The organism is Actinacidiphila acidipaludis (assembly GCF_019890725.1).
Classification (GTDB): domain Bacteria; phylum Actinomycetota; class Actinomycetes; order Streptomycetales; family Streptomycetaceae; genus Actinacidiphila; species Actinacidiphila acidipaludis.
The window spans coordinates 56,639-114,108 of the sequence record NZ_JAINZZ010000011.1; the positions used below are offsets into that span (position 1 = coordinate 56,639).

Sequence of the window (57,470 nt, forward strand, 5' to 3'; positions counted from 1 at the left end):
CCCCACCGCCGCAGGTTGTCCCGTAACAGTCTTCGCGTCTCGGCCACGGCGGGAAGGTCGGCCTTCCCCACCGAATGTCGCAGCCGGTGCCCCGTGATGTTCGTCGGACTCCCCCGTTCTGTCCGTGCTTCCTTCACTGGACTAGGCATGCCCACCTCGGGTGCGTCCACTCCCCGGCCCGGCCACTGCCTGCCGCGCCCCGGCGCACACGCGGCCGCCTCCTGCCACACGTCGGACGAATGTCCCGTCGGAGGTACCGAGTTGGGGCTCAGGCGTCCCAGACGGTCACCGCCGTACGGTCGTCGGCGTATCCCTTCACGCGGGTCTGGACGTCCGAGAGGTAGGCCGCCAGGCCGGGGACCGCTGCGCCACCCCAGCGCGCCGCCAGGTGCGTCGACAACTGCGGCTCGCCTCTGAGGGGTTCGGCCAGGCCGTCGCTGCACATCAGCAGAGCGTCGCCCGGCTGGGCCACGGTCGCCCGGAACCGGAAGGGCGCCGAGGCCTCGTCGGGCGCCAGGTCGAGGTCCTGCCAGGTCCCGCCGCGGATGCGGAACAGCCCGCCCTCCCCGACGCCGAAGAAGAGCCGGATCCGGCACTCGGGATCGGCGGGCAGCAGGAGGCAGCGCAGGGACGCGGTGTAGGCGCCCTCCTCCAGGCCCAGATCCTCACCCCGGGCGCGCAACCGGCCGTAGCAGCGGTCGGTCAGCCGGTGCAGCCCGGACTTCAGCGAGCCACGGCGGGCCGCCCGCAGATCCTCCGCCAGCCGGGCCCTGCTGCGTCCCACTGCTCCGGCCATCCAGCGCACGGTGTCCTGCGCCGCGCGGTGCGCCTCGTCCGACCCCCGCGCGCCGCTCGCCATGGCGACGAGCAGCAACGCGTCCTCGCCGCCGCCGAAGCGCGCGGTGAGCAGGGCGTCCCTGCGGGGCTGACCGCGGTACCGGGCTGAGTCGCCGCGCAGCGAGACGGTGCGCAGGGTGAGCCGGCCGTACCGGGCGCCGTCGAGCACGGTGTCGGGGACGAGGCCGTCCAGCCCGTCCGGGTCCGCCTCGGGCCAGGCCGTCGGCTCGGCCCCGTACGTCGGCGGGCGGCCGCCCACCACCTCGGGGTCGCCCACCTCCGGCCCGGCGATTCCGGCCCGCACGGCCTCGTCCGCCGCCACCCACCCCGGCGGCAGCTCCGGGGCCCAGCGCACTGGCCCCTCCACGAAGCGCGTGGGCCGCCCCTGAGTCGGCGCTTCCGTCGTGCTCTCGTCGGCGGCAGGCGGGGACGCGGCCGCAGCCTCCCGCTGTGACGCGGACGTCCCGTCTCCGTCCCGGGGTTCGGGAACGCATCCCGCGCCGCGCGCAACCTCGGTCTCGGGCCCGGACTCGGGCTGTACGTCCTCGCTCGCGGAGCTGGTCCCGTGCGTTGCCTCCGGCCCCGGATCGGCTGGATCGGCCCCGGAACCGGAACCAGGCGCAGGCTGGGGCTCGGGGCCGGCGCCCGAGGCGAACGGCGCTTCCGGCTGCGGCTCCTCGGCCTGGCGGTCAGCGTCCGCAGCCGGTTCGGGCGGAGCTTCGTGCCCACGATCCGCCCTCCATGTCTCCGGCTCGACCGACGCCGGGTGCTCGGGCTCAACTCCCGCCTCCGAGGGCGGTTCCGGGTCGGCTTCCTGCTCACCGCTCGCCAAGTCGGCTTCGATGGGGTGAGCCTCGGGAGAGGACCCGTGCGGTGCGTCGGCCTCTGCGGGCGAATTCTCCTGGGCGGCCGCCACCGGCTCGGCCTCGTCGTCGAGTTGCGCTCCTGACGGTCTGTCACCGATCTCGACCTCAGCCTCACCCCGGTTCTCCGCCACGGCTTCGGGCTCGGCCCAGGTCCCGGGAGCCGACTCGGGCGAACCATCGTCCCGACGCCCCGCCCACCACGCCTCGGACCCGGCATCCGGCCCGGACGACACACCCCGGCCGGACTCCGCCTCCGCACCGAACACGGCGGAAGGCTCGGAGACGGCCTCCCGCCCGGCCTCCGTCCCGTGCCCGGAAGCCGACTCGGGCGGAGCCTCCGTCCCGCGTCCCACCCACCAAACGTCGGACCCATCCGCCGACGTCGATTTTGCGCCTTCCCGGGCTTCGGCCTCGGGCGCGGGGCCGAATTCGCCAGCCGGCTGGCCCTCGTTCTCCCGTTCGGGCTTGCGCCGGCCCCCAGGAAGGGGCTCGGCCGACGTGTCCTGCCTGCCCTCCGACCACCAGAAGTCGGACCCAGCGGCGTCCGGCGCCGCCGACGTCTCCCGCCCCGCGTCGCGCGGCTCGTCCCGGTACTCGACGGGTGGCTCGTCCGCTTCCTCGGACTCGGGAACGGGCGGCTGCGCGCCCCGGTCCGTCCATGCCGGCTCTTGCGGCGCCCTTTCCGCCGCGTCCGGTGCGGGTTCGGCCGCAGACGGGGCGCTGTGGCCGGGCACCTGCGGTGTGCCCCAACTCTCCGCGGCCGAAGGGGCCGTCGGCTCGGTCGGGGGCGGCAGTGTCGTACGGGGGCGGGGAGTGACCCAGGCGGCCCAGGGCTGGGCGGGGGGCGGTTCGTGAGCGGCCGGCGGGGCGGCGGGCGCGTTCTCCTGTTCGGCAGCCCGCGTCGGTTCGGGGAAGGTCGGCGGTGCCGACCAGACGTCCCAGGGCCGCGACTCGGGCTCCTCGACGGGCGGCGCGGGCTCCGGCGGCGGGCCGAAGGTGGGCGGCGCGGCCCACGGGTCCCAGGTCCCCACCCCACCGGCCTGCTCGTCCTCGAACTCGGCCGGCTCGGGCCCGACATCGTCCGCAGCCGGTTCGGGCCCGTCCTCGCCCCAAGTCCCGCCCGAATCAGCGTCCTTCAGCGGCGCCCGGGTGTCATCCGCCGCTCGGCGCGCATACGGCACGTCCTCGCCCTGCGACGGCTGCGGCACCTCCCCGTACCACGCCTGAACCGGCACGTCGCCGCTGCCCTCGTCCGACAACCGGCGTGGCCGCTCGGCTCCTTGGCCCCGCACATCCGGAGCGGCATCAGCCTGCCGCCGGTCGGCGCCGTCGTCCGTCGAGGATTCCGGAGCGCTGTCCGCCCGCCACCGCTCGTCCCGTCGGGCATCCGCCTCCGCGGTCCGCCCCTGCGGGATATCGGGGCGATCCTGTCTCCACCCCGGCGGCTCGTCCCGGACGCCCGGGGAGTCCCAGGCCCCCGGCCACTCCTCCGACGTGCCCCGGGCCGCCTCCTCGACCTCGCCGCCGGGCGACCCTTCGGCGCCCCGCTCGCCCGCCTGCGCGGGCACCCCGCCACCGGGCGCCGGCTCGGGGTCGCGCGGCGCGGGTGGCACGTTGCGGGTCGGGCGGGGCCAGGAGGGAGGCGGCGGCGGCGCGGTCGGACGGCGCAGCCGCATCGTCTCGCTGCGCGGTGGGGGCGGCGGTGACATCGCGTCCACCGCCGAGTCGAAGTGCTCGTCGACGGAGGGGCCGTTCCCGCCGCGGGCAGCGCCCGGCGCACCGGAGGCGGCGTCCTCGCCGTACAACTGCCGCCACCAGTCTTCCTCTTGACCGCTGTGCGCGTCGCCCTGCTGGCTCATGCCCTTATTGTCCACCGCGGGGCCCGGGAGGAAACGCGAAACGCCGGGGCCGGCCCCGCCCCCACAGCCAGGGCCGCCCCGGTGCCCGTCTCTCGCCCCGTTGGCACGTGCAGGCCGTGCCGATACGCGGAGACGGTGACGATCACACTGGCATGCCGCACCGCGGAGAGGAGAAGATGACCGCGGCGGAAAGCCGCCGTGGCTCATTTCCGCCATCCGGTGGACGCATGATCGCGGCACCACCAGTGAACACGCAGGCGAAGCCGAGCGAGGGGGGAACGTCGTTGCTCAGTGCCATAGGTCTCGACGACGCACAGGAAGTGGCGTACCGCGCACTGGTCAGTCTGGGCGCGGCGGACGTCGGCGACCTGTCGCACCGGCTCGGCCTGGCCGAGGACGACACGGCGCGGCTGCTGCGGCGGCTGGAGGTGCACGGGCTGGTCGCGCAGTCGTCCGCCCGGCCGGGGCGCTGGGTCGCGGCGCCGCCCGCCGTCGCGCTCTCCGCGCTGCTGACCCGCCAGCGCCACGAGCTGGAGCAGGCGGAGCTGGCGGCGGCGCTGCTGGCGGAGGAGTTCCGGGCCGAGGCGACCGAGCCGGCAGTACACGACCTGCTGGAGGTGGTGACCGGGGCGAACGCCGTCGCGCAGCGCTTCCTGCAGCTTCAGTTCGGCGCCGAGACCGAGGTGTGCGCGCTGGTCACGGACAAGCCGATGGCCGTCAGCGGGCTGGAGAACGAGGCGGAGGAGGACGCCGCCCGGCGGGGCGTCGCGTACCGGGTGGTCGTCGAGCGCGACGTCGTGACCGGCCCGAACAGTGTCACCGAGCTCTCCGCGGCGCTGGGCCGGGACGAGCAGGTACGGGTGGTGGACCGGGTGCCGACCAAGCTCGTGGTGGCGGACCGGTCCGTGGCGATGGTCCCGCTGACCCGCCGCAGCGCGCAGCCCGCCGCGCTGGTGGTGCACGCCAGCGGCCTGCTGGAGTCGCTGATGGGCCTGTTCGAAGGGGTGTGGCGGCAGGCCATGCCGCTGCGGCTGGGCGCGCCGGGCATCGTCGCCGAGGATCCGGCCGAGGCGCCGGACGGCACGGATCTGCAGATCCTCTCCCTGCTGCTGGCCGGCCTCACCGACGCGTCCGCGGCCAAGCAGCTCGATCTGGGCCTGCGGACCGTGCAGCGCCGGGTGAAGCGGCTGATGGAGATCGCCGACGTGACGACCCGGCTGCAGCTCGGCTGGCAGGCGTACGAACGGGGCTGGGTCGCGCGCGAGCCGTCGTGAGGGGACGGGCGGGGAGCGGCGGCGCCCGGGGGTGACGGGCGCTCGGCCACGAGGGTGCCGGCCCCGAGGGCGCGAAGGCACCCCGGAGAGCTGTCGCGGAGGTGGCCTACGCGCGGCCGGAGGGTGACGCCCGCCGTGCACGGCCCGCCGCCGCGGTGCGGCCGTATAACGCCCAGGTCGCGATGACCTCCGCCGGGCGGCGGACGGCAGGTGATTCGGGCAGGGTGGCCTTCATGGGGACCGGACAGGAGGTGCTGATCGGCGCGGTGATGCTGCTCGGCCTCGTGGGCGTGTCGGCCCCCGGCGTGCCCGGCACGCTGTTGTGCTGGGCGGCCCTGCTGTGGTGGGCGACGCTACGGCACACGGGGCTGAACTGGGCCGTGCTGGCGGTGGCGACGGGTGTGCTGGCGCTGGGCCAGGTCGTGGTGTGGCTGATGCCGTCCCGCCGCATCCGCGACTCCGGCGTGAGCTGGCGGAACGTGATCACCGCGGGGGCTTTCGGGATCGCCGGGTTCTTCCTGGTGCCGGTGATCGGCGGGGTGCTGGGTTTCGTGGGGTTCCTCTACGTCCGCGAGCGGGTGCGGCTGGGCGGCGGCCACCGCACCGCGTGGGCGGCGACCCGCCGGGCCATGCGGGCCGTCGGCGGATCGGTCCTGGTCGAACTGATGGCCTGCCTCCTGGTCACGGGCACGTGGCTGGCCGCGGTCATCATCAGCTGACGCCCCCCGCCCCCCGCATCGCTCCCGGCCGCGCCCCCGTCCCGGTGAAGCCCGGTGTGGCCCAGCGTCCCCTACTCCTCGATCCCCCACCCGAAGATCTTGTAGGGCCGGATCCGGATGAGCTCGGGACTCAGCCCCGCGCCGTGGTCGTGGGGGCCCTCCACCTGCTCGGCGGTGCCGCGGATCTCCACGCCCCGCACCTTCCAGGGGTTGACCGAGGCCACGTCGTCCACGACCAGCGACACATACGGGTTGCCCGCGATGTTCCGCCATTTGCGGGTCTTCCCCATCTGCCAGCCGCCGATGTCCACGCTGCCGTCCGCACGGAGGAAGAAGCCCACCGGGTTGACCTGCGGGCGGCCCTCACGGTCCACCGTGCCCAGCCGGCCCAGGCGCTGCCCGCGCAGATAGGCCAGCTCGTTGTCGGTCAGCTCGGTGCGCAGTGCCCTGCCGCCGCCCGCCGCCCGGGTCCCCTGGTTGTTCGCGTCGTTCGTCGTCATACCGTCAGCCTCACACCCCGTGGGGTCCGCGGCATCGGGCGGTGGACCCAGAGGGCGCGGCGCCCGGAACCGGGCCGTTGGTCGTAGGACCCCTTTCCCAAAAAAGGGCGCGGCACCGCCGCCGGCCGCCGGGCGGGACATCCGCCCGGCCCGGCACAACAGCTCGCGACCGGTGAGGCGTAACCGCCCGCGGACACGGGGAGAACCGCTGAACCGGGTCAGAGAGCGCTCTCACGCAGCGCCCGGTGACCGGATACGCTGTGCCCGTCGAGAAATTGGTCCCCGAATTTCTGTTATCCGCGCGTGAAGGAGCCCTCCGTTGTCCGACCCGAGCCTGGCGCACCGTCCCACTCTGGAGGCCGTCGCCGCACGGGCCGGTGTGTCGCGGGCGACCGCGTCGCGGGTGGTCAACGGCAGTGACGGCGTGCGAGCCCCGCTGGCCGAGCGGGTGCGGCGCGCGGTCGACGAGCTCGGCTATGTGCCCAACCAGGCCGCCCGCACCCTGGTGACCCGCCGCAACGACGCCATCGCCGTGGTCGTCGCGGAACCCGAGACGCGCTTCTTCTCCGACCCCTTCTTCGCCCAGCAGGTGCGGGGCATCAGCAAGGAACTCACCGCGCACGACAACCAGTTGGTGCTGCTGCTGACCGAGGGCGCGGCGGACTACGAGCGGGTGGGCCGCTATCTGGCCGGCGGCCACGTCGACGGCGCCCTGCTCTTCTCGCTGCACGACGACGACACCCTGCCGGGGCTCGCCCGCCGGGCCGGTGTGCCGACCGTGATCGGCGGCCGACCCGGCTGGTCGGACGCCGACACGCTCTACGTCGACTGCGACAACCGCGGCGGCGCGCGCGAGGCGGTGCGTCATCTGCTCGACGGCGGACGGCGCCGGATCGCCCACATCGCCGGGCCGCTGGACCAGACCGCGTCCGTCGACCGGCTGGAGGGGTTCCGGGACGCGCTGCCCGGCACCGACCCGGGGATGATCATCGAGGGCGACTTCACGCCGGAGGGCGGCGCCCGGGCGATGGCGGACCTGCTGGACCGCTGCCCCGACCTGGACGCGGTGTTCGCGGCCTCCGACGTGATGGCGTCGGGCGCGCTGCGGGTTCTGCGGACGCGCGGGGTGCGGGTCCCGGAGGACGTCGCGATGGTCGGCTTCGACGACATCGTCTCGGTCGCCGAGTGGACCGACCCGCCGCTGACCACGATCCGCCAGGACATCGAGGAGATGGGCCGGATGATGGCCCGTCTGCTGCTGCGCCGGGTCTCCCCCGGTCCGGGGCAGCAGGAGTCGCCCGCTCTGTCCTCGATCGTCACGCCGACCCAACTGGTGGTGCGGGCTTCGGCCTGACGGCCCCGCTGCCCCCGGCCGGAACGCCCTCCACGGTTCCGCGCCCTCCTGACGGCTGATCACTCACCCCTGTCCGCAGGCCCCCGCAGACCCCACAGACCCCCCGCAGGCCTCACGCGACACCGCTGTCACCTCGTCGAACGGTCATGTTCGACACACATCCCGATGTTGCCGGTTGGAAACGGCGGGCAAAGGGAAAGTCACGGTCAGACAGCGAACGTGGTGCTGCGGTGAAGGCCGCGCGTGGATACGAGGAGGGTTCGACATGGCCTACAGCGTCATTCTCGGGATCGTGATCGTCGCACTCGTGGTCGCCGGCGTCGTCGGGTCGTTCTGGAGCGCGGGAAGTCCGATCGGAGTCCGCCGCCGCCCCGGACGGCGCGGCGGCGCGGGATGAGGCGGCGGGCCGGACGGTCCGGACGAGGTGTGCCGGACGGGACGTGCCGGACCTGACGAGCCGGACCCGACGTGCCGGACGGGGGTGCCCCAGGGGGTGACGCCGTCTCCCGGTGTTTCGGCGGTCGCCGCGCCCGCCGCTGATCGGTTGATCCGATGAAGCGGCGGGCGCGGCGGCGCGCTCAGTAGACGCGGCGGTGACCGCCGCCGCCACCCCTCTTGCGTTCGTACATCTCCCTCCCGGCGGCCGAGCGCTGCTTCCACTCGCGCCGCATCTCGGCGCGCAGCCGCTGGTCGGTGCGCGAGGCGATCCAGGCGTTCTCCCGCAGCAGCTTGCGGTAGCTGTCCAGGCGGCGGTGCGGCAGCGTGCCGTCCTCCAGCGCGGCCAGCACCGCGCAGCCCGGCTCGGACTGGTGCGAGCAGTCCTGGAACCGGCAGTCCGCGGCGAGCGCCTCGATCTCCGCGAAGACCTGGGAGACGCCGGACTCGGCGTCCCACAGGCCCACACCGCGCAGCCCTGGGGTGTCGATGAGGACCCCGCCGTCGGGCAGCGGCAGCATGTCGCGCGTGGTGGTCGTGTGCCGGCCCTTGCCGTCGGCGTCGCGGATGGCCTGCACCTCCTGTGCGTACGCGCCCGTCAGGGCGTTGGTCAGCGTGGACTTGCCCGCGCCGGACTGGCCGAGGAGTACCGCGGTGCCGCCGCCCAGGACCGCGGCGAGGACGTCCAGCCCTTCGCCGGTGGCCGCGCTCGCCACCACCACCTGGACGCCGGGGGCGGCGGCCTCGGCGTCGGCGAGCAGGTACGTGACGTCGGGCACCAGGTCGGCCTTGGTCAGCACCACGAGCGGCTCGGCGCCGCTCTCCCAGGCCAGCGACAGGAACCGTTCCAGCCGCCCGAGGTCCAGTTCGGCCGCCAGCGACACGCAGACGACCGCGTGGTCGACGTTGGCCGCGAGCACCTGGCCCTCGGACCGCTTGGACGACGTCGAGCGCACGAACTGGCTGCGGCGCGGCAGCAGTTCACGCACCAGACGGGGATCGGCGCCGGCCGGGTCGACCGCCGCCCAGTCCCCGGTGCAGACGATGCGCATCGGGTCGGGCGGCATCACCAGCGAGGTGTCGGCGCGGACGGTTCCGTCGGGCGTGAACACGTCGCACGCGTTGCGGTCCACCCGCACCACCCGCCCGGGCACGAGCCCCTGCGCGGCGTACGGTGCGAACTCCGCCTCCCACACGTCGTCCCAGCCGTAGGGGACGAGGGCGTGCGAGGAGGCGTCACGGAATGAGAAAGACAAGGGGAACCCTTCGACAGGGGCGGCCCCGGCGTCCGCGCGCGAGCGGCGCGGCAGAAGAGAGGGAAGGTGGGTCAGCCGGAGACCACGGGAGAGGAAACGATCTGCTGAGAGCGGGCAGCGCCCATCACGAAGACAGCCATCGGTTCACACCTCCCGGATCACATCAACGGCCGACACGGTGGCCGGAACGGCTCCCGCGGGAACACTTGGGACGTTAGCGGGTCCGGTTGCGGGGCGCCACCGATTTATGGACCGCACGTGCACCGGCCGCTGGTGAGCGCCACCCGCCTCCCCTGGTGCGCCGACCCAGGGAAGGTGGACGCGGGCCGATGGTGGAGAGTACGGGCATGGAGTTCTTCTGCTACCACCGCGACCGGCCCGGTTCCGAGGGGCTGCGCGACGCGCTGCTGGAGGACCACTGGTCCTACATGGACGGCTTCGCCGAGGAGATGATCGCCCGCGGGCCGACGATCGACCGCGAACTCGACGTGGCGACGGGCAGCGTGCACGTCCTCGACCTGCCGGACCCGGCGGCCGCGCGGGAGTTCGCGTTCCGGGAGCCGTGCTACCAGGCCGGCGCGTACCGGGACGTCATGGTGCGGCGGTGGCGCAACCTGCTCGGGCGCACGATGTGGGAGTTCTCCGGCGGACGCACCGGCGGCAACCGCTACTTCGTGCTCGGTCTCGGCGAGGGTGCGGGCGCCGATCTCGAACCGCCCGCCGAGCCAGACGAGTTGATCGCCTACGGCCCGCTGCTGTCGGACGACGCGACGACCTGGCTGGGCACGGCGGTCCTGCTCCGCGCACCCGACGCGGCCACCGCCCGCACCGTCCTGACCGCCGGGGCGTACGCCTCCGTCGAGGTCCACGACTGGCAGTTCGGCGGCCGCCAGTAGTGCCCGCCGCACGGGAGATCCCCGGGCGGCCTTCAACCGGCCACAACCGCGGAGGCCTTACGGCAGAAGCGCGGCGACGCGGTCGCGGACGGCGTCCTTGCCCTGGGGGCCGGTGCGGAGGAGCCGCTGGGGGGCGTCCGGGTCGCGCGTCAGGATGTGCAGGCGGCCGTCATTGCGGGAGAGCACCATGTCGGTGGTGTCGCCGGCGATCTCGGCCGAGCCCTCGGCCGTGTAGTCGATCACCGTCACCAGGGCCGACCGTTCGGCGTCGGCGAGGAGCGCGTCGCCGTCCACCTCGCGCCCGCCGTCCGGCGACGAGCCGGTGGGGAGCCACTCGGTGAGGATGTCCAGGGCCTGGTCCATGGTGTAGAGGCCGATCTGGTGGACGCCGAGCGCGTCGATGCGGACCATCATGCAGATCCGCTCGGGCTGCGGCAGCAGCAGGATCCGCCAGGGCTCGCCCGCCTGCGTCCCGGTGGCGCGGGCGTCCAGCACGGTCCGGGCCCGCTGCTGGAAGGCCACGGCGATCCCGAGGTCGCCGCGGACCTGCACCTGCTCGCTGGTCGAACCGGCCAGCAGCAGTTCGCGGGCGGCCAGCGAGCGCACGGCCTCGGCCAGCACCTCGTCGGAGGGCCGGGCCTCCAGGAAGTCCACGATCGCGTCGACGGCGGTGAGTTCGGCGATGGTGTAGGCGCCGAGCAGCACCGGCCCGGTATTCACCAGGCTGACGACGGCGGACACCAGTCCGGTCGGCAGTGAGGCCGCCCCCGGGCTCTGGCCCGGGTTCTGCGCCCCCGATCCCGGCGGCGGCTGCTCGTCACTCATCTGCGCCTCCCGTTCGCGTCGACCCCTGCCCTGGCAGTTGGTGGGACTCGGCGAGCACCTGGGCGGCGACGAGCGAGGGCGTCTCGGTCACCCACACCTCGGAGTTGCCGAACAGGCCGCGCCCGCCCCGCTCGGTCAGCGCCTGGCCCAGCTCGCCGGCCAGGTCCTGCCGGTCCGGGGGCGGGAAGCGGACGGCCAGGTCCTGGGACACGGACGTCACGTCGTCGTCCTCCTCGATCCGGCGCAGGGCCGCCGTCAGCGCGCGTGCGACGGGCGGCGACAGGGACGTCGAGGTGGCCACCACCGGCGCCAGGTACATCGGGTGCCGCTCGGTCATCCGGGACAGGCCCCAGGGGCCGACGTTGCTGCGGGTGACCCGGTAGACGACGTAGTCCATGAGGTGCTTGAGGTCGTCCGGCCCGGGCAGTTTGCGTTTGCCGAACGCGGCCGGGGTCTTCTCCAGCTGGACCCAGGTGCCCTGCGCGGTGCGTCCGTGCAGCTTCTCCCGCACCACGTGGCCGCGCATCCCGATGTCGGGGTAGCGGGTCTTGTCGATGTCGCGGTGGTGGCTGGACAGCCGCGGCCGGCTGAGCCCGTCGAACTTCCAACCGTCGTACAGCGCCGGGTCGTCGACCAGCACGTGGCCGCCGCACAGCACGTCGTGGAGCTGCGGGACCTGCATGCCGTGCCGCTCCAGGTCCGAGAGGATCACCGCCTCCTCGGGGCTGAGCCGGCGGGTCGCCGCGACCAGGCCCTTGCGGTAGGCGCCGGCCCGGGCGGTGATCTCGATCATCAGCCGGACCCGTTCGCGGATCTGTTCCGCCTGACGGGCCCGCGCGTCGTCGCGGGCAGCCGCACCGGACCGCCCGGACCGTGTGACGCCCGCCAGGGGGTGCTTGCGATCCACCCCGCCAGTACAGCACAGCGGGCTCCGGCCCGCGCGCGGGCGAGGGCCGCCGGGAATCGTTGCCCAGGTCGGCACCGCCGCGGGCGTCGTCGCAGGCCGGAGGGGTGACGGTCAGGCCGTCATGGCCCGCTCGCCCCCTTCCGCGTCCACGGCGTCCTCGGCGCACGCGGCGGCGAGCTGGTCCAGCGACAGGTTCAGCGCGTGGGCCAGGGCCGCCACGGTGAAGAAGGCGGGGGTCGGCGCCCGGCCGGTCTCGATCTTGCGGAGCGTCTCGGCGGACACCCCGGCGGCCGCCGCGACCTCGACCATGCTGCGGTCACCGCGGGCCTGGCGCAGCAGGGTTCCGAAGCGCTCTCCGCGTCGCCGTTCCTGCGGGCTCAGAGGAACTCTCACCATGCCCGTGATACTAATACCGGTATAAGTATTGGGTGACATCGCCTCGCAGGGAGTACGGCCATGGTGGAGATCAAGACGGACGCGGCACTGGAGAAGATGCGGGAGGCCGGGCGGGTCGTGGCCCACGCGCTCGAGGCCGCCCGCGCGGCGGCAGCCGTGGGAGTCCGCCTGCGCGAGCTGGACGAAGCCGCCCGCGGCGTTCTCGCCGAGGCCGGCGCGCGCTCCCCGTTCCTGGGCTACCGGCCGTCCTTCGCCCCGGTCCCGTTCCCCGCCGTGATCTGCGCCTCGGTGAACGACGCCGTCGTGCACGGCATCCCGGACGACTACCGCCTGCGGGACGGCGATCTGGTCAGCGTGGACTGCGGCGCCGAGCTCGACGGCTGGACCGGCGACGCCGCGATCAGCTTCACCGTCGGCACGCCCCGCCCGGCGGACGTCGAACTCATCGCGGCCACCCAGCAGGCGCTGGACGCCGGCATCGCGGCGGCCACCGTCGGCCACCGCATCGGCGACATCTCGCACGCCATCAGCAGGATCGCCCGCAAGGCCGGGTGCGGCATGCCGGTCGACTTCGGCGGCCACGGGATCGGCCGCCGGATGCACGAGGACCCGCACGTCGCCAACCACGGCCGCCCAGGACGCGGCTTCCCGCTGCGTCACGGCCTGGCGCTCGCCCTGGAGCCGATGTTCATGGCGGGCGGCCGCAACGACTACCGCACCGACCTGGACGGCTGGACCCTCCGGACCACCGACGGCAGCCGCGCCGCCCACATCGAGCACACCGTCGCCATCACCGCCGACGGCCCCCGCGTCCTCACGCTGCCGTGAGCGAAAACCCTCGGCGATCGCCCGTGAGCCGCGCGCGGCCGGCCATTCCTTTTGTCACCCGCTTCTCACCCGCTTCTCACGTTGTTCGCCGGAGACATGGACACCGGCCAGGCCGTGTGCTGTCATGCCACGTGCGAGTTGTACAACGATGAAACGCCCGCCGGCAGGCCGCACCTCCCTGTCGCACCCCCTGCGCCGCCGAGTTCGGACCGATCGCTGCCGGATCCGGGTGACCGGCGCTCTGACAACGCTGTCATAGGGGGTGGGTGGGCGGAACACCAGCGCCGGTGCCCGCACCGGCACGGCTCACGACGCGGGCCGAAAGGCCCTGCTTCAGAACGGAGTTGTCCGTGAGAGGAAGTTCAGCCAGGCGCACGCGCCACGCCCTGCGACGGCGGGCCACGGTCGCCGCCGTCGCCGGCAGCTTGGCGGCCATGACGATGGCCGGCGCAGGACAGGTGTCGGCGACCGCGCCTGACACGGCCCACCCCCGGATTCCGACGGTGACCTCCGGCGACGCGCGGTTCGAGGTGCTGTCCCCGACGCTCATCCGCACCGAGTACGCGCAGGACGGCACGTTCACCGACGCGGCGACGTTCAACGCCGTCGGCCGCGACGGCTTCGCCCCGGCGTCGTACACCACGAGCACGTCCGACGGGTGGCTGACGATCACCACGGACGCCATGACCCTGCGCTACCAGGTCGGTTCGGGGCCGTTCGACGCCCAGAACCTGACGGTGCGGCTGACCGCCGGCGGTTCACCGGTGACCGCCACCCCCTGGCAGCAACTGACCTGCGGTGTCGGGGCGCTGTGCGAGGCCGAGCGCCTGCCGTCCAGCGGAGTGAGCGTCGCCACCGACCACACGGGCTACACCGGCGCCGGCTTCGTCGCCGGCTTCCAGGGCTCCGGCAGCTCCATGTCGGCCACGGTCGACGTCCCCACGGCGGGCGCCTACCAGTTCGACACGCGCTACGCCAACGCCGTCGGCGGGGACGGCCAGAACACCACCCGCACCCTGACCCTCACGGTGGACGGCGGCGCGGCGCAGACCGTCTCGCTGCCGCCCACCGGCGACTGGAACACCTGGAAGCTGGCGACCAGTTCGGTGCAGCTCCCGGCGGGCCACCACACCGTCACCCTGTCCAGGACCGCGACCGACTCGGGCAACGTCAACGTCGACAGCGTCGCCCTGGTGAACCCGGGCGCCGCCTTCCCGTCGACCGCGTCGACCGCGATCACCGACTGCCGCTTCGGGGTGAGCTGCGAGGCCGAGGCCGCGCGCATCGCGGGCTCGGCGAAGGTCGCCACCGACCACGGCTCCTACTCCGGCACCGGGTTCCTCGCCGAGCTCAACCAGGGTTCGAGCGTGTCCGCGCACATCGTGGGGGTGCCGGCCGACGGGACGTACGCGCTGCAGGTGCGGTACGCCAACTCCCAGGGCGGTGACGGCCTCAACCAGACGCGCACCGCCTCGGTGACCACGGGCGGCACCACCCGGACGCTCTCCCTGCCGGCGACCGGCAGCTGGGACACCTGGCAGACGGCGTCGGTCCCGGTCACGCTGACCGCGGGCGCCGACGACATCACCCTCGGCTGCCCGGACGCCACGAGCTGCCACATCAACCTCGACACGCTCGGCGTCACCGCGACCGGCGCGCAGGCCCCGCAGCCGCACCTGGCGCTCGGCGGCTACCGCCGCAGCCTGGACGGGTTCAACGGCGACAACGGCGCCCCGGCCACCACGCCGGGTCTGCTGTACAAGGACGGCTGGTACCTGCTCGACGACACCGGCTCGGCGCTGTACGACACCGCCACCCGCAAGGTCACCCAGCGTCCGGCGACGCCGGGTTCGCCGTACCAGGACGGCTATGTCTTCGGGTACGGCCACGACTACAAGCAGGCCCTGTCGGACCTGTCGACACTGACCGGACTGGCCGAGCTGCTGCCCGAGTGGGCCTACGGCGTCTGGTACTCGGAGTACTTCGACCGCACGGCCGCCGACTACGAGAACACGATCCTGCCGGCGTTCCGTTCCGAGGGCGTGCCGCTGGACGTCCTGGTCACCGACACCGACTTCAAGTCGCCGAACACCTGGAGCGGTTGGGAGATCGACCAGAGCAAGTTCCCCGATCCGAAGGCGTTCTTCGACTGGGCCGCCTCGCAGGGCCTGCACAACACGCTCAACATCCACCCGAGCATCCTCAGTTCCGACCCGCAGTTCGCGCAGGCGCAGGCGACGGCCAAGGGCAAGCTGCAGAAGGGCGGTTGCTCGGGCGCCGCGGCGAGCGGCGCCGGTGACTGCTACACCTTCGACTGGGGCGACCCGGACCAGCTCAAGGCGTACATGGACCTGCACCAGACCATGGACCAGCAGGGCAACGACTTCTGGTGGCTGGACTGGTGCTGCGACAACTCGCAGTCCTCGCTGCAGGGCGTGACCCCGGACGCGTGGATCAACCAGCAGTACGCGACCGACGCGGACAAGACCATCGGCCGCGGGTTCGTCATCTCCCGCGCCTACGGTTCGCTGCAGGCCGGCGGGTACAGCGGCCAGCAGGGGCTGCCGACCGGGCCGTGGGCGGACAAGCGCACCACGATCCACTTCACCGGTGACACCTCCTCCACGTGGGGCACGCTGCGGGCCGAGGTCGGCTACACGCCCGGTGAGGCCGCGGCGACCGGCATGTCGGCGATCAGCCACGACATCGGCGGCCACAACGACACGACGGGCCTGAAGGGTTCGGAGACCTACACCTCGGGCGGCACCACGCAGACCACGCACAAGCTGCCCGACGACATGTACGCCCGCTGGGTGCAGCTCGCGACGTTCCAGCCGATCGACCGGCTGCACAGCAACCACAGCGACCGGCTGCCGTGGCAGTACGGCACGGCGGCCCGCGCCTCCGCGGACAAGTTCCTCAACCTGCGCGAGAACCTGGTGCCGTACACCTACTCGCTGGCGCAGGAGGCCAACGCCACCGGGGTTCCGGTGACCCGCCCGATGTACCTGGAGTACCCGGACGAGGCGCAGGCGTACACGACGGCGAACAGCGAGTACTTCTACGGTTCCGACATGCTGGTCGCGCCGGTCACCACGCCCGGGACCACGGCGAGCACGTCGGTGTGGTTCCCGCCGGGCAGCCAGTGGACGGACTACTTCACCGGCAGGACCTACGCGGGCGGCACCACGCAGACCATCACCTCGGGTCTCGACACCATGCCGGTGTTCGTCCGCGCCGGGGCCGTCATCCCGACCCGCACCGGCAACGTCACCGCACAGGACAAGGCGCCGCTGACGAAGGTCACGCTGACCGTCGCCGCGGGCGGCTCCGGCTCGACCACCCTGTACGAGGACGACGGCAAGCCGGCCACCGGGCACGGCCACAGCGCCACGACCGCGATCCGCTACCAGGAGACGGACGCGGGGCACACGCTGACCATCGCGGGCGCCGCCGGCGGCTTCGCCGGGCAGGTGACGTCGCGCCAGTGGACGGTCGCACTCGTCGGCACCGACGAGCCGACCTCGGTCTCGGCGGGTACCGGGCGGCTGTCGCCGGCCGACTACCACTACGACGCGGCCACCCGCACCCTGACCGTCACGCTGCCGCCGCGCAACGTGCACACCAAGGTCACCGTCAGCTTCCGCTGACATCCGGTCCGCCGGGGACCGGGTCCCGCACGGGATCCGGCCCCCGGCCGGCGACAGGAACTACGAGGGCCCGCACGCGACGCGCGTGCGGGCCCTCGTAGTTCCGGCTGCCGGGCCGGGTCAGCCCGGCGACAGGCGGTACAGCACCGCGCCGCCCGCGTCGAGTTCGACGTCCAGCACGGCGGGCCGGCGCACCGGCCGGTAGCCGCCGTCGGCGGGCACGAACCGGTCGACGCCCGCCACGTGCGCCGGGTTGGTGCCCAGGTGGACCGTCGCGGCGGCGTCCGGGTCGCGGTTGGCGACGAGCAGGTACCGGGTGCCGTCGTCCTGGGCGGACCTGAAGATGCCGAGCACCGCCGCGTCCCCCGTGGCGGAGGTCAGGTGCTCGCCGGCGGTGAAGGCGACGGCGCTGGGCGGCAGCGGGGTGTCGTTGGCGTGCTGCACCGACTCCGAGACCAGCGGCTTGAGTTGGCGGCCGACCGGCTGCAGCCAGTGCCGGTTCAGCGTCTTCGCCGCCCCGTACAGCGGGGTGCGCTTGCCGTCGACGCTGATCAGCGCCTGCGTGAACCCCTCGCCGCGGGCCGGGTCGGGCGTCCAGTAGGTGAAGTACTGGATGCCCTTGCAGCCGTAGGCGAGGCTGATGTTGACCTGCCAGGCGAGCTGGGAGGCGGTCGGCACCCGGTGGCCGTTGTAGCCCACCGACTGGACGTAGGTCCACGCCGGGAGGCCGGACTTCAGCGACGCGTCGCGGAAGATCGCCCAGTTGTCGAAGTAGTCGAGGTCGATGCCGTCACTGAGGATCGGGTAGCGGTCGAAGGAGATCAGCGGCGGCCGGACGGTGTCGATGTAGTCCTGCACGAAGGCGGCGTACCCCGGGCCGTTGCCGGGCCAGAGGTTGGAGTACGGCAGGAGGTTCGGCGCCACCTGGCCGACGATGCGGGTGAGCGCGCCGACGGTGGGGAAGCGCGACTGCGCCGGCTCGTCGAAGACGTTGAACCCGGCGAGCGAGGAGTGTCCGGTGTAGCTGCCGAGCGCGGCCCGCACCCAGGCGGTGGCGTCGGAGGTGGTCAGCGACGACGGCACGCTCCGGTCGTCGGTGACGGCCATGTAGTGGGCGATCGCCTCGATGCGCGGGTCGCCGGCGATCAGCACCCGCAGACCGGTCTGGTCGGCCATCTTCAGCGCCCAGCCGCCGCTCTGCTCGTCGAACTGGTAGTTGCCGGTGATCAGGAAGGTGAATCCGGCGTCGCTGATCTCCTGGTAGCGCTCCAGGGTGGTCTCGAAGGGGTGCGGCGGCCAGAAGAGCCCGATCGGGAAGTCGGGGCCGCCGGTCAGCGGGAGGTCCGCGGAGGCGGCGGAGGCCGCAGGGGCCGCCGCGGGCGTGGCGCCCGCGGTCCTGCCTCCCGCGGAGGCGCGGGCGCCGGTCCCGGTGCCGGGGTCCGCGGCGGCATGCCCGGCGGACAGGCCGCCGGCGGCGAGCACCCCGGCCCCCAGCCCCGCGGCCTGCAGCAGAGTGCGGCGGTCGAGCGGGCGAGACGTGCCGGTGGACGAGGGTGTCTGCTCTGACATCTCTGACATGGCCTACTCCGATCGTTGGTACGCCTGTACGACGAGGGGTGGCTGCAGATCCGGTCAAGCGCGCCGGCGTGTGGGGCATCGGCGAAAAGGGCGGAGCTCTCCGAGGGAGCTCCGCGGCCCGCGCGGCCGCGGGCGGACGGCACACATGCTGGCAGACACCGATGATTCAAACAACCATCATGTGCAGACCCGATGAATGCATCATGCAGACCCCGCGGAGCGCGTCGCGCGACCGCGCGGAACCCGTCGCGGGGAGGGGGCTCAGCGCGCGCGGCGCCCCTTCGCCACGTGCCCGCTCGCGATGTGCCCGGTCAGGGCCATGGACGCGCTCGCGCGCGGATAGGTCAGCTGGGCCACGCGGACGTAGAGGCAGTCGATGAGCACCAGCACCGAGTGCCGGGCCCCGATGCTGCCGGAGCGGAAGCTGGTCTCCCCGGTGGTGGCGATGAGCCGGATCTCCGCCGCGCGGGCCAGCGGCGACTTCGGGTCGGCGGTGATCGCGACCGTGGTGGCGCCCCGCTCGCGGGCGAGCTCGAAGGGCTCGATCGTCTCCCGGGTCGATCCCGAGTGGGAGATGCCGATGGCCGCGTCGGCGGGCGTCAGCAGGGCCGCCGAGGTGGCGGCGGCGTGCACCTCGTTCCAGCCGCGCACCGCGCAGCCGATGCCGAAGAGCCGCAGTTCGGTCTCGACCGCGACGGCTCCGCTGCCGCCGACGCCGTACACGTCGATCCGCCGGGCCCGCGCGACGGCCTGCGCGGCGCGTTCCAGCGCGGCGAGGTCGACGGTCTCCAGCGTCCGCTGCACCGCGCCCAGATCGGCCTGGCCGACGACGGTGACGACCCGTTCCAGGTCGTCGTCCGGTGAGATGTCCGGCCCTATCTCGGAGGTGCCCCAGTTGGCCTCGGCGCCGCGGGCCCCCTCGCGGGCCAGCTCGATCTGCAGGTGCTGGTAGGAGTCCAGGCCGACGGCGCGGCAGAAACGGGTGACGGTGGGCTGCGAGGTCCCGGTACGCCGGCCGAGTTCCGCGGCCGAGCAGCCGATCACCGAGCCGGGATCGGCCAGGACCAGGTCGGCGACCTTGCGCAACGAGCCGGTCAGGCGCGGCAGTTCGGCCCGGATGAGCGCCGTGACGTCCGAGCGCGCGGCCCCCTGGCCGAAGCCCTTGGCATCCATGCGGCTCCCTGGTCCTTCGTGTCCGCGACCCTGCGGCCGTCGGGTGTGTGGTACCGGCGGTCGGTGGGCGCGGGCGCCGGTGCGGGCGGTCGGTGCGGGCGGTGCGGTCGACCGTCGGCCTTCGGCCCCTGAGTGGCGCGATTATGGCATTCGGATCGCACCGGTTCTACCAATTCGGCCATTCAGCGGCCGGCCCGCCGCGCCCGAGCCCTGGGGCCGGTTCCGGCGTGCCCGAGCCCCGGGGCGGCATCGGCCCGTCCGCCCGCCGATGCCGCCCCGGGCGGATGGGCCGATCCTGGAAAGAGGCAGGGGAAAGAGGCAGGGGAAAGAAGCAGGGGCGAGGGGCAGGACGTACGGGGCGGAGGCGAGGCTCATGGGCGACGGGGTTCCGGCGACGATGCGGGCGTGGGTGGCACGCGCGGACCGGCGCGGCTCGATCGAGGCCGCCGAGCTGCCCGTGCCCCGGCCGGGTCCGGGCGAGGTGCTGGTCCGGGTGCGGGCCTGCGGCGTCTGCCGGACCGACCTGCACGTCCGCGACCAGGATCTGCCGCCGCACCGGGACCGGGTGGTGCCCGGGCACGAAGCGGTCGGCACGGTCGTCGCGGCGGGCGGGGAGACCGCGGGGCCGGCGCCCGGCACGCTGGTCGGCGTTCCGTGGCTGCGCAGCACGTGCGGCACCTGCCGCTACTGCACCCACGGGCAGGAGAACCTGTGCCCGTACTCGGCGTACACCGGCTGGGACGCCGACGGCGGCTACGCCGAGTACGTGGTGGTGCCCGCGGCCTACGCGTACGAGCTGCCGGCCGGCTACCGCGACGAGGAGCTGGCGCCGCTGCTGTGCGCGGGCATCATCGGCTACCGGGCGCTGCGGCGGGCCGAGCTGCCGGAGGGCGGCCGGCTCGGCGTCTACGGGTTCGGCGGGTCCGCTCATCTCACCGCGCAACTGGCGATCGCCCAGGGCGCCGAGGTCCATGTCTTCACCCGCTCCCCCGCCGCCCAGCGGCTCGCCCTGGAGCTGGGCGCCACCTCGGCCGGGGACTCCGGGGCCACGCCGCCCGCGCCCCTGGACGCGGCGATCCTCTTCGCCCCGGTCGGCGACCTGGTCCCGGTGGTGCTGGAGGCGCTGGGCAGCGGCGGCACCCTCAGCATCGCGGGCATCCACCTGTCGGCGATCCCGTCGCTGGACTACCAGCGGCACCTGTTCCGCGAGCGGACGGTCCGCAGCGTGACGGCCAACACCCGTGACGACGGGCGGGAGTTCCTGGCCGCGGCCGGCCGGCACGGGGTGACACCCACGGTGCAGGTCTACCCGTTCACCAGGGCCGACGCCGCCCTCGACGATCTGTTCGCCGACCGGGTCAACGGCGCCGCGGTGCTGCGCGTCGCCGAGCCGGACTGAGGCCCCGGGCTCTCACGCGGCCGGCGGCGGTGCGGTGCTCTTGCGGACCACCAGGCTGGTGGCCAGTTCCATCCGGGTCGTGGTGGTCACCCCGGCCTGGAGCCGCAGCAGCATCTCGGAGGCCGCCTCGGCCATCTTCCGCAGCGGCTGGTGGACGGTGGTCAGGGCGGGCCGCGACCATTTGGCGACGGCGACGTCGTCGTAGCCGACCACCGACAGGTCGTGCGGTGTGCGCAGGCCCAGACTGCTCGCCGCCTCCAGGACGCCGATGGCCTGCAGATCGCTGCCGGCGAAGATGGCGGTGGGCCGGCCGGGGCGTTCCAGCATGGCCAGGGCCCGGTCGTAGCCGCCCTCGACGTGGAAGTCGCCGTGGGCGATGTGTGCCGGGTCGACCTCCAGGCCGGCCGTCGCCATGGCCGAGCGGAAGCCGTCGAGCCGGGCCAGCGAGCACATCATGTCCTCGGGCCCGGTGATGATGCCGATCCGCCGGTGCCCGCAGTCGATGAGGTGCCGGGTGGCGGCCAGTCCGCCGGACCAGTTCGCCGAGCCCACCGACGGGACGTCGGGCGCCGGGTCGCCGGCCGGATCGATGATCACGAACGGGATGGAACGCGCCCTGAGCTGCTGCTTGTACTCCTGCGGCAGCGCCGAGAACATCAGGATCACACCCAGCGGGCGCCGCCGCAGCACGCCCTCGATCCACTCCGGGCCGGGGGCGTGCCGAGTGCCGCTCTCGGTGAGCACGACGCCGGCGCCGCTGTCCCGCGCGACCTTCTCGACGCCGAGGATCAGCTCCATCGCCCAGATCGCGTCCAGCTCGTGGAAGACGATCTCGATCAGCGGCGCCTCGGGAGCCGATCGGGCGTTGCGCCGGTAGCCGTGGGCCTCCAGCAGCCGTTCGACCTTGCGCCGGGTGTGCGGGGAAACGTCCTGTCTGCCGTTGAGGACCTTCGAAACTGTCGGGACGGAGACCCCCGCAGTTTCGGCGATCTGAGCCAGGGTTACTTTCGCGGGCCGCTCCTCGTCATCCATGGCACGGCAGCGTACGACACATCTCCAGGTAACGCTTGAATAACCCGAGCCGGGAGGGTTGACCCCTCCACGAGTGGACCTTAGCGTCACAGCGCGCAGCAAATTTCGGCGATGACGCCGAAAACTTTCGGAAAGGCTGGACGATGAAGAAGCGCGCATGGCTCTCACGCGCCGCGGCTGGCGGCGTGACGCTCGCACTCGGTCTGTCCCTGGCCGCCTGCGGTGGCAGCAGCTCCGGCAGCGGCGGCTCCGGCACCTTCAAGGTTCTTGTCTACGGTGACGCGAGCAACAAGGTCGAAAAGCAGATCGTCGACACGTTCAACAAGACCTCGAAGGTCAAGGCGGTCCTGCAGACCATCCCCGGTGCGGACTACCAGCAGAAACTGCAGACGATCATCAACACCAAGCAGGCCCCCGACGTCTTCTTCAACTGGGGCGGCGGCAGCATCGCGCCCTTCGTCAAGGCCGGCCTGCTCATGCCGCTGGACGACTTCATCGCCAAGGACCCGAACCTGAAGTCCAAGTTCCTGCCGTCCGTGTTCAACAGCGCGGTCGTGGACGGCAAGTCGTACGGCATACCGATGCGCGGCACCCAGCCCGTGCTGCTCTTCGACAACCAGAAGGTGCTGTCGGACGCGGGCCTGACCGCCCCCAAGACCTGGGACGACCTGCTCAACGCGGTGAAGGTCCTCAAGGCCAAGCACATCACCCCGATCGCGCTCGGCGGCGGCGACCAGTGGCCGACCCTGATGTGGTACGAGTACATGTACGACCGCATCGCGGGCCCGGGCCTGTTCGAGAAGGCCATGGGCGGCGACAAGTCCGCCTGGGACAGCGACGACAGCCGCAAGGCCCTGTCGCAGCTCAAGCAGCTCGTCGACGCGGGCGCCTTCGGCAGCAACTTCGACTCGGTGAAGTACACCGACGGCGGCTCGGTCGCGCTCGTCGCCCAGGGCAAGGCCGGCTTCGAGCTGATGGGCTCCTGGTACTACTCCCAGCAGCAGCAGGACAACCCGGACTTCGCCAAGAGCGGCCTGGGCTACAGCTCCTTCCCGACCGTCTCCGGCGGCAAGGGCGACCCGAACGACGTCGTGGGCAACACCAACAACTTCTACTCGGTGCTGAAGAAGACCAAGTACCCGGACGCGGTGGCCCAGTTCCTGAAGCTCCAGTACTCCGACGAGTTCGTCAAGGCGCAGATGGCCATCGGCAACCTGCCCACCACGACCAACACCCAGAACTTCCTGGACACCTCGGCCAGCCCGGACTACTCGAAGTTCCAGTTCAACCTGGTCAAGTCGGCGCCCTCGTTCCAGCTCTCGTGGGACCAGGCCTACCCGCAGACGGCCAGTGAGGCCATGCACACCGCGGTCCAGGAGTTCTTCGACGGCAAGATCGACGCCGACGGATTCATCAAGGCCATGCAGGCCCTGCCCACGTCCTGAACCGGGAACCCGACATGACCACCTTTGCTGACACCAGGGTGGAGAGGAGGCGCCGGCCCGCACGCCGGACCGGCGCCACCGTCGCCCGCCCGGGCTTCGTCTGGGCGGCGCCCGCCACCTTGTTCTTCCTGCTCTTCGCCGTGCTCCCGCTGGTCCTGGTCGCGGTGCTGTCCTTCACCGACTGGGACGGCCTGGGCGCGCCCCAGTACGCCGGCCTGGACAACTGGAAGGCGCTGATCCACGACCACACCATGATCCAGAGCCTGTGGCTCAGCGTGCTGATCACGGTGCTGGGCGTCGCCGTGCAGACACCGCTGAGCATCCTGCTCGGCGTCTGGGCGGCCGGCCACCAGCGCAACCGGGCGATCCTGTCCGCGGTCTACTTCGTGCCGCTGCTGCTGTCGGCGACCGCGGTCTCCATCCTGTGGCGGGCCCTGCTCGACCCCAACTTCGGTGTGCCGTCGCAGGCCAGGTGGCTGTTCGGGGACGGCAACCTGTTCGGCAAGCAGGCCAGCGCCATCGGGGTCCTGGTCTTCGTGGGCGCCTGGCAGTACACGCCCTTCCACACGCTGATCTACCAGGGCGCGGCCCGCGCCATCCCGCAGGTGCTCTACCAGGCGGCGCAGATCGACGGCGCGAGCACCGTGCGGCAGTTCTGGCACATCACCCTGCCGCAACTGCGCAACACCATGATCACCTCGATGATCCTCATGGTCGTCGGCGGTCTCACCACGTTCGACACGGTGCTGATCCTCACCCAGGGCGGTCCGGGCACCGACACCACCATCAGCGCCTACTACATGTACGAACAGGCGTTCAAGAGCTTCGACTTCGGCGGCGGCTCGGCCATCGCCCTAGTGCTGGTGCTCGTCGCCACCGTCATCTCGCTGATCGTCGTCAAGGTCTCCGGCTACGACAAGATGCGCAGCTCGTCGGAAGGGCTGTGATGAAGCGCCGTCCCAACTACCTCGCCGGACTCGGGTCCCTGGTCTGGCTGTTCCTGATCGGCCTGCCGCTGTACGTGATGCTCGCGGCCACCCTGCAGGACCGCTCCGACTACGCGGCGAACGGCCCGCTGGCCTTCCCCAAGCACATCACGCTGCACAACTACACCCAGGACTTCTCCAACGGCTTCGGCCACTTCTTCCTGAACACCGTGCTGGTCACCGCGGCGGTCGTGGCGATCGTGCTGCTGGTGATCCCGCCGCTGTCCTACGCCATCGTGCGCAGCCGCGGCCCGATCACCACCGGCGTCTTCCGGCTCTTCCTGCTCGGCCTGGCGATCCCGGCGCAGGCCGTGATCGTCCCGATGTTCTACGTGATCAGCAAGGCCGGCCTCTACGACAACCTGATCGGCGTGATCCTGCCGACGGCGGCCTTCTCGCTGCCGGTCTGCGCCCTGGTGCTCACCGGGGTGATGCGGGACATCACCAGCGACCTCTACGAGGCCATGGCGATGGACGGCGCCTCGCCGTCCCGGGTGTTCTTCCAGCTCGTGCTGCCGCTGTCCAAGGGCGGGCTGTCCACCATCGTGGTGTTCTCCGCGCTCCAGGCGTGGAACGGCTTCCTCTTCCCGCTGGTGCTGACCCAGTCCGACTCGTCGAAGGTCATCACCCTGGGCCTCTTCAACTTCCAGACCGAGCACGGCATCGACATCCCCGGCCTGCTGGCCGCCGTCGTCCTGTCGATGCTGCCCATCTTCATCGTCTACCTGTTCGCCCGCCGTGCCCTGGTCCAAGGGCTCATGGGCGTCGGAGGAAAGTGACCGACACCGTGGTCGAAGTGACAGAATCCGCTGCCGCCGCCTGGCGCGACCCCGCCCTGCGGCCCGAGGCCCGGGCCGACGCCCTGATCGCCGCGATGACTCTGCAGGAGAAGGTCGCCCAGCTCTTCGGCGTGTGGGTGGGTGCGTCCGGCGAAGGCGGCGAAGTCGCCCCCCACCAGCACGAGATGGAGGAGGAGGTGTCCCTGGAGGACCTGCTGCCGCAGGGTCTGGGACAGCTCACCCGGTCCTTCGGCACCGCCCCCGTGGATCCCGCTCTCGGCGCGCTGTCGCTGGTGCGCACCCAGCGCAGGATCGCCGCGACCAACCGTTTCGGCATCCCGGCCGTCGCCCACGAGGAGTGCCTCGCGGGCTTCGCCACCTGGGGCGCCACCGCCTACCCGGTCCCGCTGACCTGGGGCGCCACCTTCAACCCCGAGCTGGTCCGCGGCATGGCCGCGCGGATCGGCCGGGACATGCGCTCGGTCGGCGTCCACCAGGGCCTGGCGCCCGTCCTGGACGTGGTGCGCGACGCCCGCTGGGGACGGGTGGAGGAGACCATCGGCGAGGACCCGTACCTGGTCGGCACGGTCGCCACCGCCTACATCCAGGGTCTGGAGTCTGCCGGGATCGTCGCCACCCTCAAGCACTTCGCCGGGTACTCGGCCTCCCGCACCGGCCGGAACCTGGCGCCGGTCGGCATGGGCGCCCGGGAACGCGCCGACGTCATGCTGCTGCCGTTCGAGATGGCGGTCCGCGAGAGCGGCGCCCGCTCGGTCATGCACGCCTACACCGACACCGACGGCGTGCCGTCCGCGGCCGACGAGCGGCTGCTGACCGGTCTGCTGCGGGACACCTGGGGCTTCACCGGCACGGTCGTCGCCGACTACTTCGGCATCGCGTTCCTCAAGACCCTGCACGGCGTGGCCGGCACCTTCGGCGAGGCGGCCGGCGCCGCGCTCGCGGCCGGTGTCGACGTCGAACTGCCGACCGTGAAGACGTTCGGCGAGCCGCTGCTGAAGGCCATCGCCGACGGGCAGGTGGACGAGGCGCTGGTGGACCGCGCGCTGCACCGCGTCCTGACGCAGAAGGCCCAGCTCGGCCTGCTCGACCCCGACTGGGACCCGGTGCCCGCCGCGCTGGCCGGTGCGGGCGAGGACGTGGAGACCCTGCGCGGCACCGTCGGCCTGGACAGTGCCGGCAACCGCGAGGTCGCCCGTCAGGTCGCCGAGCAGGGCGTGGTGCTGCTCCGCAACGACGGCATCCTGCCGCTGGCCGCGCGCCCGAGGATCGCGCTGATCGGCCCCAACGCCGACAGCGCCATGGCCGTGCTGGGCTGCTACGCCTTCCCGGTGCACGTGGGCACGCAGTACCCCGAGATCCCGGTCGGCATCGACCTGCCCACGCTGCGCGAGGTGCTGGCGGCCGAGTTCCCCGGCGGTGAGATCGTCACCGCCGAGGGCTGCGGCGTCGACGAGGCGGGCACCGGCGGCTTCGCCGAGGCGGTCGCGGCGGCCCGGGAGGCCGACGTGGTCGTGCTCGCCCTCGGCGACCGGGCCGGACTGTTCGGCCGCGGCACCAGTGGCGAGGGCTGCGACGCCGAGTCGCTGGCCCTGCCCGGCGTGCAGCAGCAGTTGCTCGACACGCTCCTGGACACCGGCACCCCGGTGGTCGTCACGCTGCTCGCCGGACGTCCGTACGCGCTGGGCCGCGCGGTCGGCGAGGCGGCGGCGATCGTGCAGTCGTTCTTCCCCGGCGAGGAGGGCACCGCGGCGATCGCGGGCGTGCTCAGCGGCCGGGTCAACCCGTCGGGCCGGCTGCCGGTCAGCATCCCGCGGCGGCCCGGTGTGCAGCCGTCCACGTATCTGGCCGCCCGGCTCGGCCAGGCCACGGACGTCTCCAACATCGACCCCACCCCGGCGTTCGGTTTCGGCCACGGCCTGTCGTACACCACCTTCCAGTGGACCTCGCTGGACGTGGAATCCCTGCAGGCGGAGACGGACGGGGAGGTGCGGATGTCCTTCACCGTGCGCAACACCGGGGAGCGCGCGGGCGCCGAGGTCGTCCAGGTGTACCTGCACGATCCCGTCGCCTCGGTCGTGCAGCCCGTGCAGCGGCTGATCGCCTACCGGCGGCTGGATCTGGCGCCGGGCGAGGAGGCCCGGGTCCACCTGAGCGTGCCGACCGACCTCGCGTCGTTCACCGGCCGCGACGGGCACCGCGTCGTCGAGCCCGGCGACCTCGAACTGCGGCTCGGCGCCTCGTCGACCGACCTGCGCCTGACAGTCGGCTGCACGCTGACCGGCCCGGTACGGCGGCTGGACCACACCCGCCGGATGCACGCCGCGTTCACCGTCGCGCCGCGGACGGCCGACTGACCCGGGCACGTCATCGGGGCCGGCGGGCCCGCCGTCCGGGCGGACCTGCCGGCCCCCGGCGTTTCCGGGGGCCGAGCACCGCGGGCACGGGCGCCCCGGGGCCCGGCGCGAACCGGGCGCGGGACGGGCGACGCGCCCGGGCGCGACCGGCGCCGAGGGCGTACGCTGCACCGGTACCACGGGCGCACCGCGGATCCGGTGACCCCGCCCGGCCGAGCCCGTCGGAGGCGATCGCCCTGATCACGCTGGATCTGCACCCGATCTTCCGCAACAACCGCGACATCGACCTGGCCCTGCGGGAGACGCTGTTCCGCGCCGCCCGGACCGGCGAGGACGTCATCGAGATCATCCCCGGCAAGGGCACCGGCCAGCTCAAGAAGCGCGTGCTGGCGTTCCTCGCCCAGAAGCACATCAAGAAGCTCTACGCGCGCGTGGAGACCGACGCCACCAACACCGGCCGCGTACTGGTGCGCCTGCGCTGACTCAGCGGGGACAGCGGGCACGGCAGGCGCGCCGGGCATGGCAGGCACCGCACTTACGCTGGTGAAGTACCGGGCGGCGCACGGGAGTTGCGGGCGCCGGGCACGCGGGGACAGGCCGCGAAAGCGCTCAGCGCGGCCGGCCGGAGAGCCGGACGAAGCGGTGCCCGGCCGCCAGCATGCGCGGCAGCACCGCGGCGAGGCCCTCCGCGGTCCCGCCCTCGGGGTGGTTCATGTGGCAGATGACGACCGCGCCGTGCGGCGCCGCCCCGACGGTGGCCCGCACCTGGGCCGGACTGAAGGTCGCGCCGCCGTCGCCGTTCACCGAGAAGGCCGCCACCCGCTCGCCCAGGTCGGCGACGATCCGCGAGGCGACGTCGTCGCAGTAGGCGGTGCCGGGCCGGAAGAACCGCGGCGGGAGGCCCGTCAGCCGGGTGAGCTTGAGGTGGTTGCCGGCCACCTCGTCGAAGACCTCGCCGGCGTCGCGCGTGCCGGGGATGCCGTAGGCGGACCGTCCGGAGACCGACAGCGGACGGTGGCGCGTCCCGTGGTTGCCGATCTCGAACAGCGGATCGGCGGCCAGGCGCCGGAAGACCGACGGATTGGCGTCGATCCAGCGGGAGTTGATGAACAGCGTGGCCGGGATCTCGTGCCGGCGCAGCAGGTCGACCAGCGCCCGGTCGTACCCGCTGCCGCCGTGCCCGCCGCACGCGTCGAAGGTCAGCGCGATCTCGCGGCGGCCGGGCGGCAGCGCGCGCAGCACGCCGGGTGCGTCGAACCCCCAGGTGTGCGGGGTGCGGTGGCCGTAACGCGCCACGATCTCGGCGCGGGTGACGGGCAGCCGGGTGGCGGCCGGCTGCCCGGGTTGCTGCCGCGCCGGGCCGCTCGCGGGACGAGCGCCGGGAGCCGGCCCCGACCCGGTGAGGCCGGCCCCCGACGGGACCCGGTCCGGGTGGCCCGAGCAGCCGGCCGCCGGCATCGCTGCTCCGGCTGCGGCCGCTGCCAGCAGCGCGCGGCGGCTGAGCGCCATCGGCGCCTCCTCCTCGTCCGTGCCCGCGGCCGTCCCGTCCGCGGGGCGGGGTCGCGGGGCTCCGGCGCCGCCCTGTGCGCGCCGGTCGGGTGGGAAGAGGGCAGGACACCCGCGTGCGTTCCACCCGTGCGCCGGCGCAGGATGGGAGCGCGCCCGGCGCGGTCACCAGGAACACGGGGAGACCACCGGGCGACGGCGTGGCGGGCGGGGTCGCCGCGGTGACGGGATCGTAGGGACGACGCAGCAGGAGGTGGCCCGTGCGGGCCGTGGTGTTCGAGGAGTTCGGCGGGCCGGTGCGGGTGCGCGAGGTGCCGGAGCCGGCCGTGCCGCGGGACGGCGTGGTGGTCCGGGTGGAGGCGACCGGCCTGTGCCGCAGCGACTGGCACGGCTGGCTCGGCCACGACCCGGACATCACGCTGCCGCACGTGCCGGGCCACGAACTCGCCGGCGTGGTCGAGGCCGCCGGTCCCGGCGTCACCCGGTGGCGGCCCGGCGACCGGGTGACCGTCCCGTTCGTGTGCGCGTGCGGGCGCTGCCCGGCCTGTGCCCGCGGCGACCAGCAGGTGTGCGAGAACCAGCAGCAGCCCGGCTTCACCCACTGGGGCTCGTACGCGCAGTACGTGGCCCTGCACCAGGCGGACGTCAACCTGGTGGCGCTGCCCGACGGCATGGCGTACGCCACCGCGGCCGCTCTCGGCTGCCGGTTCGCCACCGCCTACCGCGCGGTGGTCTCCCAGGGCCGCGCCCGGCCCGGCACCTGGGTGGCCGTGCACGGCTGCGGCGGCGTCGGCCTGTCCGCGATCATGATCGCCGCGGCCCTCGGGGCCCGGGTGGTGGCGGTCGACACCTCCGCGGCCGCGCTGGAGCGGGCCAGGGCGCTGGGCGCGGCCGTGTGCGTCGACGCCGCGGACACCGGCGGCGACACCGCGGCCGCGGTGCGCGAGGCGACGGGCGGCGGCGCCCATGTGTCCCTGGACGCGCTGGGGTCGGCGCGGACCTGCGCCGCGTCCGTCGCCGGGCTGCGGGTGCGCGGCCGTCACGTGCAGGTCGGCCTGCTGCCGGGCGGTGCGACGGCGGTTCCGATGGACCGGGTGGTCGCCCTGGAACTCGAACTGCTGGGCAGCCACGGCATGGCCGCGCACGCCTACCCGGAGATGATGCGCCAGGTGGCGGCGGGGGTGCTGCGGCCCGATCTGCTGCTGGGCGACCGGATCGGGCTCGACGAGGCGCCTGCCGCGCTGACGGCGCTGAGCGACGGTTCGCCGGCGGGGATCACCGTCATCGAGCCGCCGCGCTGAGCCGGCGGGACCGTCGCGAGGGCCGGGGGCGGACCACCCGCCTCCCGGCCCCGGTCACCACTCCCAGTCGGGGGCCAGTGCGCAGGCCATGAAGTGCGTCAGGGCCCATCGCTCCCAGACCCGGGCCTGGACGCCGACGGCGTTCACCATGAACCGGCGGCACTCCGCGCACTCCTCGCGGGGCTTGGGTTCCGCTCCGTGCTCGTCGAGGTGGTGGGTGGCCCAACCGTAGAGGAAAGCACCGGGGTTGGGCGTGGCGGGATCGCGGAAGCGCGCCTCCAGTTCGCCACAGCGGGCACATTGCAGGCCCTCTACACCTCTGCTCACGTCACGAGCCTACGGTGTCCCACCCGGCGACGGGCGAAATTCCCCGCAGTGCCCTCGAACGGGCGGCCGACCGGGGCCCCTCGGCGGCGCACCGCGTCAACGGACAGCGCACGCACAGGGATTGACAGTGTTCGGGCGGGACGGCCAGACTCCCCGGGAGAGCGCTCTCCAGATCACCTCCCGGCACAGCACGCGCCGTTCGCACCGCGCGCACCGTTCACGTCACGACGACCGCACCGCGGTGCGCTCGGCGCGGCCGAGCCCGGAGCCTCCCCCCAGCCGGTGCCGTGACGCCGCCGCCCACCGGGCGGCGGCGTGCCCGCGCGGCACCGGCATCAGACCCCGTGGAGTTGCAGATGAGCCTTCTGTCCCGCCTGCTCAGCACGATGAGACGGCACCGGCCGCTGACCGCGGTCGTGGCCGTCATGGCGCTCGCGCTCGGCGGCGCCCTCAGCGCCACGACCGGCACCGCGCAGGCGGCGGACACCCTGCTGTCGCAGGGCAGGACCGCCACCGCCTCGTCCACCGAGAACGCCGGCACCCCCGCCTCCGCCGCCGTCGACGGCGACACCGGCACCCGCTGGTCGTCGGCCGCCTCGGACCCGCAGTGGCTGCAGGTCGACCTCGGTTCGACCGCCACGATCAGCTCCGTCACCCTCAACTGGGAGGCGGCGTACGGGAAGGCGTTCAAGATCCAGGTCTCCGGCGACGGCCAGAACTGGACGGACGTCTACTCCACCACGACCGGCACCGGGGGCGTGCAACAGCTCGCCGTAAACGGTTCCGGGCGTTATGTCCGGATGTACGGGACGGCCCGCGGCACCGGCTACGGCTACTCGCTGTGGGAGTTCCAGGTCTACGGCAGCCAGTCCGCGTCCGGCGGCTGCGGCACCACGAACGCCGCCCTGAACCGCACCGCGACGGCGTCGTCCACCGAGAACGCCGGCACCCCGGCGTCCGCGGCCTTCGACGGCGACACCGGCACCCGCTGGTCGTCGGCCGCCTCGGACCCGCAGTGGCTGCAGGTCGACCTCGGCGCGTCGGCGACGGTCTGCCAGGTGAGCCTCACCTGGGAGACCGCCTACGCCACGGCGTTCAAGATCCAGGTCTCCGCCGACGGCCAGAACTGGACGGACGTCTACTCCACCACCACCGGCACCGGCGGCACCCAGACGCTCCCGGTCAGCGGCACCGGACGCTACGTGCGGATGTACGGCACCGCGCGGGCCACCGGATACGGCTACTCCCTCTGGGAGTTCGGGGTGTACACGGGCGGCGGAGGCGGCACCACCTCCCCGCCTCCCGGCGGCGGCGACTTCTCCGGCACGGTGATCTCGGCCTTCAAGCCGGTCAAGGCGTCCTCCTACGAGGGCGCGAACGCGCCGGCCGCCGCTCTCGACGGCCGCACCACCACCCGCTGGTCCAGCCTCTACACCGACAACGAGTGGCTCCAGGTGGACCTCGGCGGTCCGGCCACCATCAGCGGCGTGGTCCTCAACTGGGAGTCGGCGTACGGGTCCGGCTACCGCATCGAGGTCTCCGACAACGCCACCGCCTGGACGCCCCTCTACACGACCACCACAGGCAAGGGCGGCGTGGAGAAGCTCCCGGTCACCGGCAAGGGCCGCTATGTGCGCTTCTACGGCACGCAGCGGGCCACCGGATACGGCTACTCCCTCTGGGAGTTCCAGGTCTACGGCACGGTCGACAGCGGGGCGGCCACGCCGCCGATGCTCTCCGCTCCGACCAAGGCCCCGGCGACCACCGGCCAGTTCGCGCTGGGCGCCCCCGCGGACAAGGCCATGGTGACCAACACCCGCCGGCCCGCGCTGTCCTGGGCCGCGGTGGGCGGCACCGCGCACTACGAGGTGTGGATCAACATCAGCCGCACCGACTACGACTGGACCGCCTCGGGCAGCCTGCTCGACCTCTACACCAAGGTCGCCGAGCCCACCGGTACCAGCTACACGCCGACCTGGGACATCTCCGACCGCTGGACGTACAAGTGGTTCGTCGTCGCGGTGAGCGGCTCGGGGGCCAGGACCACGTCCGACGTCCGGCAGTTCAGCGTCTACCTGCCCGACGTCGAGCAGGTGGCCGACGGCGTGAACATCGTCAACGGCGCCCGCGACCTCAACAAGGACGGCACGATCGAGCCGTACGAGGACTGGCGGCTGCCGGTCGACACGCGGGTGAACGATCTCCTCGGCAGGATGACGCTGGAGGAGAAGGCGTACCAGATGTTCTACAACGTGCAGCAGTACCCCATGTCCGGCTGGCACTTCGGCCCCGCCCAGCCCGCCGACCTCAACAACGTGCTGCTGTCCACGGCCGCCACCCGGCTCGGCATCCCGCCGGTCTCCGCCGGCGACACCACGGCCGGCTACCAGACCACCTATCCGCTGCAGAGCACACTGTCCGCGGGCAAGGACTATCCGCTGGACTACCAGCTCGGCAACATGCAGCGGGAGGAGGAGCTGGAGGTCGGGGCGCGCGGCACGCTGTCGCCGCTGGCCGAGGTCGGCACCAAGGTGCTCTACCCGCGCATCCAGGAGGGCGGCGGCGAGAACGCCGACGTGGCCGCGGCCCAGCTGCGAGCTCTGGTCGCGGGCCTGCAGGGCGGCCCCGAGCTGAACCCGGGTTCGGTGCTCGCCACGGTCAAGCACTGGCCGGGCGAGGGGGCCGGCGGCGAGGCCGGGATCGTCTACGACGGGGTCACGATCAAATACCACATGATCCCGTTCAGGGCGGCGATGGACGCCGGCGCGGTGAACATCATGCCGGGCTACGCGGGCAGTTCGTACCTCGACCCGGGCGGCCCCGGCGCGGGCGACAGCGCGAAGATCCTCACCTACCTGCGGCAGAACCTCGGGTACACCGGGCTGATCACCACGGACTGGCTGCCGTCGAGCGCGTGGATCAACGCGGCCAACGCCGGCTCGGACGTGATGGGCGGCGCCGACCCGGGCGCCACCGGCTTCACCATGGCGAGCTTCGAGCAGCAGGTGCCGCTGACCCGGATCAACGACGCGGTGGGCCGGATCCTGAAGCTCAAGTTCGAGCTCGGCGTCTTCGACCACCCGTACGGCGACCCCGTGAACGGCCCGTACCGGTTCCACCAGCCGTCGTACGTGCAGCTGGCGAACCAGGCGTCGCGGGAGTCCAACACCCTGCTGAAGAACGACGGGGTGCTGCCGCTGAAGCTGAACTCGGGCGACAGCATCGTGGTGGCGGGCGACCGGGCGACCGACGGCGCCTCCTGCTGCATCTGGTCGAGCTACTTCCACCCGGACTACGGCTCCCTGGACCAGTTCGACGCCCTGAAGGCGAGAGCCGGGCAGAGCGGGGTGAACGTCTACCAGGGCAGCGGCCCGGCCCCGAAGGTCGCGGTGGTGTACGTCGGCGAACCGTCGTACACCCATGCCACCGCGTGGCCGGACACCCAGCCGTATCTGCCGGCCGACCAACTGGCCCTGATCCAGAACTTCAAGAACCAGGGCACCAAGGTGGTGGTCGTGCTGACGCTGCCCCGGCCGATCGTGATCAGCGACTGGAACAACCTCGCGGACGCGATCGTGGTGACCTACCGCGGAGGTGAGGAGGTCGGGCCGGCCACGGCCAGCCTGCTCTTCGGCGACTACACCCCGCACGGCCACCTGCCGTGGCAGCTGCCGCGCAGCCTCGACCAGATCCTCAAGCCGGGCGGCGGCGACACCCAGGCCGACGCCAACGAGGCCTGGGACCTGCCGTACGACCTGGGTGCCACGGCGGCCGAGCGCGCGGACATCCGGGCGCACATCGACGCCGGCCAGACCGTCCCGACGACGTACGGCAACCCGCTGTACCCGTACGGGGCCGGGCTGACGAGCTGGGCGGCCGGCTGATCCGCGGCCCGTCCCGCTCCACCGCCGCTGCCCGCCGGACGCGCTCCGGCGGGCAGCACGCGTCCTCCCCGGACGGACGAGCCGGGGTGCCGCCCCGGGGACCCTCTGCGATCCTTGCCGCGAGGCTTCCAGAAGGGCATCACAGGAAGGTCCCCGGAAGATGGCCGCACCTGTACGGACCGACCCCGCGCAGAACTACCCGGGGTTCATCGTCCCGGCCGGGCACACCGAGCCGGTCCCCCGCCGCATCCGCGCCTATCTCGACGGCCGCCCGGTCCTGGACACCCAGCGGGCCCGGTACGTCTGGGAGTGGCCGGGCTACCCGCAGTACAGCATTCCGGTCGAGGACCTGACCGGCGCGGTGCTGGAGGACGAGGGCCGTACCGAGGAGCGCGAGCCGGGGCCCGCGCGGCTGCACGCGCTGCGGGCCGGCGAGACACTGCGGCGCGGCGCGGCGTGGGTGTGGCAGCACGGCGCCAACGAGGGCCTGGAGGGCACGGTCCGCTTCGAGTGGAACGCCGTCGACGCCTGGTTCGAGGAGGACGAGCAGGTGTTCGTCCACCCCCGCAACCCCTACACCCGCGTCGACGCGCTGCGTTCGGGCCGCCGGGTGCGGGTGGAGGTCGACGGCACGCTGCTGGCCGACGCGCCGACGTGCGTGACCGTCTTCGAGACCGGGCTCCCCACCCGCTACTACGTCGACCGCGTCCATGTGGACCTGACGAAGATGCAGCCCTCCGACACCGTGACGGCGTGCCCCTACAAGGGCACCACCAGCGGATACTGGTCGGCGCACACCACCGCCGGTGTCCACCGTGACATCGCCTGGGCGTACGACTTCCCGACCCGCCAGCTGCAGCCCATCACCGGGCTGATCTGCTTCTACAACGAGCGCGTCGACCTCACCGTGGACGGCCTGCTGCTCCCCCGGCCCGCCCCGGCCAGCCCCGCGTCGCTGCGCAGTACGACGTCCGGCTCGTAGGTTCGCACGAGCGAGCCCCTTCGGGTGGTTCACCCGGTCCATGCGATGCGACAGATGACTTCCGCCTCGCAGATGCGGCACTATCATCGGCACATGCACACGTACCGGATCGGTGAGGCCGCCGCACTGATGGGAGTCAGCGCCGACACCCTGCGGCGGTGGGTCGACAGCGGCCGGCTGCAGGCCGAGCGGGACGAGCAGGACCGGCGGATCATCCCCGGGCCCGCGCTCGCCGCGTTCGCGCGCGAACTCAAGCGCGAGGAGAAGGCCCGCGCGGGTTCGTCGGCCCGCAACCGCTTCGCCGGGATCGTCACCGAGGTGATCCTCGGCGACGTCTCGGCACAGATCGAGATCCAGGCGGGACCGTTCCGGGTGGTGGCGATGATCAGCCGCGAGTCGGCCGAGGAGCTGGCCCTGGAGCCGGGCGTCCCCGCCGTCGCGGTGATCAAGTCCACCAACGTGGTCGTGGAGACGCCGTGACCGAGCCGGGCCCGCGCCCGGTCGTGACCCGCGCCCGAGGGGCGCGGCAGAGAGGGAGACGTCCTGTGACAACCCGTACCGCGCTGCGCCGCCTCACCGGGACCGCGGCGGCCGGCGCCGCCGCGCTGCTGGCCCTGACCGCCTGCTCCTCCTCGTCCTCCGACTCCTCCCAGGCCCCCGACTCCGGGAAGACGTCGGCGAGTTCGTCCGCCTCCACCCCGGCGAAGGTCTCCGGCACGGTCACGGTGTTCGCCGCGGCCTCCCTGAAGGAGAGCTTCACCACGCTCGGCGACGAGTTCGCCCGGACCTACCCGGGCGCCAAGGTGGTCTTCAACTTCGGCGGCAGCGACACCCTGGCGGCCAGCATCACCGGCGGCGCCCCCGCGGACGTCTTCGCCGCGGCGAGCCCGAAGACCATGAAGACCGTCACCGACGCGGGCGACGCCACCGGCACGCCGGCCACGTTCGTGCGCAACCAGCTGGAGATCGCGACCCTGCCGGGCAACCCGGACCACATCGCCTCGCTGAAGGACCTCACCAAGCCGGGGCTGAAGGTCGCGCTGTGCGCGAAGACCGTGCCCTGCGGCGCCGCGGCCCAGACCGCGCTGACCGCCGGCGGCCTGAAGCTGACCCCGGTCTCCTACGAGCAGGACGTCAAGTCGGCCCTGACGAAGGTGGAGTTGAAGGAGGTCGACGCCTCGGTGGTCTACCGCACCGATGTGAAGGCCGCGGGCGGCAAGGTGGGCGGCGTGGACTTCCCGGAGTCGGCCGGGGCGATCAACGCCTATCCGATCGTGGCGCTGAAGGGCGCGCCGAACCCGTCGGGCGCGCAGGCCTTCATCGCGCTGGTGCAGTCCGCCGAGGGCCAGAAGGTGCTGGGCCAGGCCGGCTTCCTCAAGCCGTGACCCGGCGGGTTCGTGGCAACGCCATCCAAAAGCCCGCTCGCCCGGCCGTTCACACGGCCGTTCACACGGCCGCTTGCCGGGCCGTTCACAGGGCCGTTCACAGGGCCGTTCCTGCACGGGAATACGTGACACAGCGATGAGTTCGACGGTGACACGCCCCGGCACGGGCCGGCGGCCAGGGCGCGGGCGGGGCTTCGGCGGCCGGCGGTTCGGCAGGGGCGGCGGCGGGGTGCCGGCGGCCCTGCTGCTGCCCGCGCTGGCCGGCATGGCCTTCCTGCTGCTGCCCCTGGTGGCACTGCTGATCCGCGCGCCCTGGCGGAGCCTGCCGCAGCAGCTGTCCAGCCCGGGCGTGTGGCAGGCGCTGCGGCTGTCGCTGGTGACGGCGACCTCCGCCACCGCCGTCGCGCTCGTGCTGGGCGTGCCGCTGGCCTGGCTGCTGGCCCGCACCTCCTTCCCCGGCCGCCGGCTCGTACGGGCCCTGGTGACGCTGCCGTTGGTGCTGCCGCCGGTGGTGGGCGGCGTCGCGCTGCTGCTGGCGCTGGGCCGCAACGGCGTGGTGGGGCGCTGGCTGGACTCGGCGTTCGGGATCACCCTGCCGTTCACCACGGCCGGGGTGGTGGTCGCCGAGGCGTTCGTGGCGATGCCGTTCCTGGTGATCAGTGTCGAGGGCACGCTGCGGGCCGCGGACACCCGCTACGAGGAGGCGGCGGCGACCCTGGGCGCGTCGCGGTTCACCGCGTTCCGCCGGGTGACGCTGCCGATGACCGCGCCGGGGGTGGCGGCCGGGGCCGTCCTGGCCTGGGCGCGCGCACTGGGCGAGTTCGGGGCGACGATCACCTTCGCGGGCAGCTTCCCCGGCCGCACCCAGACGATGCCGCTGGCCGTCTACCTGGCGCTGCAGGACGACCCGGCGGCCGCGGTCTCGCTGAGCCTGGTGCTGCTCGCGGTGTCGGTCGCGGTCCTGGCGGGTCTGCGGGACCGCTGGACCGCGGGGGCGGGGGCGGCGTGACGCGCGCGGGGCGACGCGACCAGGGCGCGGACGGGGTGACGGACGGGGTGACGGGTGCGGTGGACCAGGTGACCGGGACGCCGCCCGGGCTCGACGCCCGTCTCGTGGTGGAGCGCGAGGCGTTCCGGCTCGACATCGGCCTGCGTGTGGCACCCGGCGAGGTGCTGGCGTTGCTCGGGCCGAACGGCGCGGGCAAGACCACCGCGCTGCGGGCGCTGGCCGGGCTGACCCCGCTGACCGGCGGCGGGCTGCGGCTGGACGGGGTCCCGCTGGAGGAGCCCGGGCGGCGGTGGCGGGTGGCGCCCGAACACCGGCCGGTCGGCGTGATCTTCCAGGACTACCTGCTCTTCCCGCATCTGTCCGCGCTGGACAACGTGGCGTTCGGCCCGCGCTGCCAGGGCGTGCCGAAGGCCCGGGCGCGGGACCGCGCGGCCGAACTCCTGGCGCGCATGGGCCTGTCCGACCACGCCGGGGCCAAGCCGCGCCGGCTGTCCGGCGGGCAGGCGCAGCGTGTCGCGCTGGCCAGGGCGCTGGCCACCGAACCGCGCCTGCTGCTCCTCGACGAGCCGCTGGCCGCCCTGGACGCCCGGGCGCGGCTGGACGTGCGGGCCGAACTGCGCCGCCATCTGGCCGCGTTCGAGGCGGTCGCGGTGCTGGTCACCCATGATCCGCTGGACGCGATGGTGCTGGCCGACCGGCTGATGGTCGTCGAGGACGGGTCGGTGGTGCAGGAGGGCACTCCGGCCGAGATCGCCCGCCGGCCGCGCACCGACTACATCGCCCGTCTGGTCGGGCTGAACCTGTACCAGGGGAAGGCCCACGGCCATCTGGTCACCATCGCGCCCGGGCTGACCCTGACCACCACGGAGAAGCTCACCGGTCCGGCCTTCGTGGCCTTCCCGCCCAGCGCGGTCACGCTGCACCGCGACCGGCCCGACTCCAGTGCCCGCAACGCCTGGCAGGCCCGGATCACCGGCATGGAGACGCACGGCGACCAGATCCGGGTGGCGCTCACCGGCGAGGCGGACGGACTGCCGCTGGCCGCCGACCTGACGACGGTGGCGGTCGCCGAACTCGGCCTGGACACCGGGGCGCTGGTGTGGGCCGGCGTCAAGGCGGCCCAGACGCACGCCTATCCGGCCTGACGGCCCTGCCTCGCGGACACCGGATCGCGGGACACCGGGACACCGGGACACCCGGTCGTCCCGGGCCCGGTGGATCCATCGCCGGAACGCCCGTCCATGGCCGCATAAAGGTCTGGACTTGCATTCACGTCGATGACCTGCGCTCGAATCCGTAACCGATTACCCGAGCTCTCCGGTCACGGAAGTGAAGTCTGTTCAAGTCCTTGACTGAGGGGCGTTCGCACCGCGATCCTTCCCAACCACGGAGGACAGCAGGGTTCCTGACTGCCGTTCCCCCGTGAAGCGGATCCCCCCGTCGTTCCCCCGCTGTTCGTCACGCTGTTCCCCCGCTGTTTCAGGAGCCCCCCATGCGCAGCTTCTTCCGCAGCAGTCCCCCCACCCTGTCCCGTAAACGCTTTCGGCGAGCGGCCGTTCCGGTGGCCCTCGCCGCCGCCGCGGCGGCCGTCTTCGCCGCCCTCCCCGGAGCGGGCGCCGCGACCGCCGCCATCCCGGCCGCCGCGCCCGCTCCGGCCGCAGCACCCGCCGTCGCCGCCGCGCCGGCCGTCTTCCAGCACCCGGGCGTCCTCGTCAGCCGGCCGCAGCTCGACTTCGTCAAGAGCAAGGTCCAGGCGAACGCCGAACCCTGGAAGAGCGCGTACAACCAGATGATGGTGAGCGGTTACGCCTCGCTGTCGCGAACTCCCGCCCCCCGCGCGGTCGTCGAGTGCGGCTCCTACTCCAACCCCAACTACGGCTGCACGGACGAGCGGCAGGACGCCATCGCCGCCTACACCGACGCGCTGGCCTGGTACATCACCGGCAACAGCGCCTACGCGCAGAAGTCGATCCAGCTCATGAACGCGTGGGCGTCGACCATCACCAGCCACACCAACAGCAACGCGCCGCTGCAGACCGGCTGGGCGGGCTCGGTGTGGCCGCGCGCGGCCGAGATCATCCGCTACACCTACTCCGGCTGGTCCTCCGCCGACGTCGACCGGTTCTCCACGATGCTGCGCACCGTCTACCTCCCCGAGGTCATCAACGGCTCGAACAGCAACGGGAACTGGGAGCTGACGATGATGGAGGCCGCCGTCGGCATCTCCGTCTTCCTCAACGACGGCGCGGACTACGACAAGGCGATCACCCGGTACCTCAACCGCGTCGCGGCGTACGTCTACCTCTCCTCTGACGGCTCCCTGCCCAAGACCGTGCCGGGCAGCGGCCTGACCACCTCGTCGCAGATCATCGGCTACTGGCAGGGTCAGTCGACGTTCGTGGACGGCCTCACGCAGGAGACCTGCCGGGACTTCACCCACACCGGGTACGGGATCGCGTCCATCTCCGACGTCGCCGAGACCGCCGCCATCCAGGGCCAGGACCTGTACCCGCAGGTCGGTGAGCGGCTGCGGCAGGCGCTGGGCTTCCAGTCCAAGTACGAGCTGGGCACGGCCGTCCCGTCGTGGCTGTGCGGCGGCACCCTGCACCTGGGCCTCGGGCCGGTCACCGAGGTGGGCTTCAACGCCCTGCACAACCGGCTCGGCATCGCGATGACCAACACCCAGACGCTCACCGAGTCGCGGCGCCCGGCCGGGAGCAACGACCTGTTCGTGGCGTGGGAGACGCTGACCAACGCCGACAACCCGGACGTCGTCCCCGGCTCGGCGCCGACCCCGCCGCCCACGACGCCGCCCACCACTCCCCCGACCGGCGGCGCCGGCGGGCCGATCACCGGGATCGGCGGCACGTGCGTGGACGTGGCGGGCGCGAGCAGCGCCAACGGGACCGCGGTCCAGCTCTACGACTGCAACGGCACCGCCGCGCAGACCTGGACGGCCGGCGCGGGCGGCACGCTGCAGGCACTCGGCAAGTGCATGGACGTCACGGCCGCCGGCACCGCCAACGGCTCCCAGGTGCAGCTCTACGACTGCAACGGCACCGGCTCCCAGGTGTGGCAGCCCGGGGCGAACAACTCCTTGGTCAACCCGCAGTCCGGCAAGTGCCTGGACGCCACGGGCCAGAGCTCGGCCAACGGCACACGGCTGCAGATCTGGAGCTGCACGGGAGCGGCCAACCAGAGCTGGACCCTGCCGGGCTAGCCCTTCGGCCCGGGCCGTCGCGGGGCCGGGCCGCATCCGAGCCGGATCCGCCGGGCGGGCAACAGGGGCGTGCGCGAGGTGGCCCTTCGCGGACAACGCCCTGCGGATCCCCGGGCCGGACGTCCGATTCGTTCAAGACGACGGACGTCCGGCCCGCCTAGCGTGCCGGGTATGAGGACACGCATCACACCCCGCATCGACCTGATCGGCCTGGTGGTCGCCGACATGGCGGCCTCGCTGGCCTTCTACCGTCTCCTGGGTCTCGGCCTGCCGCCCGAGGCGGACGGCGAGCCGCACGTCGAGGTGACGCTGCCCGGCGGGCTGCGCCTGGCCTGGGACACGGTCGCGACGGTCCGCTCCTTCGACCCGGACTGGACGCCCGCGACGGGCTCCCGCATCTCGCCGGCCTTCGACTGCGGCAGCCCGGCGGGCGTGGACGCGGTCTACGCCGAGCTGACGGAGGCCGGTCACCACGGCCACCTCAAGCCGTGGGACGCCTTCTGGGGTCAGCGCTACGCCGTCGTCCTCGACCCCGACGGCAACGCGGTGGACCTGTTCGCCGCGTCCTGACGACCGGGGAAACCCGGACGGGCATCCACACCCCCACCCGCTGCCGGGTCACCGCCCGCCGGGTGCGCATCGGCCGGCGGCGGACGCAGCAACTCCCCCAGCGGCACGCCCGCCAGGGCCCGCACCTCGCGGGCCAGGTGCGGCTGGTCGGCGAAGCCGGCCTCCACCGCGACCTCGGCGTAGGGCCGGCCGGCCCGGGCCAGCGCCAGGGCGCGCTGGAGGCGCAGCACCCGGGCGAGGGTCTTCGGGCCGTACCCGAACGCGGCCTCGCAGCGGCGGCGCACCTGCCGCTCCCCGAGGCCGGTCCCGGCCGCCGCGGCGGCGATCGTGCCGCCCGCGGACAGCGCCCGCGCCACGGCCGCCGGCAGGGCGTCCGCCGGTCCGGCCGCGCGCATCCGGGCGACGGCCCAGGTCTCCAGCACGGCGGCCGGGTCGTCGCCCGCCCGTTCGGCCAGCTCCCGCGCCAGGGCGCCCGGCCAGAGCGCGTCCAGCGGCACCCGCCGGTCCCGCAGTTCGGCGGCGGGCGCGCCCAGCACCGACGGGCCGACGCCGGGGGCGAAGCGCAGCCCGGCGTAGCTGCTGCCCGGGCGGTCCTCCGAGAGGTGGGCGACGGTGTCGGGGCCGGCGATCAGCAGCCGGCCGTCGTGCCAGACGAGGTCCATACAGCCGTCGGGCAGCACCCGGTAGCGCCCGCCGCCGTCGGTGCGGGTCCACACCGTCAGCCCCGGTGCGCCTCCGCTCCACTCCCGGTACGCGCCCACCGCTCCATTCTCGCCCGCCCGCCCCGCCGGGCACGACCCTCGCGCGGCGCGGAGAGGGCCCGGTCCCGGCGCCGGGTCCGTCAGCGCGGGTCGTGGTGGTCCTCGGTCTTCCAGGGTGACGCCTGCGGCGGGATGGACGGCAGGGGCGGCACGGGACGGCCGGGCCCGGGGGCCTCGGGGCGCCGGGCGCGCAGCCGGGAGCGGAGGTCGCCGTGCGGCAGGAAGTCCGCCCAGCGCTCGGGGTACTCCGCCGGGGGCGCGTCCTCGTCGCCCGCGGCCTGGCGGGCCCGGCGGGCGGCGGCGCGGGCGACGACGCCGGCGGCCGCGGCCTCCCGCAGCCGGGCGTTCTCCTCGCGTGCCGCGGCGGTGGCCAGTGACGGCCACACCCGGTCGACCGCGGCGTTGACCGCGGCCCCGACCAGGACCGCGAACGCCGAGACGCCTATCCACAGCAGCACGGCGACCGGCGCGGCCAGCGAGCCGTAGATCGTCGGCCCCTCGACGGCGTGGGTGAGGTAGATCCGCAGCACGAAACTGCCGACCACCCACATCAGCAGCGCGACCAGCGCCCCCGGCACGTCCTCGTGCCACGGCGCCCGGACCGGCACCGACACGTGGTAGAGCGTGGTGAGGAAGGCGACCGACGCGAAGAGCACGAACGGCCAGTACAGGACGTGGACGGTGCCCGCGCCGCCGGGCAGCACCTCGGTCACCGCGTCGGGCCCGACCACCACCAGCGGCAGCACCGCCGCGCCCAGGACCAGCGCGACGACGTACAGCACCAGGGACATCAGGCGGGTGCGGACGATGCCGCGGCGGCCCTCCAGCCCGTACATGATCGTGATCGTGTCGACGAAGACGTTGACCGCGCGGGACCCCGACCACAGGGCGATCAGGAACCCCAGCGAGATCAGGTCCGGGCGGCGGCCGTGGAAGACGTCGTCGACGAGCGGTTTGACGAGCTGGTTGACGCCCTTGTCGGAGAGCACGGTGGCGGACGCGCGCAGGATGTTGTCGCGGATGTGGTCGATGGTGTCGAGGCCGACGACGGTGTCGACGTAGCCGAGCGCGCCGACCAGGCCGAGCAGCAGCGGCGGCAGCGAGAGCAGCACGAAGAACGCCGCCTCGGCGGCGAGCCCGGTGACCCGGTACTCCATGCAGGAGTTCACCGTGTCCTTCAGCAGCAGCCACGCCACCTTGCGCTTGGAGACGTTGCGGTACAGCGCCCGCGCGCGACGCCACCGGCCCGGGCGGCGGTGGCTTCTTCCTTCTGCTGCTTGCACCCCCTTACGTTAGCTGCCATGACAGCCCCCACTCACACGGTGACGAATCAGGCTCCGCCCCTGGTCGGGCACGATGTCTACCGCACGGACCGCGCGCTGACCGAGGCGGTCGCCCGGCACGCGGACCCGTCCCGGCTGGCGGAGATCGACGCCGAGCTGCGCGTCCTCGGCGTCGCGGCCGGCTCCGCGCAGGCGCAGAAGTGGGGCGAGCAGGCCAACGCCCACGGGCCGGTGCTGCGCACGCACGACCGCTACGGCAACCGGATCGACGAGGTCGACTTCCATCCGTCGTGGCACCGGCTGCTCGGGCACGCCGTCACCGCGGGGCTGACCGACGCCTGGTCGCGGCCGGACGGCCACCTGCGGCGGGCGGCGGGCTTCCTGGTGTGGACGCAGGCCGAGGCGGGCCACGGCTGCCCGGTGTCGATGACGCACGCCGCGGTGCCGGCGCTGCGCGCGGACCCGGAACTGGCCGCCGAGTGGGAGCCGCGGCTGCGGTCCCGGGTGTACGACCCGCGGCTGGTACCCGCGGACGAGAAGCCCGGCGCCCTGTTCGGGATGGGCATGACGGAGAAGCAGGGCGGCTCGGACGTCCGGGCCAACACCACCCGCGCCGAACCGCTGGCGGAGGCGGGCACGTACGCGCTGACCGGCCACAAGTGGTTCTGCTCCGCCCCGATGTCGGACGGCTTCCTGGTGCTGGCGCAGGTGGACGACGCCGGGGAGGACCGGCTGACCTGCTTCCTGGTGCCGCGGGTCCTGGCGGACGGCACGCGCAACCGGTTCGCGATCCAGCGGCTCAAGGACAAGCTGGGCAACCGCTCCAACGCGTCGTCGGAGGTGGAGTTCGGCGGCACGTGGGCCCGCCGCGTCGGTGAGGTGGGCCGCGGGGTCCCGACCATCATCGAGATGGTCGCGGCGACGCGGCTGGACTGCGCACTGGGCTCGGCGGCCCTGATGCGGCAGGCGGTAGCGCAGGCGGTGCACCACGCGACGTACCGCCGGGCGTTCGGCGGGCCGCTGATCGACAAGCCGCTGATGCGGAACGTCCTGGCCGACATGGCGCTGGAGTCCGAGGCGGCGACCACCACCGCGCTGCGGCTGGCCGCCGCGTACGACGCGGACACCGAGCACGAGCGGGCGTTCCGGCGGCTCGCGGTGGCCGTCACCAAGTTCTGGGTGACCAAGCGCTGCCCGGTGGTCGCGGCCGAGGCCCTGGAGTGCCTGGGCGGCAACGGCTACGTCGAGGAGTCGGGCCTGCCGGGGCTGTTCCGCGAGTCGCCGCTGAACTCGGTGTGGGAGGGCTCGGGCAACGTCCAGGCGCTGGACGTGCTGCGGGTGCTGCAGCGCGAACCGCACGCGCTGAACGCGTTCCTCACCGAGATCGGCCGGGCCCGCGGCGCCGACCACCGGCTGGACACGGCGGTCAAGGACCTGCTGGGCGAACTCGGGGACCTGGAGGGCATCGAGGCGCGGGCCCGCGGCATCGTCGAGCAGATGGCGCTGGTCCTGCAGGGCTCGCTACTCGTCAGGTTCGCCCCGCCCGCGGTGGCCGACGCCTTCGCCGCGTCCCGTCTCGGCGGCGACTGGGGCCACACCTTCGGCACCCTCCCCCCGACCCTCGACCTCGCGTCCCTCGTCACCCGCGCCCGGCCCGTCCCGGAGGACTAGCGAGACCTCGGAGGTGGAGGACCGGAAGCAAAGAGGGTGGTGCCGCGCCGACTCGGCACCACCCCGCCTTGGTGGCCGGCCGTACCGCGCAGGTGCAATCAAGCACCCGAGTACGGTGACGCGGCGTCACTCTCCGTCCTGGTCGCGTAGGCTCGCAACGGTTGCAGTCCGTTGCACGCACGCCCGTGGCCGTCCGGGCACCGCACCGGGCGGTGAACGAGGAACGAGCCAGGGGCGGGGCGACGTGACGCATCTACCGATCGGAACGGGGCGACTGGACGGGCTCGACGTCCACAGCTCGCCCCATCTGCTGGCGTCGGTCAGGGAGGCCACCCTCGCCGGCACGGTCCCGCCCGAACGACCACGCGCGGTGATCGGCGCGTCCTGGTCCCGCGTGCTGCACCAGGGCGTCGATCCAGATGTCGGCCGGCACAACGGCCTGCTCGGCACGGACGAGATCGAGCACCGACGGCGGTCCTCGCCGATCGGCGGGATCCTGCCGGTGCTGCGCGAGGGGCTGGTCTCGGTGGCGGACGCCGCTTGGCACATCATGGTCGTCACCGACGCGGACGGCCGGCTGCTGTGGCGCGACGGGAGCCTGGCGGTCCGCAAGAGCGCCGACCGGCTGGGGTTCGCCGAAGGCGCCTCCTGGGCCGAGGACGTGGTCGGCACCAACGCGATCGGCACGGCGCTGGTGACCCGCGCCCCGCTGCAGGTCCACTCCGCCGAGCACTTCGTGCGCACCCACCACGGCTGGACCTGCGCCGCCGCGCCGCTGCACGACCCACGGGACGGCCGGCTGCTCGGCGTCGTCGACGTCAGCGGTCCGGCGGCGACGCTGCACCCGGCCACCCTGTCGCTGGTCGCCGCCGTGACCCGGGTCGCCGAGGCCGAGTTGCGGGCCCGGCACTGGGCGGCGGTCGAGGGGCTGCGGGCGATGGCCGCGCCGATCCTGGCCCGGATCGGCGGGCAGGCGCTGGCCGTCGACCGGAACGGCTGGACCGCGGCGGTGACCGGGATGGCGCCGGCCGACCGGGTCGCCCTTCCGGCGGCGATGCGGGCCGGTTCGCTGTGGCTGCCGTCGCTGGGGATGTGCACGGCGGAACCGCTGCCCGGCGGCTGGCTGATCCGCGTCGACGGCCGGGAGCACCCGCCGGGCGCCGGCCGGGTGGTGCTGGACCTGAGCCGGCCGCGGACGGCCACGGTGACGGTGTCCGGGGCGGCCGGCAGCTGGACACAGACCCTCAGTCCGCGCCACGCCGAGCTGCTGTTCGTGCTGGCGCTGCACCGGGACGGCCGGACCGCGGCGGAGCTCGCCGGTGACCTGTTCGGCGACCGGAGCCGCACGGTGACCGTCCGCGCCGAACTGTCGCGGCTGCGGAGGAACCTCGCCGGCGTGCTGGCCCACCGACCCTACCGGTTCGCCGAGGGCGTGGAGGTGGAGCTGGTGCGTCCGCGGGACCCGCTCGATCTGCTGCCGCACTCGGTCGCCCCGGTGGTGCTGGCCGCCCGGGGCTGAGGCCGGGGCGGGGGCGGCCGTCGTCCGTGCCGGAGGACGCCTTTAGGGTGAACGCCATGAGCACCCCCGTGACCACCTGGTACCTGGAGCAGACCGCACCGGAGGACCTGCGCCCGGCGTCCGCGCCGGCGCTTCCCGGCGTCCGGGTCGAGCGGGCCGAGGTGCCCTCGGGGGAACTCGGCCGCTTCCTGTACACGGCGGTGGGCGGCGACGTGTCGTGGACCGACCGGCTGCCGTGGCCGGCCGGGCAGTGGCAGACGCACCTGGAGCGCCCCGGATCCGAGCTGTGGGTGGCCTACGAACGGGGCACGCCCGCCGGGTACATCGAGCTGGACGCCCAGGACGCCGCGGACGGGGCCGTCGTCGAGATCGCCTACTTCGGGCTGCTGCCGGCCTTCCGCGGCCGGGGCATCGGCGGCCATCTGCTGTCGTACGGCACGGCCCGTGCCTGGGATCTGGCGGGCCGCTGGGCCGGGCGGCCGGAGACCCGGCGGGTGTGGGTGCACACCTGCTCGCTCGACGGCCCCTACGCGCTGGGCAATTACCAGCGCCGCGGCTTCCGCGTGACCCACACCACAGTGTCTCACTGAATGAGATGATCGAGTCCACATGACGGATAATGGTGGACTGCCGGAAGACCCGCGTGCCACGCTTTCGTCATGTCGCGCACTGGAATCGCCTTGGTAGGTCGGCCGCACGTCGACTTCTGCCGCGTGTCCAGCGCCATCTGTCCGGCGGGCTGACCGCACTCGGCACCATCTCCCGCCCTCCCCGTCGTCGTGGATGCGTGCGGTTCCCCGCTGCCCACTGAGCCTCATCGCCAGGCGTTTCCCCAGGCCGCAGGGTTCCTCTCGCGCTGTTCCGACCGCCTACGAGCCTGCCAGAAGGACGCATCGCCATGGCTGCCAGCCCCGATCACCCCCAGACCCCGGCCCGGAGCGCCCCGGCGGCCGCCCGCCGCAAGTCCGGGCGCCACCGCGGCGAGGGCCAGTGGGCCAAGGGCCACTTCACTCCGCTCAACGGCAACGAGCAGACGAAGAAGGACGACGACGGTCTCAATGTGCGGACACGTATTGAGACGATCTACGCCCACGCGGGTTTCGACTCGATCGACGGCGCGGACCTGCGCGGACGCATGCGCTGGTGGGGTCTGTACACCCAGCGCCGGCCCGGGATCGACGGCGGCCGCACCGCCGTGCTGGAGCCGGAGGAGCTCGACGACCGCTACTTCATGATGCGGGTGCGCGTCGACGGCGGTCGGCTGACGGTGGCCCAGCTGCGGGTCATCGGCGAGGTCTCGCAGGAGTTCGCCCGCGGCACCGCCGACATCACCGACCGTCAGAACATCCAGCTGCACTGGATCCGGATCGAGGACGTGCCGGAGATCTGGCGGCGACTGGAGGCCGTGGGCCTGTCCACCACCGAGGCGTGCGGCGACGTGCCGCGCGTCATCATCGGCTCCCCCGTCGCCGGCATCGCCGAGGACGAGATCATCGACGGCTCCTGGGCGATCGAGGAGATCACCTCCCGCTACATCGGCAGCAAGGAGTTCTCCAACCTGCCGCGCAAGTTCAAGACCGCGATCTCCGGCTCGCCGCTGCTGGACGTCGTCCACGAGATCAACGACGTGTCGTTCGTCGGCGTCGACCACCCCGAGCACGGCCCGGGATTCGACCTGTGGGTCGGCGGCGGCCTGTCCACCAACCCGCGGCTGGGCGAGCGCCTCGGCGCCTGGGTGCCGCTGGCCGAGGTGCCCGAGGTGTGGGCCGGTGTCGTCGGCATCTTCCGCGACTACGGCTACCGGCGGCTGCGCTCGCGTGCCCGGCTGAAGTTCCTGCTCGCCGACTGGGGGGCGGAGAAGTTCCGCCAGGTGCTCCAGGACGAGTACCTGAAGCGCGCACTCGTCGACGGGCCCGCCCCCGCGGCGCCCTCACAGGTCTGGCGCGACCACATCGGTGTGCACCGGCAGAAGGACGGCCGCTACTACGTCGGCTTCGCGCCGCGCGTCGGCCGGGTCGACGGCGCCACCCTCACCAAGATCTCCGCGATCGCCGCCGACCACGGCTCGGACCGGCTGCGCACCACCACCGACCAGAAGATGCTGGTGCTGGACGTGACCGAGGACCGGGTCGAGTCGCTGACCGCGGCCCTGGAGGCACTGGACCTGCGGGTGCGGCCCTCGTCGTTCCGGCGCGGCACGCTGGCCTGCACCGGCATCGAGTTCTGCAAGCTGGCCATCGTCGAGACCAAGGAGCGCGCCTCCACGCTGATCGACGAACTCGAGCGGCGCCTGCCGGAGTTCGACGAGCCGATCGGCATCAACATCAACGGCTGCCCGAACTCCTGCGCCCGCATCCAGACCGCGGACATCGGCCTGAAGGGCCAGCTCGTCACCGACGCCGCCGGCAACCAGGTCGAGGGCTACCAGGTCCACCTCGGCGGCAGCCTCGGCCTCGACCCCGGCTTCGGCCGCAAGGTCCGCGGCCTGAAGGTGACCGCCACCGAACTCCCGGACTACGTCGAGCGCGTGCTGGTCCGCTTCCAGGAGCAGCGCACCGACGGCGAACGCTTCGCGCAGTGGGCGGCGCGGGCCGCCGAGGAGGACCTGGCATGACCGAGCGCGCCGCGCCGTTCTACTGCCCCTACTGCGGGGACGAGGACCTGCGTCCGTCCGCCGAGGGCCACGGCACCTGGGAGTGCCGGGCCTGCAACCGCGCGTTCCGGCTGGCCTTCCTCGGCCTGCTCGCCGAGGGCTTCGCGCCCTCGTCCCCGCCGCAGCACTCCGCATCGGACTCCCCGCATGGAGGCGCTTCGTGACCACCGCTCAGCACAGCGCGGAAGAACTCGAGAAGCTGGCCGTCCGGGCCGGCCGCGACCTGGAGGAGGCGTCCGCGCAGGAGGTGCTGCGCTGGGCCGCCGACACCTTCGGGCGGCGCTTCTGCGTCACCTCCTCGATGGAGGACGCGGTCGTGGCGCACCTGGCCTCGCGGGCGCTGCCCGGCGTGGACGTCGTCTTCCTGGACACCGGCTACCACTTCCCGGAGACCATCGGCACCCGGGACGCGGTCGCCGCCGTGATGGACGTCAACGTCATCACCATCACCCCGCGGCAGACCGTCGCCGAGCAGGACGCCGAGTACGGTCCCCGGCTGCACGACCGGGACCCGGACCGCTGCTGCGCGCTGCGCAAGGTGGCGCCGCTGGAGGAGGGGCTGCGCGGCTACGACGCCTGGGCGACCGGGCTGCGCCGTGACGAGTCCCCGACCCGCGCGAACACCCCGGTGGTCGGTTGGGACGCCCGCCGGCGCAAGGTGAAGGTCGCCCCGATCGCACGCTGGACACAGGACGACGTGGAGCGCTACGTCGCCGAGCACGGCGTGCTCACCAACCCGCTGCTGATGGACGGTTACGCCTCCGTCGGCTGCGCGCCCTGCACCCGCCGGGTGCTGGCGGGCGAGGACGCGCGCGCCGGCCGCTGGGCGGGCCTGGGCAAGACCGAGTGCGGGATCCACCAGTGACGACACGTGCGACGACGGTTCAGGAGAGCGGGATGAGCACGGGGGCCACGGTCTGGCTGACCGGTCTGCCGAGCGCGGGCAAGACCACCATCGCGACCGCGCTGGCCGAGGAACTGCGGGAGGAGGGCCGCCGGGTCGAGGTGCTCGACGGCGACGAGATCCGCGAGTTCCTGTCCGCGGGGCTGGGGTTCAGCCGCGAGGACCGGCACACCAACGTGCAGCGGATCGGCTTCGTCGCCGAACTCCTCGCCTCCCACGGGGTGCTGGTGCTGGTGCCGGTCATCGCCCCGTACGCCGACAGCCGCGAGGCGGTGCGCAAGCGCCACCAGCAGCAGGGCACCGGCTACGTCGAGGTCCACGTCGCCACCCCCGTCGATGTCTGCTCGGTCCGCGACGTCAAGGGGCTCTACGCCAAGCAGGCCGCGGGCGAACTGACCGGCCTGACCGGCGTGGACGACCCGTACGAGGTGCCCGAGGACCCCGATCTGCGGATCGAGACCCAGGGCCGCACCGTCCAGCAGTCCGCAGCGGCCGTCCGCGCGCTGCTCGTCGAGAGGGGACTGGCGGGCGACGCACCCGCGGCCACCGGGCCGCGGCCAACAGCGATCTCCGAGCCATCCCGCCGCGGGGGCGGAGAAGCCCGCGAAAGGGGACAGGCGGGCGACGCACCCGCGGCCACCGGGCCGCGGCCAACAGCGATCTCCGAGCCATCCCGCCGCGGGGGCGGAGAAGCCCGCGAAAGGGGCACAGCATGACGACGACCGTTGCGCACAGCGACGCCACCGACAGTCCCTACGCGCTCTCGCACCTGGACGCGCTGGAGTCCGAGGCGGTGCACATCTTCCGCGAGGTGGCGGGCGAGTTCGAGCGGCCGGTGGTGCTCTTCTCCGGCGGCAAGGACTCCATCGTGATGCTGCACCTGGCGCTGAAGGCGTTCGCGCCGGCCGCGGTGCCCTTCGCGCTGCTGCACGTCGACACCGGCCACAACTTCCCGGAGGTGCTGGAGTTCCGCGACCGCACGGTCGCCGAGCACTCGCTGCGGCTGCACGTGGCCAGCGTGCAGGACTACATCGACGACGGCCGGCTGCGCGAACGCCCCGACGGCACCCGCAACCCGCTGCAGACGGTGCCGCTGACCGACGCCATCCGCGAGCTGCGGTTCGACGCGGTGTTCGGCGGCGGCCGCCGTGACGAGGAGAAGGCCCGCGCCAAGGAACGGGTGTTCAGCCTGCGCGACGAGTTCTCGCAGTGGGACCCGCGCCGCCAGCGCCCCGAACTGTGGTCGCTCTACAACGGCCGGCACGCGCCGGGCGAGCACGTGCGGGTCTTCCCGCTGTCCAACTGGACCGAGCTGGACGTCTGGCAGTACATCGCCCGCGAGGACATCGCCCTGCCGCAGATCTACTTCGCCCACGAGCGCGAGGTGTTCAAGCGGTCGGGCATGTGGCTGACCGCCGGCGAGTGGGGCGGCCCGAAGGACGGCGAGCAGTCGGAGAACCGGCTGGTGCGCTACCGCACGGTCGGCGACATGTCCTGCACCGGCGCGGTGGACTCCGACGCCACCACGCTCGACGCGGTGATCGCCGAGATCGCCGCCTCCCGGCTGACCGAGCGGGGCGCCACCCGGGCGGACGACAAGATGTCCGAGGCCGCCATGGAGGACCGCAAGCGCGAGGGGTACTTCTAGCCATGACCAGCACCACGAACCCGATCACCGCCGAGGCCCTGTCGGCGACGACGCTGCTGCGTTTCGCCACCGCCGGCTCGGTGGACGACGGCAAGTCGACCCTGGTCGGCCGGCTGCTGCACGACTCCAAGTCGGTCCTCACCGACCAGTTGGAGGCCGTGGAGCGCGCCTCGCAGAGCCGCGGCCAGGAGGCGCCCGACCTGGCGCTGCTCACCGACGGCCTGCGCGCCGAGCGCGAGCAGGGCATCACCATCGACGTCGCCTACCGCTACTTCGCCACCGCCCGGCGCCGCTTCATCCTGGCCGACACCCCGGGCCACGTGCAGTACACCCGCAACATGGTCACCGGCGCGTCCACCGCCGAGCTGGCCGTGGTGCTGGTCGACGCCCGCAACGGCGTGGTCGAGCAGACCCGCCGGCACGCCGCGGTCGCCGCACTGCTGCGGGTGCCGCACGTCGTCCTCGCCGTGAACAAGATGGACCTGGTCGACTACGCCGAGCCCGTCTTCGCCGCGATCGCCGAGGAGTTCACCTCCTACGCCGCCTCCCTGGGCGTCCCGGACATCACCGCGATCCCGATCTCGGCGCTGGCCGGGGACAACGTGGTGGAGCCCTCGGCCCACATGGACTGGTACGGCGGCCCGACGGTGCTGGAGCACCTGGAGACGGTCCCGGTCAGCCACGACCTGACGGGGTGCCTGCCGCGCTTCCCGGTGCAGTACGTGATCCGCCCGCAGACCGCCGAGCACCCCGACTACCGCGGCTACGCCGGCCAGATCGCCTCCGGGATGTTCCGGGTGGGCGACCCGGTGACGGTGCTGCCGTCCGGCCGCACCACCACCATCGCGGGCATCGACGCGCTCGGCAGCAGCGTGGACACCGCCTGGGCGCCCCAGTCGGTGACGCTGCTGCTCGCCGACGACCTGGACGTCTCGCGCGGCGACCTGATCGCGCCGGCCGGCGCGGCGCCGGCCGTCACCCAGGACGTCCGGGCGACCGTCTGCCATCTGCACGAACGGCCGCTGCGGGTCGGCGAGCGGGTGCTGCTCAAGCACGCCACCCGCACCGTCAAGGCGATCGTGAAGGAACTGCCGTACCGGATCGACCTGTCGCACGGTCTGGCGCACGACAACGACCCCGAGCACCTGGAGGTCAACGACATCGGCGCGGTGGTGCTGCGCACCGCCGAGCCGCTGCCGCTGGACGCGTACGCCGACTCCCGGCTCACCGGGTCGTTCCTGCTCATCGACCCGGCCGACGGCACCACGTTGACGGCCGGCATGGCCGGCGAGGCGTTCGCCGAGCGGGCGTCGGCCGCCGCGGCGGCGGCCGACGACGAGGGATGGGACTTCTGACGGTGTCCCGTCCGGCCCGTGAGGCCTTCTCAGGATTCGCGAAGGAGGGCGGCCGCGTCGGCAGCGGTTCGCTCGGCTCGGGCACGGGCGGCGTCGCGCGATGTGTGCGCTGACGTCCCGCACCGTGGCGCGCGGTTGCCGCGCCACGGCTGCCCGCTGCTCGATCCGAGCCGCAGCACACCCCGTGCTGCGCATCTTCCGAAGACCTGACGAACCTCCGGCCGCGCCGTAGAGCCACGCTCACGCGCGACACGCCGGGCCTGACGAGAGGACACATCCGTGTCTGCCCAGCCCCGTCCAGCGTTCCGTCCCTCCTCCCGCCGCAGACTCCTGGCCGCGGCCGCCGCGCTGCCGATCCTCCTCGGCGCACTGGCCGCCTGCGGCTACGGCTCCGACAAGCCGAAGGACGACCCGGCCGCCGCGCCCGCGGCCGCCGGCGCCAAGAAGCTCTCCGCCGACCAGGTGAAGATCGGCTACTTCCCGAACCTCACGCACGCCACTCCGCTGGTCGGCCTCAAGGAGGGCCTGTTCCAGAAGGAGCTCGGCGCGACGAAGGTCAAGGAGTACACCTTCAACGCCGGCCCCGCCGAGATCGAGGCGCTCAACGCCGGATCCATCGACATCGGCTGGATCGGCCCCTCCCCGGCCATCAACGGCTACACCAAGTCCGGCGGCAGCGACCTGCGGATCATCTCCGGCTCGGCGTCCGGCGGCGTGAAGCTGGTGGTCAACCCGAAGAAGATCACGAGCCTCGCGGACGTCAAGGGCAAGAAGATCGCCACCCCGCAGCTCGGCAACACCCAGGACGTCGCGCTGCTGCACTGGATCAGCTCCCAGGGCTGGAAGGTCGACGCGCAGAGCGGCAAGGGCGACGTGTCGGTCATCCGCACCGACAACAAGATCACCCCGGACGCCTACAAGAACGGCTCCATCGACGGCGCGTGGGTGCCGGAGCCCACCGCCTCCAAGCTGGTCGCCGAAGGCGGGAAGGTGCTGCTGGACGAGAGCACCCTGTGGCCGGACAAGAAGTTCGTGATCACCAACGTGATCGTGTCGCAGAAGTTCCTCACCGCCCACCCCGACGTCGTCGAGGCGGTGCTGCGGGGCTCGGTGAACACCAACGCGTGGATCAAGGCCAACCCCGACCGGGCCAAGGCGGACGCCAACGACGAGTTGAAGCGGCTGACGCAGAAGGCCCTGCCGGCGAACGTCCTCGACCCGGCCTGGCAGTCCATCCAGGTCCTCGACGACCCGCTGGCCGCCACCGCAGGCCAGGAGGCGCAGAACGCCGTGTCCGCCGGCCTGCTCAAGGCGCCGAAGCTGAACGGCATCTACGACCTGACGCTGCTCAACAAGATCCTCAAGGAACAGGGCAGGCCCACCGTGTCCGCCGCCGGACTCGGCACGCAGTAGGCGGCCCGCGCCCGGCCGGCGGCACCGGCCGGGCGCGCACCGCGGCAGCCACCCCCAGCAGCTCCCAGACGCCAGCACCCATCAGACCAGGAGGTGACACCGATGGCCGACACTCTCACCAGTGCCGCCGCGCCCGGCACGCAGACCGCCGCCCCCGCGGCGCGGATCGACCATGTGTCGAAGGCGTTCGGCCGTCCCGGCGCCCAGCAGCTCGTGCTGGACGACATCGTCCTCGACGTGCGGCCGGGCGAGTTCGTCTGCCTCCTCGGCGCGTCGGGATGCGGCAAGTCCACGCTGCTCAACCTGGTCGCCGGGCTCGACCGGCCGTCCACCGGGACCATCGCCACTCCCGGCGGGCGGCCCGCCCTGATGTTCCAGGAGCACGCCCTGTTCCCGTGGCTGACCGCGGGCAGGAACATCGAACTGGCCCTGCGGCTGCGCGGGGTGCCGCGCGAGGAACGCCGCCCGGAGGCCGAGCGGCTGCTGTCGCTGGTCCGCCTGGGCGGCGCCTACGGCAAGCGGGTGCACGAACTGTCCGGCGGCATGCGGCAGCGGGTCGCGCTGGCCCGGGCCCTGGCCCAGGACAGCCAACTGCTGCTGATGGACGAGCCGTTCGCGGCACTCGACGCGATCACCCGGGACGTCCTGCACGACGAGCTGACCCGCATCTGGTCGGAGACCGACCTGTCGGTGCTGTTCGTCACGCACAACGTGCGCGAGGCGGTCCGGCTGGCCCAGCGCGTGGTGCTGATGTCCTCCCGTCCGGGCCGCGTCAGCCGCGAGTGGGTCATCGACATCCCGCAGCCGCGCCGCATCGAGGACGCGGACGTGGCCGACCTGTCCGTCGAGATCACCGAACACCTGCGTGGGGAGATCCGCCGCCATGGCCAGCACTGACACCGGGACCGCCGGTCGGCGCAACGCGCCCGAGGACACCCCGGCGGGCGGGCCGCAGGACGACGCCACGACCGGCAAGGCCGCGGCGCCCGCGCGCGACGGCGGCGACCTGTCCGGTCTGGAGGCCGGGCTCGACGCGCTGGAGACGGTCACCGTCGCCCGTTCGCCGCTGGGCCGGCTGCTGCTGAGCAAGGTGCTGCCGCCGCTCACCGCGATCGTGCTGGTGCTCGTGGTGTGGCAGCTCGCGGCATGGGGCAAGGTGGCCGACCCGACGAAGCTGCCCAGCCCGTCGGACGTCGGCCAGGCGCTGGCCGACCGGTGGCAGGCCGGCGACCTGTTCTCCATCATCTGGACCAGCGTCGAGCGCGGCCTGCTGGGCTTCCTGGCCGCGCTGGCCATCGGCACCCCGCTGGGCCTGGTGGTGGCCCGGGTGAGCTTCGTGCGGGCGGCCATCGGCCCGATCCTGTCCGGCCTGCAGTCCCTGCCGTCGGTGGCGTGGGTGCCGGCCGCGGTGATCTGGCTGGGCATCAACGACTCCGCGATGTACGCGGTGATCCTGCTGGGCGCGGTGCCGTCGATCGCCAACGGCCTGGTGTCCGGGATCGACCAGGTCCCGCCGCTGTACCTGCGGGCCGGCCGCACCATCGGCGCGACCGGGCTGCGCGGCGCCTGGTACGTGCTGCTGCCCGCGGCGCTGCCCGGCTACGTCGCCGGGCTGAAACAGGGCTGGGCGTTCTCCTGGCGCTCCCTGATGGCCGCCGAGCTCATCGCCTCCTCCCCCGACCTGGGCGTGGGCCTGGGCCGCTACCTGGAGAACATGCGCGAGGGCTCGGACATGGCCGGAGTCCTGCTCGGTATCCTGCTCATCCTGTTCGTCGGCATCGCCATCGACCAGATCGTCTTCAGCCCGCTGGAGCGCTGGGTGCTGCGCAGCCGCGGCCTGACCGCCAGGAGCCAGTGAGCGTGCGCCCCGCCTTCCCGCCTCCCCCGCCGGCCGCGCCCCCGCTGCTGGTGGTCGCGCACGGCTCCCGGGACCCGCGGCACGCGGCGACCGTGCACGAGCTGACCCGGCGGGTGGCGGGCGCCCGGCCGGGGCTGCGGGTGGAGACGGCCTTCCTGGACTTCACCGCGCCCTCGGTCCCGCAGGCGCTGCGCCGCCTCGCCGCCGACGGGGTCCGGGACGCGGTGGCCCTGCCCCTGCTACTGACACGGGCGTTCCATGCCAAGTCCGACATTCCCGCCGTACTGCGCGAGGTGACGGCCGAGTTGCCCGCGCTGCGCATCACGACCGCCGACGTCCTGGGCCCCGCCCCGCTGCTGACCGCCGCCCTCGAGCGGCGGCTGCGCGAGGCCGGGCTGCGCGACCGCGACCGCGCCGCCACCGGCGTCGTGCTGGCCGCCGCGGGGTCCACCGACCCCGAGGCGCGGGCGGTGATCGCCGGCGTCGCCCGCCGCTGGCAGCGCACCGGGTGGCGGGCGGTTCGTCCCGCTTTCGCCTCCGCCGCGTTGCCCCGGACGGAGGACGTTGTGCGGCAGCTCAGAGATGAGGGCGTAAGGTCGGTCGCGGTCGCACCGTACGTCATCGCGCCCGGCTTCCTGCCGGACCGCATCGTGCGCGGCTCCCGGGAAGCCGGGGCGGACGTGCTTGCTCCCGTACTCGGGGCGGCACCGGAGCTGGTGGAGCTGCTGCTGCGCCGCTACGACGAAGCACGCCTGCCGGTCGGCAACCAGATAGTTGCCTGAGGGCAACCATGTGGCGGTCTCGTCGGTCGAACGACTGAGGCTTCCGGAGCCTTGAGACCTGGAGGACGAC

Annotated in this window: 49 protein-coding genes and 2 pseudogenes (1 of these 51 cut by a window edge); 37 read left to right on the top strand and 14 right to left on the bottom strand. The window is 73.2% G+C overall.

All coding sequences use genetic code 11. The annotated features are described in order from the left end of the window. Both K7862_RS12445 and K7862_RS38200 read right to left on the bottom strand, forming a co-directional pair. Positions 1–47 carry the 5' portion of an ATP-binding protein gene (locus K7862_RS12445; protein WP_372461561.1) on the bottom strand. The gene continues 319 nt to the left of window position 1, outside the view, so only the first 47 of its 366 coding nucleotides appear in the window; the start codon lies at positions 45–47; the stop codon falls past the left edge of the window. A gap of 221 nt (positions 48–268) precedes the next feature. Next, positions 269–1,192: a protein phosphatase 2C domain-containing protein gene (locus K7862_RS38200; protein ID WP_308011946.1), complete on the bottom strand. Its 924-nt coding sequence runs from the start codon at positions 1,190–1,192 to the stop codon at positions 269–271. A gap of 2,654 nt (positions 1,193–3,846) precedes the next feature. Here K7862_RS38200 and K7862_RS12455 point away from each other — a divergent pair. Both K7862_RS12455 and K7862_RS12460 read left to right on the top strand, forming a co-directional pair. After that, positions 3,847–4,836 (top strand): helix-turn-helix domain-containing protein, encoded by a 990-nt coding sequence (locus tag K7862_RS12455; RefSeq protein ID WP_222962582.1) that lies wholly within the window; start codon positions 3,847–3,849, stop codon positions 4,834–4,836. A 233-nt stretch (positions 4,837–5,069) separates the two neighbouring features. After that, entirely contained in the window at positions 5,070–5,555 is a 486-nt protein-coding gene (locus K7862_RS12460) for a DUF456 domain-containing protein (RefSeq protein ID WP_222962583.1), read from the top strand. Between the two features lie 71 nt (positions 5,556–5,626). On the opposite strand, the gene K7862_RS12465 is transcribed toward K7862_RS12460, so the two are convergent. Further along, positions 5,627–6,055, bottom strand: coding sequence for a PPOX class F420-dependent oxidoreductase (locus K7862_RS12465; RefSeq protein ID WP_222962584.1), 429 nt, complete (start codon positions 6,053–6,055; stop codon positions 5,627–5,629). Between the two features lie 319 nt (positions 6,056–6,374). Here K7862_RS12465 and K7862_RS12470 point away from each other — a divergent pair, with 319 nt between their 5' ends. Then, positions 6,375–7,409, top strand: a complete 1,035-nt coding sequence (locus K7862_RS12470) for a LacI family DNA-binding transcriptional regulator (protein ID WP_222962585.1) — start codon at positions 6,375–6,377, stop codon at positions 7,407–7,409. A 265-nt stretch (positions 7,410–7,674) separates the two neighbouring features. Beyond that, positions 7,675–7,806, top strand: coding sequence for a hypothetical protein (locus tag K7862_RS37480; RefSeq protein WP_262413025.1), 132 nt, complete (start codon positions 7,675–7,677; stop codon positions 7,804–7,806). A 181-nt stretch (positions 7,807–7,987) separates the two neighbouring features. Here K7862_RS37480 and rsgA read toward each other — a convergent pair whose 3' ends face one another. Next, positions 7,988–9,100: a ribosome small subunit-dependent GTPase A gene (gene rsgA, locus K7862_RS12475; protein WP_222962586.1), complete on the bottom strand. Its 1,113-nt coding sequence runs from the start codon at positions 9,098–9,100 to the stop codon at positions 7,988–7,990. A 347-nt stretch (positions 9,101–9,447) separates the two neighbouring features. Between rsgA and K7862_RS12480 the strand changes: the two genes are divergently transcribed. Next, on the top strand, positions 9,448–9,996 hold the full coding sequence (locus tag K7862_RS12480) for a YciI family protein (protein ID WP_222962645.1): 549 nt from the start codon (positions 9,448–9,450) through the stop codon (positions 9,994–9,996). 57 nt (positions 9,997–10,053) lie between these two features. Here K7862_RS12480 and K7862_RS12485 read toward each other — a convergent pair whose 3' ends face one another. From K7862_RS12485 to K7862_RS12495, 3 genes are all read right to left on the bottom strand, one after another. After that, a complete protein-coding gene (locus K7862_RS12485) occupies positions 10,054–10,821 on the bottom strand; it encodes a hypothetical protein (protein WP_222962587.1) in 768 nt (255 codons plus the stop codon). After that, positions 10,814–11,728, bottom strand: coding sequence for a hypothetical protein (locus K7862_RS12490; RefSeq protein WP_222962588.1), 915 nt, complete (start codon positions 11,726–11,728; stop codon positions 10,814–10,816). The genes K7862_RS12485 and K7862_RS12490 overlap by 8 nt, the downstream gene beginning before the upstream one ends. A gap of 111 nt (positions 11,729–11,839) precedes the next feature. Further along, positions 11,840–12,124, bottom strand: coding sequence for a helix-turn-helix domain-containing protein (locus K7862_RS12495; RefSeq protein ID WP_222962589.1), 285 nt, complete (start codon positions 12,122–12,124; stop codon positions 11,840–11,842). Between the two features lie 60 nt (positions 12,125–12,184). Between K7862_RS12495 and map the strand changes: the two genes are divergently transcribed. Both map and K7862_RS12505 read left to right on the top strand, forming a co-directional pair. Beyond that, on the top strand, positions 12,185–12,952 hold the full coding sequence (map, locus tag K7862_RS12500) for a type I methionyl aminopeptidase (protein ID WP_222962590.1): 768 nt from the start codon (positions 12,185–12,187) through the stop codon (positions 12,950–12,952). A 350-nt stretch (positions 12,953–13,302) separates the two neighbouring features. Further along, positions 13,303–16,602, top strand: coding sequence for a TIM-barrel domain-containing protein (locus K7862_RS12505; RefSeq protein ID WP_504740052.1), 3,300 nt, complete (start codon positions 13,303–13,305; stop codon positions 16,600–16,602). A 120-nt stretch (positions 16,603–16,722) separates the two neighbouring features. Here the strand turns inward: K7862_RS12505 and K7862_RS12510 are convergent, their stop codons facing one another. Together K7862_RS12510 and K7862_RS12515 are read right to left on the bottom strand one after the other, a co-directional pair. Continuing rightward, on the bottom strand, positions 16,723–18,180 hold the full coding sequence (locus K7862_RS12510) for a hypothetical protein (RefSeq protein WP_222962591.1): 1,458 nt from the start codon (positions 18,178–18,180) through the stop codon (positions 16,723–16,725). A 261-nt stretch (positions 18,181–18,441) separates the two neighbouring features. Continuing rightward, positions 18,442–19,353 (bottom strand): MurR/RpiR family transcriptional regulator, encoded by a 912-nt coding sequence (locus K7862_RS12515; RefSeq protein ID WP_222962592.1) that lies wholly within the window; start codon positions 19,351–19,353, stop codon positions 18,442–18,444. 397 nt (positions 19,354–19,750) lie between these two features. Here K7862_RS12515 and K7862_RS12520 point away from each other — a divergent pair, with 397 nt between their 5' ends. Further along, entirely contained in the window at positions 19,751–20,752 is a 1,002-nt protein-coding gene (locus K7862_RS12520; protein ID WP_222962647.1) for a zinc-dependent alcohol dehydrogenase family protein, read from the top strand. 12 nt (positions 20,753–20,764) lie between these two features. Here K7862_RS12520 and K7862_RS12525 read toward each other — a convergent pair whose 3' ends face one another. After that, on the bottom strand, positions 20,765–21,784 hold the full coding sequence (locus K7862_RS12525) for a LacI family DNA-binding transcriptional regulator (RefSeq protein WP_222962593.1): 1,020 nt from the start codon (positions 21,782–21,784) through the stop codon (positions 20,765–20,767). Between the two features lie 143 nt (positions 21,785–21,927). Between K7862_RS12525 and K7862_RS12530 the strand changes: the two genes are divergently transcribed. The 5 genes from K7862_RS12530 to K7862_RS12550 all read left to right on the top strand — a co-directional run bounded on the left by K7862_RS12530 (position 21,928) and on the right by K7862_RS12550 (position 27,851). Then, on the top strand, positions 21,928–23,229 hold the full coding sequence (locus tag K7862_RS12530) for an ABC transporter substrate-binding protein (protein ID WP_222962594.1): 1,302 nt from the start codon (positions 21,928–21,930) through the stop codon (positions 23,227–23,229). 14 nt (positions 23,230–23,243) lie between these two features. Next, positions 23,244–24,176 (top strand): carbohydrate ABC transporter permease, encoded by a 933-nt coding sequence (locus tag K7862_RS12535; protein WP_222962595.1) that lies wholly within the window; start codon positions 23,244–23,246, stop codon positions 24,174–24,176. Beyond that, complete coding sequence (locus K7862_RS12540) at positions 24,176–24,994, top strand: carbohydrate ABC transporter permease (RefSeq protein WP_222962596.1); 819 nt, start codon at positions 24,176–24,178, stop codon at positions 24,992–24,994. Before K7862_RS12535 ends, K7862_RS12540 begins: the two co-directional genes overlap by 1 nt. Beyond that, complete coding sequence (locus tag K7862_RS12545; RefSeq protein WP_504740053.1) at positions 24,991–27,369, top strand: beta-xylosidase/alpha-l-arabinosidase; 2,379 nt, start codon at positions 24,991–24,993, stop codon at positions 27,367–27,369. The genes K7862_RS12540 and K7862_RS12545 overlap by 4 nt, the downstream gene beginning before the upstream one ends. A gap of 251 nt (positions 27,370–27,620) precedes the next feature. Further along, on the top strand, positions 27,621–27,851 hold the full coding sequence (locus tag K7862_RS12550; protein WP_262413036.1) for a Smr/MutS family protein: 231 nt from the start codon (positions 27,621–27,623) through the stop codon (positions 27,849–27,851). Positions 27,852–27,978: 127 nt separating this feature from the next. Here the strand turns inward: K7862_RS12550 and K7862_RS12555 are convergent, their stop codons facing one another. Further along, the gene (locus K7862_RS12555; RefSeq protein WP_262413026.1) at positions 27,979–28,878 is read right to left on the bottom strand and encodes a polysaccharide deacetylase family protein; all 900 of its coding nucleotides are present in this window, start codon (positions 28,876–28,878) and stop codon (positions 27,979–27,981) included. 257 nt (positions 28,879–29,135) lie between these two features. On the opposite strand from K7862_RS12555, the gene K7862_RS12560 reads away from it, so the two are divergent. Beyond that, the gene (locus K7862_RS12560) at positions 29,136–30,176 is read left to right on the top strand and encodes a zinc-dependent alcohol dehydrogenase family protein (protein WP_222962597.1); all 1,041 of its coding nucleotides are present in this window, start codon (positions 29,136–29,138) and stop codon (positions 30,174–30,176) included. 54 nt (positions 30,177–30,230) lie between these two features. Here K7862_RS12560 and K7862_RS12565 read toward each other — a convergent pair whose 3' ends face one another. Next, positions 30,231–30,503, bottom strand: a complete 273-nt coding sequence (locus tag K7862_RS12565) for a hypothetical protein (RefSeq protein ID WP_222962598.1) — start codon at positions 30,501–30,503, stop codon at positions 30,231–30,233. Positions 30,504–30,859: 356 nt separating this feature from the next. On the opposite strand from K7862_RS12565, the gene K7862_RS38455 reads away from it, so the two are divergent. The 9 genes and pseudogenes from K7862_RS38455 (at position 30,860) to K7862_RS12605 (ending at position 41,553) form a co-directional block, all read left to right on the top strand. Continuing rightward, on the top strand, positions 30,860–34,387 hold the full coding sequence (locus K7862_RS38455; RefSeq protein ID WP_222962599.1) for a discoidin domain-containing protein: 3,528 nt from the start codon (positions 30,860–30,862) through the stop codon (positions 34,385–34,387). A gap of 160 nt (positions 34,388–34,547) precedes the next feature. After that, positions 34,548–35,369 carry a DUF427 domain-containing protein gene (locus K7862_RS12575; protein ID WP_222962600.1) on the top strand — a complete coding sequence of 274 codons (822 nt, stop codon included), beginning with the start codon at positions 34,548–34,550 and terminating at the stop codon, positions 35,367–35,369. A gap of 93 nt (positions 35,370–35,462) precedes the next feature. Further along, positions 35,463–35,849, top strand: coding sequence for a TOBE domain-containing protein (locus tag K7862_RS12580; protein ID WP_222962601.1), 387 nt, complete (start codon positions 35,463–35,465; stop codon positions 35,847–35,849). Between the two features lie 65 nt (positions 35,850–35,914). Continuing rightward, complete coding sequence (gene modA, locus K7862_RS12585) at positions 35,915–36,754, top strand: molybdate ABC transporter substrate-binding protein (protein WP_222962602.1); 840 nt, start codon at positions 35,915–35,917, stop codon at positions 36,752–36,754. 136 nt (positions 36,755–36,890) lie between these two features. Continuing rightward, positions 36,891–37,763: an ABC transporter permease gene (locus K7862_RS12590; protein WP_222962603.1), complete on the top strand. Its 873-nt coding sequence runs from the start codon at positions 36,891–36,893 to the stop codon at positions 37,761–37,763. Positions 37,764–37,810: 47 nt separating this feature from the next. Beyond that, positions 37,811–38,908 (top strand): ABC transporter ATP-binding protein, encoded by a 1,098-nt coding sequence (locus K7862_RS12595; protein WP_308011954.1) that lies wholly within the window; start codon positions 37,811–37,813, stop codon positions 38,906–38,908. Positions 38,909–39,255: 347 nt separating this feature from the next. Further along, positions 39,256–40,530: pseudogene (locus tag K7862_RS12600) on the top strand (alginate lyase family protein); the annotation flags it as partial. Between the two features lie 90 nt (positions 40,531–40,620). Beyond that, positions 40,621–40,983, top strand: coding sequence for a ricin-type beta-trefoil lectin domain protein (locus K7862_RS37495; protein WP_372461565.1), 363 nt, complete (start codon positions 40,621–40,623; stop codon positions 40,981–40,983). Positions 40,984–41,154: 171 nt separating this feature from the next. Then, positions 41,155–41,553 (top strand): VOC family protein, encoded by a 399-nt coding sequence (locus K7862_RS12605; protein WP_222962606.1) that lies wholly within the window; start codon positions 41,155–41,157, stop codon positions 41,551–41,553. Here the strand turns inward: K7862_RS12605 and K7862_RS12610 are convergent. Both K7862_RS12610 and K7862_RS12615 read right to left on the bottom strand, forming a co-directional pair. Then, positions 41,496–42,314 carry a helix-turn-helix domain-containing protein gene (locus tag K7862_RS12610; RefSeq protein WP_308011947.1) on the bottom strand — a complete coding sequence of 273 codons (819 nt, stop codon included), beginning with the start codon at positions 42,312–42,314 and terminating at the stop codon, positions 41,496–41,498. The two genes, K7862_RS12605 and K7862_RS12610, sit on opposite strands and share 58 nt — an antisense overlap. 80 nt (positions 42,315–42,394) lie before the next feature. Then, entirely contained in the window at positions 42,395–43,597 is a 1,203-nt protein-coding gene (locus tag K7862_RS12615) for a YihY/virulence factor BrkB family protein (protein WP_308011948.1), read from the bottom strand. Positions 43,598–43,615: 18 nt separating this feature from the next. Between K7862_RS12615 and K7862_RS12620 the strand changes: the two genes are divergently transcribed. The 14 genes and pseudogenes from K7862_RS12620 to K7862_RS12680 all read left to right on the top strand — a co-directional run bounded on the left by K7862_RS12620 (position 43,616) and on the right by K7862_RS12680 (position 57,400). Beyond that, the gene (locus tag K7862_RS12620; protein ID WP_222962607.1) at positions 43,616–45,268 is read left to right on the top strand and encodes an acyl-CoA dehydrogenase family protein; all 1,653 of its coding nucleotides are present in this window, start codon (positions 43,616–43,618) and stop codon (positions 45,266–45,268) included. A gap of 244 nt (positions 45,269–45,512) precedes the next feature. Next, the gene (locus tag K7862_RS12625) at positions 45,513–46,787 is read left to right on the top strand and encodes a GAF domain-containing protein (protein WP_372461562.1); all 1,275 of its coding nucleotides are present in this window, start codon (positions 45,513–45,515) and stop codon (positions 46,785–46,787) included. 56 nt (positions 46,788–46,843) lie between these two features. Continuing rightward, entirely contained in the window at positions 46,844–47,377 is a 534-nt protein-coding gene (locus K7862_RS12630; protein ID WP_222962608.1) for a GNAT family N-acetyltransferase, read from the top strand. A 69-nt stretch (positions 47,378–47,446) separates the two neighbouring features. Beyond that, positions 47,447–47,530 carry a putative leader peptide gene (locus K7862_RS38460; protein ID WP_322899662.1) on the top strand — a complete coding sequence of 28 codons (84 nt, stop codon included), beginning with the start codon at positions 47,447–47,449 and terminating at the stop codon, positions 47,528–47,530. A 155-nt stretch (positions 47,531–47,685) separates the two neighbouring features. Next, positions 47,686–49,401: a nitrite/sulfite reductase gene (locus K7862_RS12635; RefSeq protein ID WP_222962609.1), complete on the top strand. Its 1,716-nt coding sequence runs from the start codon at positions 47,686–47,688 to the stop codon at positions 49,399–49,401. Then, positions 49,398–49,604, top strand: a complete 207-nt coding sequence (locus K7862_RS12640) for an eL43 family ribosomal protein (RefSeq protein WP_222962610.1) — start codon at positions 49,398–49,400, stop codon at positions 49,602–49,604. Before K7862_RS12635 ends, K7862_RS12640 begins: the two co-directional genes overlap by 4 nt. Further along, positions 49,601–50,305 carry a phosphoadenylyl-sulfate reductase gene (locus tag K7862_RS12645; protein WP_222962611.1) on the top strand — a complete coding sequence of 235 codons (705 nt, stop codon included), beginning with the start codon at positions 49,601–49,603 and terminating at the stop codon, positions 50,303–50,305. Before K7862_RS12640 ends, K7862_RS12645 begins: the two co-directional genes overlap by 4 nt. A 32-nt stretch (positions 50,306–50,337) precedes the next feature. Beyond that, positions 50,338–50,871, top strand: a pseudogene (gene cysC / locus K7862_RS12650) (adenylyl-sulfate kinase); the annotation flags it as partial. 185 nt (positions 50,872–51,056) lie between these two features. After that, positions 51,057–51,992: a sulfate adenylyltransferase subunit CysD gene (gene cysD / locus K7862_RS12655; RefSeq protein ID WP_222962612.1), complete on the top strand. Its 936-nt coding sequence runs from the start codon at positions 51,057–51,059 to the stop codon at positions 51,990–51,992. A 2-nt stretch (positions 51,993–51,994) separates the two neighbouring features. Continuing rightward, positions 51,995–53,347: a sulfate adenylyltransferase subunit 1 gene (locus K7862_RS12660; RefSeq protein ID WP_222962613.1), complete on the top strand. Its 1,353-nt coding sequence runs from the start codon at positions 51,995–51,997 to the stop codon at positions 53,345–53,347. Positions 53,348–53,626: 279 nt separating this feature from the next. Next, positions 53,627–54,760, top strand: coding sequence for an aliphatic sulfonate ABC transporter substrate-binding protein (locus K7862_RS12665; protein WP_222962614.1), 1,134 nt, complete (start codon positions 53,627–53,629; stop codon positions 54,758–54,760). A gap of 102 nt (positions 54,761–54,862) precedes the next feature. After that, positions 54,863–55,657 (top strand): ABC transporter ATP-binding protein, encoded by a 795-nt coding sequence (locus tag K7862_RS12670; RefSeq protein ID WP_222962615.1) that lies wholly within the window; start codon positions 54,863–54,865, stop codon positions 55,655–55,657. Continuing rightward, the gene (locus tag K7862_RS12675; RefSeq protein WP_222962616.1) at positions 55,644–56,618 is read left to right on the top strand and encodes an ABC transporter permease; all 975 of its coding nucleotides are present in this window, start codon (positions 55,644–55,646) and stop codon (positions 56,616–56,618) included. The genes K7862_RS12670 and K7862_RS12675 overlap by 14 nt, the downstream gene beginning before the upstream one ends. A gap of 2 nt (positions 56,619–56,620) precedes the next feature. After that, positions 56,621–57,400, top strand: a complete 780-nt coding sequence (locus tag K7862_RS12680; protein ID WP_222962617.1) for a sirohydrochlorin chelatase — start codon at positions 56,621–56,623, stop codon at positions 57,398–57,400. Positions 57,401–57,470 lie beyond the last annotated feature (70 nt).

What these genes read in the sequence shown, in the direction of transcription:
- cysD (WP_222962612.1), top strand. Translation starts at nt 51,057, where the DNA reads ATGACGACGACCGTTGCGCACAGCGACGCCACCGACAGTCCCTACGCG.
- K7862_RS12660 (WP_222962613.1), top strand. Translation starts at nt 51,995, where the DNA reads ATGACCAGCACCACGAACCCGATCACCGCCGAGGCCCTGTCGGCGACG.
- K7862_RS12530 (WP_222962594.1), top strand. Translation starts at nt 21,928, where the DNA reads ATGAAGAAGCGCGCATGGCTCTCACGCGCCGCGGCTGGCGGCGTGACG.
- K7862_RS12640 (WP_222962610.1), top strand. Translation starts at nt 49,398, where the DNA reads ATGACCGAGCGCGCCGCGCCGTTCTACTGCCCCTACTGCGGGGACGAG.
- K7862_RS12590 (WP_222962603.1), top strand. Translation starts at nt 36,891, where the DNA reads ATGAGTTCGACGGTGACACGCCCCGGCACGGGCCGGCGGCCAGGGCGC.
- K7862_RS12580 (WP_222962601.1), top strand. Translation starts at nt 35,463, where the DNA reads ATGCACACGTACCGGATCGGTGAGGCCGCCGCACTGATGGGAGTCAGC.
- K7862_RS12495 (WP_222962589.1), bottom strand. Translation starts at nt 12,124, where the DNA reads ATGGTGAGAGTTCCTCTGAGCCCGCAGGAACGGCGACGCGGAGAGCGC.
- K7862_RS12515 (WP_222962592.1), bottom strand. Translation starts at nt 19,353, where the DNA reads ATGGATGCCAAGGGCTTCGGCCAGGGGGCCGCGCGCTCGGACGTCACG.
- K7862_RS12555 (WP_262413026.1), bottom strand. Translation starts at nt 28,878, where the DNA reads ATGGCGCTCAGCCGCCGCGCGCTGCTGGCAGCGGCCGCAGCCGGAGCA.
- K7862_RS12605 (WP_222962606.1), top strand. Translation starts at nt 41,155, where the DNA reads ATGAGGACACGCATCACACCCCGCATCGACCTGATCGGCCTGGTGGTC.
- K7862_RS12485 (WP_222962587.1), bottom strand. Translation starts at nt 10,821, where the DNA reads ATGAGTGACGAGCAGCCGCCGCCGGGATCGGGGGCGCAGAACCCGGGC.
- K7862_RS12575 (WP_222962600.1), top strand. Translation starts at nt 34,548, where the DNA reads ATGGCCGCACCTGTACGGACCGACCCCGCGCAGAACTACCCGGGGTTC.
- K7862_RS37480 (WP_262413025.1), top strand. Translation starts at nt 7,675, where the DNA reads ATGGCCTACAGCGTCATTCTCGGGATCGTGATCGTCGCACTCGTGGTC.
- K7862_RS12460 (WP_222962583.1), top strand. Translation starts at nt 5,070, where the DNA reads ATGGGGACCGGACAGGAGGTGCTGATCGGCGCGGTGATGCTGCTCGGC.
- K7862_RS12620 (WP_222962607.1), top strand. Translation starts at nt 43,616, where the DNA reads ATGACAGCCCCCACTCACACGGTGACGAATCAGGCTCCGCCCCTGGTC.
- K7862_RS12525 (WP_222962593.1), bottom strand. Translation starts at nt 21,784, where the DNA reads ATGGATGACGAGGAGCGGCCCGCGAAAGTAACCCTGGCTCAGATCGCC.
- K7862_RS12465 (WP_222962584.1), bottom strand. Translation starts at nt 6,055, where the DNA reads ATGACGACGAACGACGCGAACAACCAGGGGACCCGGGCGGCGGGCGGC.
- K7862_RS12670 (WP_222962615.1), top strand. Translation starts at nt 54,863, where the DNA reads ATGGCCGACACTCTCACCAGTGCCGCCGCGCCCGGCACGCAGACCGCC.
- K7862_RS38455 (WP_222962599.1), top strand. Translation starts at nt 30,860, where the DNA reads ATGAGCCTTCTGTCCCGCCTGCTCAGCACGATGAGACGGCACCGGCCG.
- K7862_RS12635 (WP_222962609.1), top strand. Translation starts at nt 47,686, where the DNA reads ATGGCTGCCAGCCCCGATCACCCCCAGACCCCGGCCCGGAGCGCCCCG.
- K7862_RS12520 (WP_222962647.1), top strand. Translation starts at nt 19,751, where the DNA reads ATGCGGGCGTGGGTGGCACGCGCGGACCGGCGCGGCTCGATCGAGGCC.
- K7862_RS12480 (WP_222962645.1), top strand. Translation starts at nt 9,448, where the DNA reads ATGGAGTTCTTCTGCTACCACCGCGACCGGCCCGGTTCCGAGGGGCTG.
- K7862_RS12675 (WP_222962616.1), top strand. Translation starts at nt 55,644, where the DNA reads ATGGCCAGCACTGACACCGGGACCGCCGGTCGGCGCAACGCGCCCGAG.
- K7862_RS12510 (WP_222962591.1), bottom strand. Translation starts at nt 18,180, where the DNA reads ATGTCAGAGATGTCAGAGCAGACACCCTCGTCCACCGGCACGTCTCGC.
- K7862_RS12535 (WP_222962595.1), top strand. Translation starts at nt 23,244, where the DNA reads ATGACCACCTTTGCTGACACCAGGGTGGAGAGGAGGCGCCGGCCCGCA.
- map (WP_222962590.1), top strand. Translation starts at nt 12,185, where the DNA reads ATGGTGGAGATCAAGACGGACGCGGCACTGGAGAAGATGCGGGAGGCC.
- K7862_RS12540 (WP_222962596.1), top strand. Translation starts at nt 24,176, where the DNA reads ATGAAGCGCCGTCCCAACTACCTCGCCGGACTCGGGTCCCTGGTCTGG.
- K7862_RS12630 (WP_222962608.1), top strand. Translation starts at nt 46,844, where the DNA reads ATGAGCACCCCCGTGACCACCTGGTACCTGGAGCAGACCGCACCGGAG.
- K7862_RS38460 (WP_322899662.1), top strand. Translation starts at nt 47,447, where the DNA reads ATGTCGCGCACTGGAATCGCCTTGGTAGGTCGGCCGCACGTCGACTTC.